This window comes from Chrysosporum bergii ANA360D (genome assembly GCF_029891735.1).
GTDB lineage: Bacteria > Cyanobacteriota > Cyanobacteriia > Cyanobacteriales > Nostocaceae > Umezakia > Umezakia bergii.
In genome coordinates this window covers 1-51383 of sequence record NZ_JANQDH010000018.1, presented here as the reverse complement: position 1 = coordinate 51383, position 51383 = coordinate 1, and the positions used below count along the sequence as shown (strand labels likewise).

Here is a 51383-nt window from a genome sequence, read left to right as displayed (position 1 = left end):
CACAATCAGCAGAGTTTACTAAGCAGGGGTTTTCGATAAAAGATGGAGTAGTGTACCTAGCCAAAATTGGGAATATCAAACCCATTTGGTCAAGAGACCTACCGTCTCAACCTAGCTCAGTTACAGTGATTAAGGATTGTGATGACCGTTATTTTCTGAGCTTCGTTGTAGAAGTTGAACCCAATATTACTGTAGCCAAAAACCAAAGCATAATTCCGTGCCTACAACAGGCGTGGCGATAGCAATCAGTGGCAACTACCCTAAATTTTGACAAAAAACCCTACTCTGGCTCTCTGAGTCCCAGTGTATAAATTTGTTAACTTTGCTAGGATGCATCTCTTGTAATTAAGATAAAATTGCAATGCTTGAGTCAACCGCAACAGAGCCGAGTGAACTATAACAGCTATGTCTTACGTCTCCCTGCTAAAAAATATACCAGAAATCCTCAGCCAACCAACGGGGATAGCAGCAATAGCCTCTCTTGGTATTCACGGTGCTATTGCGTTGATTGTGCCATTGATGCCTGTAGAGTTAGAGCCTTCTAAAATATCAGCAGCACCAAGATCAGTGGGAATTTTGGAATTAGGCCAGGCTGATCAACAGCGTCTGCCAGAAAATCCCAACAGCCTAACATCCCAAGTCGCTCTGCAACCACAACTACCTCTACAACCAGAACTGCCTCTACAACCGCAACTACCTCAGAATCTGGATGTATCGAGAACAGTATTGCCTCCCTTGCCATCATCCATTTATAGCCAATCTGCTCTGCCGCCAATTAACATAACACCTAACTATCCTACTTCTTCTTATCGCAATGTTCCCTTACCCCAAAGGCAGCCTACACCCCTGCTTGAGCCTGAGCAGATAACTCCTAGAAGAACCATTGGATTTGCCCCTTCTGGTTTTAATGCGGCTAATCAAAAATTTACCCGACCGACTCGAGTTTTTAATCACAGCGAAGTCAAACTGGCGGTGCAACCAGTACCTATAGACAGATTGCCAAGAGTAACTCCGTCTGCAATACCTGGTAACTTGCCCAATATCCCCCCTGTCACTACAGGGACGGGTAATAACGCAGCAACAATCAATCCCGACCAGACGGCTTTAATAGCTCGACTGCAAAAAACCCCAGCATCTCAAGAAAGTGAGCAGCAGAAAAATCCAACTATTGCCAATCAGTTACCTGCTAAGACAGTAAACGATCAACAGGGACTAATTGCCAAGTTAAACTCCTACGACAAGCTGAGAGAAGAAATTCAGCAACAATACCCCAATTCACAACAAAAAACAGTTATCCGCGCGACTATTACCGCCAATCAGCCCAATATTGAAGGAACCGTATCAGGTTTCTTAGTAGTAGATCCTGAAGGTAAGGTTTTAGACATTAAGTTCCAGGACAAATCAGTTGATAGGGAGTTGCAATCAAAGGCTAGAGAATATTTTAGTACCAGGTCTCCTCAAGGAGGTCAGCAAATCAGCAGTTACCCATTTACCCTGCGGTTTCACAACAGCGCCAGCACGGCTGAAACCCCTCCGGAGCAAACATCGGCAGTTGTTGTCAAACCAGTACCGGAACTGCGAATGCCAAATGAGCAGCCAACACCGGACCTTACTACTAAACCATCGACTACATCAGCAGGGGATAACAATTCACTGTCTTCCACTTTAGAATCTAGCCAAAAACTAATACAACAGTTGCGCCAACTGCGGGACGAAAGAAGCGAATGAAACTGCTGAAGGGTTGCGACAGATATTAAAAAATGATGATGATCTACAAAGAACATAGGAATTGCAAAGGAAATAGGCTGAGATTAGTTATCCATAAGCACCGTTTCCGAGAACACCTGCACTTTATTTAACCCCATCCCGGTGATCTGGGGTTAATACTAGGGTGTGGTTGGGGGCTGCGGTTGTCTCGTCGATGCTGTCCCCTGCTGGTGAAGTCAGTAAATGGCGATATGTGGTAAAAATAAGGCAAAGACAAGAACCGCGAAAATGCCCCTCCAGAACCGCCTAGAGGGGTATTGAAATTACTTTTAGGTGCAATTAGTCATGCAATTTTAGGGTAGAGACGATCCAAAACTGTCTTGAGGCTGGTGTGTTACCAGTCTTTACCGCGCTGGCTTTTGTAGCCATTCTCATTCAGATATTGTGCGATCGCTCTCAAAGACTTCCTTGATTTGTGGGGTTTTCAACCCATTTTTTAGATAAAAGCGGCTAATATTAGTAACTTCATAGATTAAAATCTATGTCACCTTGTTTAGTATACAAGTTTTAATAAACTAAACCGTTTAGTCTAAAAAGAACAATTCAACCACCCCATAAGCGATGTAATACAAAGTAACTTCTGTAGTATAATATTTTTACACAAATTTATATACTCTCTGTATACAACCATGTTATAATACTTCTACACAGACGGCTAAAATCTGTTGTTCTAATTAATACAATTCGAGTATTTAAGGTGACTAGAGTATGATAGGAGATCACGTTTACTATAATTGCGGTGCTTACAACCATCATGGTATAGACTGCGGTGATGGTACAGTTATTCATTATACGAAAATTCATAGGAAGATTTCTCGTATTTCTTTGGATTCCTTTGCATCTGGAAACACGGTTTTTGTAAGAGAGTACGGACAGTGTGATACACCAGATATTGTAGTTTTGCGTGCTGAAAGCAGATTAGGAGAAGATGCTTATGACCTATTTGCTAATAATTGTGAACACTTTGCTACGTGGTGTAAAACAGGTGTACACGCCAGCGAACAAGTAAAAAATGTAGGAGCAGTGGGAGTGGGAGCATCTGGAAGTGGAGCCGCAGTTGCGGGTAGTCTTGGTGTTGTCAGTGCTGCTGCGGCGGCTGGGTTAAGTGGTGGTGCTGGTATTATGTCAGGTTTAGCAACGGTTGGTGGAGTTGTTGGAAGTGGTGCGGTTGGGGGTATTGGCTTACTTGGTGCTGCTCCTGCTGCTATTACAAAAGTAGCTATGGATCAGGTTTTAAAGGATGATGAGAGTCTTCCTGATGATGAGCGTGAGGCTCGTGCGTTTGGTAGAAATATGACAACTGTAGGCGCGGTAGCTGGTACTGCTGGAGCAGTTGGTACAGTTGCAGCCGCCGGAAGTGTTGCCGGTTTGAGTGCTGCTGGAATTACCTCTGGTTTAGCAGCAGTTGGAGCAACAGTTGGAGGTGGAATGGTTGCCGGTGTTGCTATTACAGTGGCTGCACCAGCCGCCGCAGCCGCTGCTGTTGGCTATGGTGCTTACCAATTCTGGAAATGGATATCGGAAAAGTAGGCGGTCACTTCACTATATTTCTGAGACATATTACATTTGAGTTCTAACGTATGAACAACCTTGATGCAATACTTGATCAAGCCTTGAAGCTTGGTAGTTTAATGTCATTAGATTTTCATAGTCCAGATGGTCTTGAAAAACAATTAATTCTAATTTCTGAAACAATTTTAGATTTGCATCATATGAAAGGTGAGTTAGATGGTTAATTAAAAAGCTTTTTTTCTGCTACCTTCCAATAGCGGGAGAATCTCTTGAGGTCAATATAGCCGTCATAATCAAAAAATGGGTCTGTATCCCAAACTTCCAGGGTTAGAGATTTTTCTATTTGGTCACAGATATGATTAAATCTGGGGCTGGGGCTATTGGCTGTCACCACCAAATCAGCTTGATGTTCTTGGGCAAATGCTAAAACTTCCGAGACCACATCACCACGGCGAATGATTACAGGTAGTTCTAATAAGCATTCATAGATAAATGTGATGCGTTTGAGACTTACTTGCCATTCTGCAATTAAAGCTTCATCCCATACCCAAACTGCTGGGGCATTAGGGTATTCTTGTAGAGCGGGGTTGTGGGGACTCAGACAGTCTCCATGTATCCAAATAATCGGTTTAGTCATTTTTTAGGTTTTTGGGCGCGTTGCCAACTTTGACTGTTGGGTTTTTTGTTAAGTTCACCTTGCGGAAAAAGTTGCTGTTCTAATTTTTCATAACTACCTTCAAAGTCACAATTACCATAAAGAGGACATTGGCGACAATAAACACCTTTAGTATAGCGTTCTAAGTTTTCACGATTGAAAAAATAAGGTTTATGGCTAAAGGTGCTGGCCACCCACTGCCATGACATATTGTTACTGGCGGGGTCACCATCTAGCAGGTGTTGTAGAAACCATTTAGCTCCTGCTTGCCAACGAATGCGCCGCCAATGGACAATATAAGCCGCTAACCACATCCGCATATGATTGTGTAAATAACCAGTTGATCGCAACTGGTGGCTAAAGCTATCAATACACACCCTTCCCGTGGTTCCTTGTGTGATGTCTGGTGGTAAATTGACGGCGTAATCAGTGGAGGTGTAGCCGGTTTTATATTCTTCTTGGTCTTTCCAGATGCCATCCCCCAGTTTGACATATAATCTCTGCCAATAGTCACGCCAGCCTAATTCGTTAATTAATTTATTGGCATCATCGGTATGGTTGACCTGTTCCCAAACATGATCCCGCACTTCCCGCAGGCTTAACACCCCATAACGAATATAGGGGGAAAGTTTTGTCACAGCACGATTTAAAAAATTCCGGGTTTTTGCATAGGCTACCGGGTTGACTTGTTGTAGTGCTTGTTCAGCAGCTTTACGTCCTCCTAGGGTTTCACTAATATGATCATCACACTCTGCTGCACGGGGGAACTGTTCCCGGAGGTAGGTTATTAATTCATCACGGTTAGTAAAGTCTCGGCGCATTTTTTTTAGTTAGTAATTAATTGATCTGTAAACTAAAGTTTTTCGGCATGGGTATAGTCTAAGCTGTTGTGCTGCTAAATCCAATCATCTGTATTTCATAAACATATCTGTGGGTTATGTGAGGTTAAGATTATACAATGCGTAACAGCTTAGTTACGTCTCATGTCCAGTGAGTAGAAGCTATGATCAAGGTAGAGTGTACTGAGATTTCCGGACTAGAAAAGCAATACTTAGATAGAGTTGAAACTAACTACCTCAGTTTATTTACAATCGCTCCTCCGCTCCCAGAAGCAGTCAAAATGGTTGTATTGTCTCCCTTGCTAAATTTAGCTGGTTTTTATCGTTTTTTGAGTTAATTTATGTCTATTCGTCCCATATATCTAGATTGTCACGCCACTACACCTGTAGATGAACGGGTGTTAGCGGCAATGATTCCTTATTTTACACAACACTTTGGCAACCCCTCAAGTATTGGTCATGTTTACGGTTGGGAAGCAGAAGCAGCGGTGAAACAAGGGCGGGAAATTTTAGCCGCAGCTATTAACGCCACACCTGAAGAAATTATATTTACCAGTGGAGCAACAGAGGCTAATAATTTAGCTATTAAAGGTGTGGCTGAGGCTTATTTCTCTAAGGGACAGCATATTATTACTGTGGCTACAGAACATAGTGCGGTTCTTGACCCTTGTAATTATTTACAATCCTTGGGGTTTGATGTTACTGTTCTCCCAGTGCAGCAAGATGGGATAATTAATTTAAATAAGTTAGAAAAAGCCCTACGTCCTGATACAATTTTGGTGTCGGTAATGGCTGCCAATAATGAAATCGGTGTCTTACAGCCATTGGCAGAAATTGGGGAAATGTGTCGGGGAAGTAATGTTATTTTCCATAGTGATGCAGCCCAAGCCATCGGTAAAATTCCTTTGGATGTACAGGAAATGAAGGTTGACTTGATGTCCTTGACCGCACATAAAGTATATGGACCAAAGGGTATTGGGGCTTTGTATGTGCGTAGGCGTAACCCTAGAGTGAAACTTGCACCCCAACAGCATGGGGGGGGACATGAACGGGGGATGCGTTCAGGAACTTTATATACACCGCAAATTGTGGGTTTTAGTAAAGCTGTAGAAATAGCTTTAGCAGAACAAGAAACAGAAAATCAACGTCTGAAGGAACTGAGACAAAGATTATGGGAACAGGTTTCCCGGTTGTCGGGGGTGTATTTAAATGGACATCCCAGTCAACGGTTAGCAGGAAATTTAAATATTAGTTTTGATGGGGTGGATGGTGCTGCATTATTGTTAGGAGTGCAGCCGGTAATGGCGGTTTCTTCTGGTTCGGCTTGTTCTTCTGCAAGTACAAGTCCTTCCCATGTGCTGAGGGCTTTGGGACATTCTGAAAAATTAGCTTATGCTTCCCTGCGGTTTGGTTTGGGGCGGTTTAATACTGCTGAAGAAATAGACAAGGTAGCAGAAGAGGTAATTACTACTGTTCAAAGTTTACAGGGTGTTACTGTGAGAGCTAGAACATAAAGCTAAAAAGTTTGCTGGTCATATCATAGTTGGAAACATCACACAGGCTGCCTAAAGCAGGGAACCCGGCGCTAAGTACCTGTTCCTCAAGGGTTTTCAGCCTGCCTTCTGGATAAAGGTATATTTTGTTTGCTAGAAAAAGCGGGCATATATTCATCTAAACTAGGTCTACTATGCCCGCTACAGGGCATCTACCAATAGTAAACATATCATATAGAAGCCCGGATTACAAAAAGGAGGGAGGAAAATTAATTAGATCAATAAGGGTCGGAACTAAAGCGCCCCCCTTTAACACTCCTGAAATAATAACCCCTGGTGGGTAAATTTTTTAAGTTGAAGGTGTCACCACGGGGAACTCGCCAAATTTTGTAGTCGTAATACGTCAGGGGAGTCCGGGGTTTACATACTTCTGGTGGGTGATCTCCTAAAACAAAGTATGCTGCACCTCTACCCATGATTTTTGCCATACCAAATTTATCCACAATAATAGATGTTTCTTCACTAATGGCTATGCCTAAAACGCTTTTTGATACCCCATCCTGAATTTGACGGGCGATAAAAGCCATAATGCGGCCCATTCTTTTACGTCTGTCAAAATGGGTATCAATAATGGTTCCCCGTAAATGACCCCAAGGAAAAAAGTTATAAGTGAAAGTAATATCTTGGTAAGGATCTTCTAGGGCTTCTCTGGTTTCAATTCCTTCTTCAGACGCAGCACAAGCATCATAGATATAATCACTTTGAATCATTGCACCGGCGCTAGTACCGCCAATGCCACCGCCGTTGGCATAAACTGATTCAATAGCAGTTTGTAACTTGGTGTTTTTCCAATTGCGGATGTATTGACATTGGTCGCCACCTGCAAAGAAAATCACCCCAGCATTTCTGACTTTTTCCACAATCTCAGGTTTGTTTGCATCCTGGCGATTACTAATGATCAAGGTCTCTACATAATTCACCCCCTGCATATCATAAATTAAGCGATTGTAATCGTCACTACCATAAGTGCGGAGGATAACTACATTAATTTTGGTGGAATAGCTGGTAGATCCCCTCACTTGATTAATCATCCACTGAATCGCGTCTTCTACATCAGGACCGCCCCCTCCTAAAATGTGTACAGGCCCCGCAAAGGGTCTAGGTAAGGAGAGAGGTAATTCTAAGGTTTTCTCTGGGGGGTCGGTTTTCAGCAATGCTGTGAGACGGGATATGATTTCGGCTCCCATCTTGATTAATATGGCTCTTACAGTCCTTAACCACTTGGTTATGGCTGGGAATACCTTTGTCATACTAAGCTGCTACTGCAAACCACAATTATTGCTTACTCTCTCACCAAAAAGGGGTAATTTTCCAGCGTATAGGGGTTGTAACGTTTGTTTACCAAGGCTAACCAGGTGTAATCTTTAATTCTCTTGGCTATGCTGGGGTAATCACCCTATTAGCATGGTGTTTTACAACCACATAACTTGCGATCGCTCTTGCACAACTCGCTGATATACTGTTTCTGTTTGCTTGGCTAATTTTGTCCAGTTAAAGCGTTGGGTTAAATCTTTGTAAGCATTATCAATCAACCATTGGCGATAACCGGGATTTTGCAAAACCTCTAAAATTCCCCAAGCCAGGGAATCAGGATTATTTGCTTGGGTGACAATCCCTGTTTTAGTATGTTGTACTACTTCCGGAAAACCACCCGTATCTGATACCACAACTGGAACGCGAGAAGCAAAACTTTCTAAAGCCACAATACCAAAGGGTTCGTAGAGACTGGGGAACACAGCACAGTCGGCGATGGTTTGAAATTTATCTAAATATTTATCAGAGAGAAAACCCGTAAAATAACACTTTTGCCAAATTCCCAAACTTCTGGCTTGATGCTGGAGTTGGTCGGTATTTCCACCGCCAATAATGACAAATTTTACATTATCTGCCATTGACTTTAGCACTTGGGGGGTGGCATTAAGTAATACAGATACTCCCTTTTCATAAGTCATGCGACCAACATAATAAACAATTTTTTCATGGTCTGCGGCAAATTGGCGGCGAAAAACTTGAGGATTAAACCCTTGGTGGTGCTGTTTCTTTTCCGGTCGAATACCGTTATAAATAACATCTATTTTGTCATTGGGACTGTGTAGCGCTTGTTCTACTTCTCGCTGCATATAATTAGTACAAACAATAATTCGCCAAGCGTTGTAAGCAAGTAAATATTCTTTGTGATGAATATAACCTTGAATTGCTGTGTGAATACCATTATGCCGTCCGTATTCAGTGGCGTGGATGGTAGCAATGAGGGGAATTTTAAAGTTATGTTTTAAGGCAATGGCAGCATCCCCTACTAACCAATCATGAGCGTGAATTAAATCAAAGGTTCCTTCCTCTAAAATTAACTTACCTCCCTGTTCTCCCATGCTTTGGTTAAGATTGACTATCCACTGGAAAAAGTCGTGACTATGTGACACCGGTACTCGATGCACCTTGATTCCTTCCACTATCTCATACATTGATGCTTGACCAAACTCGGCAGTAATCAAGTGAATTTCATGTCCTAGCTTCACCATTTCTGGGTATAACTCCGCCACATGACGAGAGATTCCCCCAACTATCCTGGGGGGAAACTCCCAACTCAGTACCAGTATCTTCATTTACTGAACTCTCCCATAAGGTGTAGATATCTCAACAATTAACCAAAAAGTACTTTTATTTAAAAATACAAAGATGCAACAAACTTTTAGATAGAGCTGATAAATCAAAATAACACAACCATAGAAAGAGGGGAAAATATTTTGATGCTTTTTAGCATGGTTTTAATTTCAGATGATGAAAGACTTGCCATATGTGAATCTCAAGGTTCAAGACCTAGATGTAACAGTTGAGGATAGTAGAGTTACCATTAGTGCTACTGTTCCCAATTGGTCAGCATGGCAAGCAGCCTATAATACAACCATGTATACAGGTGGTGTGATTGATGTTGATTGATAGATTCACCAGCCGTAACCCTTAATTAGGGCTAGTTGAACAAAGGAGAATAGGTTAACCCCTGTTCCCTGTTTTCTATCCTTACAAATAAATTTTTATGAAACTACTCAGTGATAGCTTTTCTGCTGATAGCAAGATCCCCATGAAATTTTCTTGTGAAGGGGAAGGTATTTCACCTTCATTAAAATGGGAAGATGTTCCCATTGAAACCCGTAGCTTTGCTTTGATTGTAGATGACCCAGACGCTCCAAATCGTACTTTTGTGCATTGGGTTCTCTATGATTTACCTATGCAAACTAGGAATTTACCAGAAGGAGTTCCCAGGGAACCAATGTTAGAAGGAAGTGGTATTCAGGGCAAAAATGATATTGGTCAGTTGGGTTATACTCCTCCTTGTCCACCCAGTGGTATCCATCGTTATTTTTTTAAACTTTATGCTTTAGATGCGCCTTTAGGTTTGGATTTTGGTGCAACTAAACAAGATGTGGAAGCAGCGATGGAAAATCACATTTTAGCGTCGGCGCAACTTGTGGGACGTTACCAAAAACAGCGCTAATTGCTGAATTGAATTTGTATAAACTTAGCGGGCAAGATGCCCGCACTACTTGGTCGGTGAGTTAACTTTGCTCTAAGCGCAGCACAGCCATAAAGGCTTCCTGGGGTACATCGACTGTACCTACAGATTTCATGCGTTTTTTACCTTTCGCCTGTTTCTGTAAGAGTTTTTTCTTACGGCTAATGTCGCCACCGTAGCACTTAGCCAGTACGTCTTTCCGCAAGGCGGGGATGTGTTCACTGGCTATAACTTTAGTACCGATGGCTGCTTGAATTGGTACTTTAAATTGATGTCGAGGGATGAGTTCTTTGAGTTTTTCTGCCATTGACCGCCCCACGTTATAGGCTTTATCTCGGTGAACAATCATGGCTAAGGAATCAACGGGATCACCGTTAATCATGATATCTAGCTTCACTAGGGGATTTTCACGGTAGCCAATGAGATGATATTCCATACTGGCATAACCGCGCGATCGCGATTTCATCTGGTCAAAAAAGTCTGTAACCACTTCCGCCAAGGGTAACTCATATGTGAGTGTGGTGCGTCCTTGGGCAAGATATTTCATATCTTTAAAAATGCCGCGCCGATTCTGGGATAATTCCATCAAACTGCCAACGTAGGTTTCCGGCGTAATCATTTCTACTTGGACGTATGGTTCCTCAATTCTTTCTCGCTCATTGGGAGACGGTAAGTGACTGGGATTATCTATATACAGTTCTTCACCCTTGTTAGTAATTACCCTGTAAACTACGGAAGGCGCTGTGATAATTAAATCTAAATCATACTCTCGCTCTAAACGTTCTTGAACAATTTCCATGTGCAGTAAACCCAAAAACCCACAACGGAAACCAAAACCCATAGCACTAGAAGTTTCTGGTTCATATTGTAGAGCCGCATCATTGAGTCCCAGCTTTTCCAAGGCATCCCTTAAGGCTTCAAATTGATCAGCATCAATGGGGAACATCCCACAAAACACCATGGGTTTAGCTTCCGTGTAACCGGGTAAAGGCGCTGAGGCTTTAGCTTTAGATAAGGTAATAGTGTCTCCTACCCGCGCATCGGCTACAGCTTTAATTGCTGCGGCAAAGTAGCCTACTTCCCCAGCGTGGAGTTCTTCTACTTGCTTTTGAGTAGGACAGAGTACGCCTAATTCGTCAATAACATATTCTTTGCCTGATGCCATCAAATAAACGCGATCGCCTTTTTTTATTGTGCCATCCATCACCCGGAAATAAACAACTACTCCCCGGTAGCTGTCATAATAGCTATCAAAAATCAATGCCCTCAACGGTTGATCTATAGTGTTTTTTGGGGGTGGTATGCGCTCCACCACTGCCTCTAAAATTTGATCAATGCCAATGCCTTCTTTAGCAGAGGCTAGAATAGCACCACTACAATCTAAACCGATAATTTCTTCTATTTCGCTAATTACCCGCTCTGGTTCTGCTCCTGGCAAATCAATTTTATTCAGAACCGGAATAATTTCTAAGTCATGTTCTAAAGCTAAATACAGATTAGCAAGGGTCTGTGCTTCCACACCCTGAGAAGCATCCACCACCAACAGCGCCCCTTCACAAGCCACCAGACTACGGGACACTTCATAAGAAAAGTCCACATGACCAGGAGTATCAATTAAATTAAGTATATACTCCTGGTCGGCTTTGGTCTTGTAATTCATCCGGGCAGCTTGCAGCTTAATGGTGATGCCGCGCTCCCGTTCAAGATCCATGTTGTCCAGGAACTGTTCCTTCATTTGCCGCTCATCCACAGTTCCAGTGGCTTGTAGTAAGCGATCAGCCAAGGTGGACTTGCCGTGGTCAATGTGAGCAATAATACAGAAATTACGAATGCGATCTACAGGAACGTCAGTCATAAAGTATCGAGTGCTGAAGGAGCAACTAAGGTTAAAGAATATATTTACTTCATATATTTTAATGCTTTATTAGCCAAGATAGTATTGTGGCAAAATCAATAGATATAAAGTCCATTTTACATGATGGGATTGACAAACCAGGAGCATACAATAAATATATATAGGTCAATAATGTAGAGTTGGTGGGCTGTTACACTCCGTAACAGCCTATAACTACTCATTTCCTGACACAAATCTCAATCTGTTGTCCAGCGAGTTTGATCAAATTTACCATTTCATACCAAATGCTGTTAGTTTGGTTAGATTTTGGGGAAGTATATAACTGTGCCGTAAATCTGCACTTTAACCGTAGTCAGTAAACTCACCCCCATGGTAAACAATCACCGCCGGACATAGCTTGATACCTAACAATCTCTGAGTACATAAACCTATGAATATGAAAGAGAAGGCTACTGAAGCGGAAGCAAACCGAACCGACAAAGTAGAAATCGCAGTCCGCCTAGATTCGGATTTAGTAGAGCAAATTCAACACTTAACCAATGACCCCAGTAAGGTCATTGAAGTGGCGGTTCGTCAATGGTTACGGGGTGAAGTTCCTAGGGATGACGAACTGACACGCACCCCCCGTCGCACACCCATTCCACCTCGTGGGGAATGGAATGATTGAAGTAAAACTGCTACAGGTAGTCATTAGTCATGAGTGATTATTTTTTACACTCATAATTAGCTAACCTGGGGTAGGGCTAGCGACTGATTAACTACTAAAAAGGTGTAAATATAACATCAAAAAAAGGTAAAATTTATCCACCTAAATTCAAAAAAAGCCAAAATATCCAATGTAAGGATGCCAAAGCTGTAATAAATTATGCCAATGCCAATTTATTAGGTCAGCTTTAGCGAAACTGCTTGGAGTTGCCGTTTGTCTACCCAACTCGACTAATGACTATTACTGCTAACTCCCAATTGCCAAATTTATTTCCCCAGGATCTGGAATATTCCACTAGTACAACAGATGGCTCACTGCCATCTGTGGGTTCCGAGTTAATCTATACGCAAGATGGGACAGGACGTTACCTGACATTTTATTGGCAGCATAGCCAATTGTTAGGATTAAACCCCAAGGAAATAGTTGATCAGCGTAGTGAGGACAAAATTTTTGTCCCCATAGACAATGGTGCTTATTTGGAACGGTTGCACCGGATTTTAAATAATTTGATACCGGATAAATTTAAGTGCTGGTTTAGCTACCGCGAACAATTGCTAGAGCTAGAGTTGGTAATTTCCCCAATGATGCCATCATTAGGAACTGGCGCTACTACAGTTTTGGTGATGGGGCGTTTATTGCAAGCTAAACTCAAGCAACCAGAAGTTAAAACCACGTCACAAGAACTTACACAGGTAGAATTGGCTCTACGTCTACTGCGTCATCCAGCACGAAGGCAACAATACCAAAGACTGCTAAATAAAATTACCAGAAACATTAGGCGCACTTTGGATTTAGATGTGATTTGGCAACAAACTGTTGATAGTTTGGGAAAGGCCCTACGACTAGATCATTGCATTATCTGCCCTTATCAACCCACTAGCTCTAGAGTCCGGGTGATAGCAGAGTATCACCACCCCCAAAATAGCTCTATGCTTGGCTTAGAAATAGATATAAGTTCTGAGCCAGCCTTTGCTCAGGCATTGGCAACTCTGGAACCAGTGGTTATGGAGGGAGCAAAGTATAATCTCTGTGACCAAAAAATATTAGTAGTGACTACTTGTTATCAAGACCAAGCTAATGGACTGATTGCCATTAGTATTAAAGATGAATTTGACCCATTGACAGCACCGGAACTGGAACTAGCAAAAGAATTTGCCGATCAGTTGGGTACAGCGATCGCTCATGCGACTCTCTACAAGGAACTAGAAATAGCCCGTCAAAAAGCTGAAGAAGCCTCTCGCCACAAAAGTGAATTTCTGGCTAATGTATCCCATGAAATTCGCACTCCCCTCAATGGGATGATCGGATTTTTAAAGCTGATTTTGGAAGGTATGGCAGATGATCCGGAAGAACAGCATGAGTTTCTTTCAGAAGCCCATCGTCTATCAATACATCTGCTGCATATTATTAACGACATCCTAGATATAGCCAAAATCGAAGCTGGCAAAATGGATCTAGTTTTCTCTCCAGTCAAACTCAATGAACTATTTGATGATGTAGAAAATTTTATGCGTCCTCAAGCAGAGTCAAAAAACCTCAGCTTTCGGATGCAAATGGTTCCGACTTCCGATGAAGTTATTGTTCATGGTAATTACCAACGACTGTTACAAGTCATGATCAACTTAGCCAACAATGCCATCAAATTTACTGAAGAAGGCGGTATCACTGTCAGTGCTGATTTAGTTTTGAAAAAGATAAAATTTCAAGGTCAGCATTTCCCAGGGATGGTGAGGGTCAGAGTAGCTGACACAGGTATTGGTGTTTCTTTGGACAAACAAGACAAACTATTTCAACTCTTCTCTCAGGTGGATGGTTCCCGCACTCGCCAGTATGGAGGTACAGGGCTGGGTCTGGCAATATCCCAGAAGCTGATAGAAGCTATGGGCGGGGAAGTACATTTTTACAGTCTGGGCGAGGGACTCGGTTCAACCGTGACCTTCACAGTTCCTTTGTATCAACAACCAGTCTTAATTTCCAATGATGATAGCAACTGACTATAAATTTGCAGGGATCAAGTGCCGAAAGTTTGTTGTTCTGGTAATATACCAGCAGATGTTAACTGCCAAGTGATGAATGTTAGACCACACAATCTACAGGCGAATATATCTAAAATTAAGTTAACAAACTTTGAATATCACAATTTTCTATGGAACTCACAGTTGAAAACGTGGAAACAGTCTTGGATGAAATGCGCCCTTACCTCATGTCTGATGGGGGTAACGTGGAACTGGTGGAACTGGAGGGGCCAATTGTCAAGCTGCGGTTACAAGGTGCTTGTGGTTCTTGCCCCAGTTCTGCCATGACCTTGAGAATGGGTATTGAACGTCGCTTGAAGGAAATGATTCCAGAAATCGCAGAAATAGAGCAAGTAATTTAGTGCCTGGGGGGATGAGGCCACCCCATCCCCCATGGCCAATAGCCCATTTTCTATCCTCATCATTCACTATGTCTCATCCGTTACACATCGCTTTTGTCTGGCATCAACACCAGCCGCTGTACAAATCCCCTGACAGCGGCGTTTCGGTTTCTACTAGTCAGCATTACCGCCTTCCTTGGGTACGACTGCATGGAACCAAAGATTATTTAGATTTAATATTGATTCTGGAAAAATATCCAAAATTACACCAAACAGTAAATTTAGTACCATCCCTGATATTACAACTAGAAGATTATATTGCAGGCACTGCTTTTGATCCCTATCTCACAGCTAGTTTGACACCAAATGAAAAAATAAGTCAGGAACAGCGAGAATTTATTATCCAACACTTTTTTGATGCCAATCATCATACATTGATTGACCCCCATCCCCGCTATGCAGAGTTATATCAGCAAAGACAGGAAAAAGGGCAAGCTTGGTGTTTGGCTAATTGGCAATTGCCAGATTATACAGATTTGTTAGCTTGGCACAATCTGGCCTGGATTGATCCCCTGTTTTGGGATGACCCGGAAATTGCAGCTTGGTTAAAGCAAGGACGCAATTTTACTTTAAGCGATCGCCAACGCATATATTCTAAACAGAGGGAAATTCTCAGTCGCATTATTCCCCAACACCGCAAAATGCAAGCAGCAGGGCAGCTAGAAGTCACCACCACCCCCTACACTCACCCTATTTTGCCCTTACTAGCCGATACCAACTCTGGACAAGTGGCAGTTCCTGGTATGAAACTACCTCAGCATCGCTTTCAGTGGGTAGAAGATATTCCCCGCCATTTGCGAAAAGCCTGGGAAATTTATATAGACCGTTTTGGGCAGGAACCAAAAGGTTTATGGCCTTCAGAACAATCAGTCAGCCCGGAAATTCTGCCATATATTATTAAACAAGGCTTTGAGTGGATTTGTTCAGATGAAGCAGTTTTAGGGTGGTCGCTGCAACACTTTTTCCACCGCGATGGAGCGGGTAATGTCCAAGAACCGGAATTATTATACAGACCTTATCGCTTAGAAACTCCAGCCGGTGATTTAGCCATTGTCTTTCGTGACCATAGATTATCAGATTTAATTGGTTTTACCTACGGGTCAATGCCACCAAAACAAGCAGCTGCGGAATTAGTAGGACACCTACAAGCCATCGCCAAGATGCAAAGAGAAAGCCACAGCCCACAACCTTGGTTAGTCACCATAGCTTTAGATGGAGAAAACTGCTGGGAGTTTTATCCCCAAGACGGTAAACCGTTTTTAGAAGCCTTGTATGAAAGCTTGAGTAAGGAAACCCGGCTCAAACTGGTTACTGTTTCCGAATTTATCCAACAATTCCCGCCCACTGCAACTATTCCCGGAGAACAGCTACATAGTGGATCTTGGGTAGATGGTAGCTTTACTACTTGGATTGGTGACCCGGTGAAAAATCGCGCCTGGGACTACTTAGCCCACGCGAGAGAAACCCTAGCCAAACATCCCGAAGCCACCGAAGAAAACAACCCAGAAGCATGGGAAGCCCTATACGCTGCTGAGGGTTCTGATTGGTTCTGGTGGTTTGGTGAAGGACATTCTTCCAATCAGGATGCCATTTTTGACCAATTATTTCGGGAACACCTATCAGGAATTTACAAAGCTTTAAATGAACCAGCACCATCTTATCTTCAGCAACCATTAGAAATTCACGAAGCCCGATGTGACCATAGACCAGAGGGGTTTATTCATCCCGTCATTGATGGTCAGGGTGATGAACAAGACTGGGACAGAGCAGGAAGGATAGAAATTGGTGGGTCCAGGGGAACTATGCACAACAACAGCCTGATTCAAAGACTCTGGTATGGGGTAGATCACTTGAATTTTTATCTGCGGCTAGACTTCAAAAATGGTGTCATCCCAAGACAAGATTTACCTGAAGAGTTGAATTTGTTGTGGTTCTATCCCCATAGAACAATGCACAATAGCCCCATTCCCATCAAAGATGTGCCAGATATTGCACCACTTAATTATCTCTACCACCACCATTTAGAAATTAATTTACTCACCCAGTCAATTCAGTTTCGCGAAGCAGGAGAAAATTATCAATGGTATTCCCGTTGTAGTCGCGCCCAAGTGGCTTTAAACAATTGTTTAGAAATTGCAGTACCCTGGGCTGATTTGCAAATTTCGCCTGATTATTCCCTACGTCTGATATTAGTCTTAGGGAATGAGGGATGTTTCCAGGACTATTTGCCAAAAGACACTTTGATTGCCTTTGAAGTGCCTTAAATCTTAGTATGGTTCAGTTGCCATAATACCAAATCTTGAATCTTCCATCTTTGTGTGAGGCTCCTACGGCTAGGATTAGATTGGTTGGACTTTGAGGGCTTAAGCCCTCAAAACCAGCTTTTGTTAACGTACCTCTTTCAAACTTTCCACTTGTTTAGTAAACATTTCCGTAAATAAACTCATAACAGTACGTTCTTCGCGTACCTTGATATTAGCGGCAATTGACATTCCTGACTGTAAGGGGATTTTTTTGCCATGAGAGTCTAAATATTGTTGCTCTAAACTAATGGTGGCAGGAAATCTATAAAATTGATGTGTTTCATCTGGTGGTAATACATCTGAACCTATACGAGTTAGTTGACCCTTAATATCACCAAACTCGCTGAAGGGAAAAGAGTCGATTCTCACATCTGTCTTCATTCCCTCCCGCACAAAACCAATATCTCGGTTTGTAATAAAAACCTCAGCAGTAAACTTATCATCAGGAACAATTTGCAACACTATTTGACTAGCATTTGCTACAAAACCGGGGTATTTTGCTTGTAAGTCAAAAATTGTTCCCCCCACAGGGGCACGCAGTTCTTGATATTTAAAATTCAACTGAGCTTGAGAAATTCTGCTATTTATATCTGCCAGGGTTTGTTCATTGTTGAGGACAACTTTCATAAACTGGCTATCAATTTCCGCAATACGTTTTTTGTTCTCAGCTATTCTTTCTAAAACATTTTTACTAGAAGCCGCCACAGTATTTTTAAGTTCCTGTTCCCCTTGCTCAATTGCAAACTGTAGGCGTTTTTGTTCTTCTTCTATTTGCTCTATTTCAGCTGTGAGATTTTGCACTCTTTGTTGCTGACTGAGATACTGTATCTGAGATATACCACCTTCTTCTGCTAGGATTGTAATCTTATCTAAGATACCTTGCTGGATAGCTAAACTAGATTGAGTATCATTGTTTTTGATTTTCATTTGAGCAAGTTGTTTCTTGGTTTGCTCAATTTCTAACTGTGCTGCAAGAGAGCGAGAATCTAATTCTCTTTGAGCGAATTGTAAACGTTTGGCTTCATCAGATCCTAAATCTGCCAATGTATTAGAGTTGTTCAATTCAGCCCGCAACAAATCATTTTCTTGAACTAACGCTGTCCTACTTTTTAAAAGAAACTGAGCATTTAGTGGCAATTTACCCCGCAAAAATTCCAATTCCGAGGCGGTTGTATAACTATTAGCCATTAACCGACGATAAATTTGGTTTTCTTCAACTAATGCGCTGCGAATCTTCTTTAAAGAATCTAATTCGGCGACGGTAGCCGCAGTTTCAAAAGTTAGCAACAAGTCTCCCGGCTGCACTTTTTGTCCATCTTTAATATGAACTGATTTCACTACTCCACTAATGGGAGCTTGAACTTCTTTGACTGTCCCTTCAGGCTTGAGTTGACCTGTAGCAGGTACTACTTGCTCAATTTTGGCAAAATAAGCCCAAGTAATTCCAAAACAAGCTAACCCAATTAAGGTCAGCATAATTGTGCGTGACCAAATGGGAGATTGGCGTAATACAACTGACTGCTCAAAGTTGGTGTACTCGGCATTGGCTAAAGCTTGATTAGTAGCCTTGGCTGGAGATGAGAGTAACCGGTAATCAGCATTGACAACCTTTTGGTGCTTACCGTTCCCGTCTTGACCGTTGTTGTTTCCATTGATGTTAATCATAGTGATTGGATTTGTTGGTGAACAGGTTATTAAGGGGGTGTATTCGGGTATAAGAGAAAAGAAGAAACTTACAAATTCACTTCCTGTTGCTGATAGAGATAGAAATAATGACCTTTAGCAGCCATTAATTCTGGATGGCTACCTTGTTCTATCACCCTACCGTTATCCATGACGATAATCATATCTGCATTACTAACAGTAGTGAGGCGGTGGGTAATAAAGAAAACTGTTTGACCTGCAAAGGCTTTGGCTAAATTGAGACAAACTTGTCGCTCTGTAGGATAGTCTAGAGCGCTAGTTGCTTCATCTAAAACTAATAATTTTGGTCTTTGTAGAATAGAACGAGCAATGGCAATTCTTTGTCTCTGTCCACCGGACAGCCCTGCACCCCGTTCTCCTACCCTTGTGTTGTAACCGTTGGGTAAGGACATGATAAACTCGTGGGCTGCTGCAACGCGGGCGGCAGCAATAATTTCGTCACTTGTGGCCTCGGGATTAGTCAGAGCGATATTTTCCTGTACAGTACCATCAAACAATAGTGTTTCTTGCGGAACCACACCCACCTGTCGCCGCAGGGAGTAAAGTTCTATTTTGGAAATATCGTAACCATCAATCAAGATTCTGCCAGACTCCACTTCGTACAGTCTCAGCAGTAACTTCATCATCGTACTTTTACCTGAACCACTTTGTCCGACAATCCCCACAAACTTTCCTGGGGGAATATCCAAATTAACGTTAGAAAGTTGTAATGGTCCACTGGTGGCAAACCGGAAGGAAACATTGTCAAATTGCACGCCTCCGGAAATGGCAGGTAAGGGAATATTTTGACGGTCTACTTCCGCTTCTTCTGGTGTGTCAACAATATCACTTAATCGCTCTAAGGATAAAGCAGTTTCTTGGAAATTTTGCCAGAGTTGAGCTAAACGCAATATGGGGCTGGTTACGTAACCTGAGATAATTCTAAAGGCGATTAATTCACCAAGGGTTAATTCTCCTTGCAGGACTAAATAAGAACCTAACCACAAGACCAATAATGCACTAAGTTTATTAAGAAAACTGCTGGTGGAATTAGCCAGTGTAGAAGTGATAACGGTTTTAAAACCCGCGGCTACGTACCGAGCATAACGTTCTTGCCAGGAAAAACGCGACTGCAATTCAATATTTTGCGCTTTCACCGTTTGAATACCTGACATCACTTCCACTAAATATGATTGAGTGTGGGAATTGCGTTCAGCCTTGGTGCGTAACTGTTTGCTAATAGTGGGAGAAGCAATTAAGGTGAGGATAATAAAGATGGGAATTGTGCTTAAACCTACTAAGGTTAGTTGCCAACTATAAAACAGCATGACGATAATATAAATTATCGAAAATATGGCATCTAACACCACTGTTAAGGCAGTACCAGTGAGAAACTGACGGATATTTTCTAATTCGTTAATGCGAGTGGCTAGTTCACCTACGGGTCGGCGTTCAAAATAGCGCAGTGGCAGACGTAGTAAATGATCAATAATTTGCGAACCCAAACCCATGTCAATGCGGTTGGTAGTATCAACAAATAAGTAAGTCCTTAATGTGGTTAGTAGTGCTTCAAATATGCCTACTACTAATAGCAAAATACCTAAAACATTCAAGGTATTAATGCTATTTTGAACTATAACTTTGTCAATAATTAACTGAATGACTAGGGGATTAGCTAACTGGGCTAGCTGAACAAAAAACGAAGCGATGAAAACTTCTATAAGAACTCGGCGATACTTTGACAGGTAAGGGATAAACCATTGTATCCCAAAGCGTTCTTGAGGAGTTTCCTTGGTAGTCGTCAGCAATAAAACTGTTACCTGGGGAGGTAAGTCGTCTGGATTAACAGTTAATTGGTCTATAAATTGAGCCGGTTTGCAGCTGATAATTCCTTGGGATGGCACACCTGCCACAACAGTATGAGCATCTATCTCATATAGAACAGCATAACTATCACCATAATGAACTATTGCTGGTGTAGGAATGCGCGTAATTGCAGCAATAGGTAATTCTACTAATTGGGATTTAAGTCCGATTAACTCGGCTACATAAGCACAAGCTGGAAAGGATATACTACCTTGACGTTTGATTTGCTCAGTTAAGATGCGACGAATCACCTCCTTGCGAAAAGGGATGTGCAGGTGTTTAGAGAGCATTTGAAAACAGGCGAAGATGGTATTTACTTCCCCTTTACCGCTCACAAATGGGTAGTTTTGGCGTTTTCGTCTAGTTTTTTGTGGGGTAGGTTGGGACTGGGGAATTTCTTGGTCTTCAGCGTAGTAGGGGATCTCTAGGTCGTTGGTGATGGCTAATTGGCTATTTTGGCTATCTTCCCCAATAACTGGTGGCTGATGATCTAATAAAGATAAGTCTCCAGGGGATAACCCAAGTAAACGCGCCTGACCTTTACCCTTAACTTCTAGTCTGTCGGTTGGTTTTAAGCGAGAACCAGGGGGGAAATTGGTAATGGAGGCTCCTCCACTCACAAACCAGATATGTTCCTGATCTAATTGGTCTGCTGGGGTGACTCCTGGGTTGAGGTAATATACTTTTGCCCTGGATAAGGCTTGTTCAACGATTTCTGTGAAGTTGGTTACAGCGTTGGCTTGCTTTTCAATTTGTGAACCTAAAACATCAAACACCTCTATTAAGTGACTGTAGTTTAAGCGTGTATTGGCAAAGTCAGGGTAAGAAATAACCAGGCGTATATATTCTGTTTTACTCAAGCTCAGACAGACAACTTCAGTAGAGGCGGTAGCAGTTTCACAGGCAATTTGTCGTAATATACTCATCTCTCCCAGAATTGCCCCTGGTTGTAATAATTTTAATGTGGTAGGTGCTTCCGTTTGGGGATGATATCCTAACAAACGTACTTTTCCCTCGTAAATAATGGTGATTTGTTCTGGGAGTTTATCTTTGCCAATTATTTTCTGTCCTATCCTGTAACGCCAAGCTTGTACTTTTTTGGAGAGATTGGTTATCTCCTCTGCGGGTAGTTTTTCAAACCCTTCTAGCTGGGAAATAAATGCTTGAAAGGAACTTGTAATATAAGTCATTTCCAGATCAATGTAAGTAAATGATTGTAGTTTATGATACAAAACAAAGTAAGTTTATTTTGTCATCATTATCTCTCAAATGTGAGATGAGTTAGTTGATGAATTTAGGAATTTTGAGCGGCAATCTGGGCTTGTAGCCAACTATTAAAACGTTCATTGAGTAAGCGTTGACGCAATGAATTATCTAACTGTACTGGTAACAACTTCTCCAGTCGCAGTATGACTATCCAATTTTCTAATTTAGTGGGTGGTAACAGCTGCTGTGGCTGGCTGCTAGTCAATAGTTTGGCTAAACCAGGATGGATAGTTTGCAATTCTATCGGTCCGACTAGTCCATTTGTTTGTGCTTCTGGCCCTTGAGAATATTCCCGTGCTAGTTCAGCAAAACTTTGTTCTCCTGCTTCTATGCGGAAATAGATTTCTTGGGCAATACCAACTTCATTTGTTCTGATCAGAGAGTAAACTACTCGGTCTAGTTGGGGTTTACGCTGGGCAAAGTAAGATTCTAAATCGCCGCCCCAAGTCTGAGACTTGAATTTCTCGATTTTAAATTGGCGGATGGCGAGGGAGGCAAATTTATGCTCACTCATATTATTTTGCTTTAGCCAATGCTGACGTACATCATCTGAGGTCAGTTGATATTGTTGGGCTAGTTGTTCATAGGCAAGTTTCTCTTCTTCTGGTGTACAGTCTATTGGCGCGATCGCTTGGTCGATGACCATTTCTTTGATTAAGGCTGGCAGCATTTGGTATTCTTCCAGCACATGCAAAATTTCTGCTGACGACAAATTGTTCAGATTAGTAGCAACTTGTTGCCAAATGTTGTCGGATTGTAGAACTGCTGTCATATTACTTTCTTAGCTAGAATTTGCACAATCACATTGTAAAAGTATTCTGTTACTCATAGGTTATGGTTTGGTTAACTATATTCACATGGCAGATTTATCATGATTTTCAACTTTATAGCAATTACATTAGTATATATCAATACAGGATTTTTTTAGCAAATATATACTATTTTGTAGATGGTGGTGGGGGGATGTCTACTTAAGTAATTACAGTAATAGATATTACTTATCATCGCAAACAGTTTAGTACTTGATCTACAACCAATCTAGCAGTACCTGGGAAGTCTGAAAAGAAACCATCAACCCCCAGATGAATAAACTGTTGATATTCTAGTTTTGGGTCGCCGTTGTAGTCTGGTGCGAGGAAAATATTTTCATTGCGGAAGGTGTAAGGGTGTAACAGCAAACCGACAGCATGGGCATCTTCTACCAGTGTGGTGGGTGTTTGCAGGTGACCATTTGCACTGGTAGGCAAAATTAGCCGCTTATGGGGGCCGATACCTGCTGCGTAGGTGGCAATATTAGCTAATTCTTGGGGCTGGGTAAGTTGGCTATAGGTGCGGGAGTCATTACTAACTACAAAGTCATAGGGTTTGCTATCATCACTATCCAGTAGTTGAATCAAGGGAATGTCAATACCTGCGGACGGCATGATTACTTGTTTGAGTTCCTGGAGATTACCCACTTCAAAGGACTGAATAAATACTCTTTCAGGGTCAATGAAATCTTGAGCAACTAAGGTGTCAACTAGTACTTTACCCAAGTCAATGTGGATGGAGGAAGCATCTAAAAGTGTGCCTTGACTGGCAAAGAAGGTAGGATGCTTGGTTTCAGGATAAATGCCGATTTTGCCACCTGTTACTGCTTCTACCTGTTTCACCAAATCAATGATTTCTTCTAAAGTGGGAATTTTGAGTCCATGATGATCAAAATTAGTTCCCCGTAGATATGGCAGACGTTCTATGCAATTGAGAGTTTTAATTTCTACTAAAGTGAAGTCTTCTGTAAACCAACCTGTGATAGTACGACCATCAATAACTTTGGTGGTAAGGCGATGGCTAAACTCTGGATGAGAAGCAACATCAGTACTGGTATCTGTTCTGTTCACTGAACCATCAGCATTGAGAATTGCTAAGGCATTTTCATGACGGGCCACTAAATAACCGTCTTTGGTGGCTACTAAATCAGGCTCAATAAAGTCAGCGCCAAGTTCAATGGCTAGTTGATATGCTTCTAGGGTGTGTTCTGGACGGGAACCACTAGCTCCCCGATGACCAATCACAATAGGTGGTTGACCATTCAGGGTATTTATATTGAAGCAGTTACTTGTATTATTGGCGAGATCACCTTGTGCAAAAGCCATAAAGTTTTTGTAAGTTGTATTTTAGACAGCATCACCCATTGGTAGTGAGTAGTTTAAGTCTTAATTTGTCCACACATTACCAACTTATGCCACTTGGGTAAAAAAAAGGTTAAGAGAAGGTTAAATTTACAAATATTAGCTAAATCTCTAAAACTAACCCTAGGTTGTAAGTAATTATGCTAAAACTTTACTTCTTTTGGTTGATGCAGAATATCCCTAAATTTTGGAGAATTTATACATAGGTTCGCTTAGGGATGGAAAACAATGCGTACAATTAATATTGGTTTGACAGAAGAGCAGCGTCAGGGTGTTATCAGTCTGTTAAATCAAGATTTAGCAGATTCTTATGTTTTGATAGTAAAAACTAAAAAGTACCATTGGGATGTTGTCGGACCTCAGTTCCGTAGTTTGCACGAACTGTGGGAGGAGCAGTACGAAGAACTGACCGAGAATATTGATGATCTAGCGGAACGGATTCGCGCTTTGGGCGGTTTCCCTGTGGGGACGATGGGGGAATTTCTCCAGATTGCTACTCTCAAAGAGCATAAAGGTGAGATCCCATCAGCCACAGGGATGGTAGCTGTATTGGGAGAAGATCACGAGCAGCTAATTCGTAATTTGCGGGATCATGTGGATCAGTGTAGTGAGCAGTTTCATGATGAGGGAACAGCTGACTTTTTGACCGAACTGATGGAAGAACATGAACAGATGGCTTGGATGTTGCGCTCATTCATTGAAGGCCAAGCCTTAGAACCCGATGGTATGCAACCGGAAGCAGCAACTAAAACCCCCGTGGGTGTGTAGTGGTGCTGGAAGGTTGATTCTTTGGGCAGATCAGAATCAATCTTCCTAATCAATTTTCCTAAATTTACGCCAAAAATCCGGCAAAAATTCTTAATTTTCAGGAGTATTCAAGTGCCAGAACTTTATCAAGCACAACGGACTATATCAGCTGTATTTAAAGAACAAAAGCAAATTGACCAGGTGATTCGACGTTTACTAGATAGGGGTGTGCCTAGGGATCATATTTCAGTCATGGGGAAAGACTTCCGGTCAGAAACGCGAATTTCTGGTTTTATTACTAAAAAAGATGTGATTTTAGGGGGTTTGAGAACAGGAGCAATTTTTGGTTCTTTGTTTGGTTCTTTTCTCAGCTTGCTAACTGGTGTGGGGGTACTGTTTGTTCCCTTTGTTGGCCCTATTGTGGCAGCAGGTCCGATTGGTGCGTTGTTGCTGGGTGCTGCTAGTGGAGCGATCGCGGGTAGTGCTGGCGCGGGACTGGTATCGGCTTTAACCGCCTGGGGGATGCCTGAAGATAAAGCGGCAGTTTATCAAACACGCTTACAGGCTGGCCAATTTATATTAATGGCAGAAGTGCCCAGCGATCGCCAGGGAGAATTTCAACTACTCCTAGAAAGTGCTGGTGGTGAAGAAATTCACACCACCGATCAAACGTTGACTCGTCCTTGTTCTGGCCCATGTAAGAGTCCAGAAGATTTATCTCCTGAAGTACGTTCTCACCTCTGTGATCAAGCTCAACGTACATTCATGGATCGCTATAATGCTGTATTAGATCAGACTGGTAATGAAGTGACGGCTGAACAAGCGGCTTGGGAGGCAGTTCATCAACAGTTTGATGAAGATGAACAGGGCGTTTGGTCAAAGGCTAAAGTGAATGTTTAGCTAATTAGTTTATTTATGTTTATTTATGTTTATTTATCTCCCGCTACGCTAACGTTAGCGGGAGTTTTCTTGTCCCATCAGATATATTTGCTTGTAATTACTTAACCTTGACTATACACGTTATTGATTTTGGACTGTTCCCTGTTCCTTGTCTCTAGGAGTAATTTCACCAATCAAAGCGGATTCTTAGATTAATAACTAGTACGACCAGTGAGCAAACCCCATAAAAAGATGGCAATTACTGCACCAATGATAGCCACCATTAAACCAGGAATACTGAGAGTAGCCGCAGTTAGTTGTAATCTTCCTGTTTCCAAGAGAGTAACAATAGTTCCCCCAATTAAAGCACCGAGAATCCCCAAGACCATGGTTGCAATTATGCCCCCTCCCTGACGACCAGGGTAAATGGCTTTAGCAATAGCTCCCGCAATTAAACCTAAAATTATCCAGGCAATTAGGTTCATAATCTAAATTCTCTATCATGTTTACCCATAATTTATTAATTTATATCTGGTTTTCCTTCTACCAGAAGAGATAGCTATTAATTAACAACCAGCCAAATATCTCTGTTGACTTGTTTGTGTCTTCTGCATCCTTGAGCGCATCTTCACAGAAAACTGGTATTAGTCCTAGGCTGTCCTCCAAATCAATCAATTATATTTTTAGGATATTTATTCAGATTATAGTCGGATTTAGAGATATAATACGGAGGGTTTGATAAATTGTTTTTGCCTGTTTACGGTTCGCAAATCAGTGGGATAATATTAATTGCTTTAAATGAAATCCTGGATACTTTTTGATAAATCAACAAGGCTTTATGATGTACCACTATTCCAGTAATCGCTTGTGTTTGACATGGCTAACTTTTCCAGATCATGCCTATTGGTATATAATACTAACACAATCATTACATTTTTTTAACACAATCTGGGCACAAGTATGATGAAACAAGCAGTCAAAGTAGTTAAACTGAGTGGGATTATCAATAGTACAAACTCACAAGAACTACAACAAAATATTACTCAACTTCAAGCAAGTGGTGCTCAAATAATTTTAGTTGATTGTCAAGATGTATCCTTTATGGATAGCTCTGCCTTGGGGTCTTTGGTATTAGCTTTCAAAACCTTACGGGAAAATAATACCAGACTAGCTCTCTGTTCTATTAATGAACAAGTGAGAATATTATTTGAACTAACGGGGATGGATAAGGTGTTTGAGATATTTTTAAATGAAGATGAGTTTCATCAAGTTATTCTCTCTAAGAACTGATTAGTCGAAATTAACTTGGAGGATTGATAAATCATCATCAAACGCATCTTTGGAGTTTAAAGCGATTAAATAATTTAATACTTGGTCTAGTTGACAATCAACCGTGTGTTGTACACTTACAAGTATTTGAATAAAGCTATCTAAACTCCAAAGTTTGCCATCTGATTTTGTGATTTCATAAGCACCATCACTAAAAATATACAGGCTACTAAATTTATCAATATGGCAACAGGCATCTACATATTTAGCTTCTGGAAACATACCCACTGGCATTCCAGGAGTTCTGAGTAGTTGAATATCAGTTTTTTTAGCAGATGCACCTGATATTAATACTGCGGGTGGATGACCGGCACTGGCATAAATTAACCGCCGGGTAAGTCGGTTATAAACTCCATACCAAATAGTAAAATATTTGTCATTTTGGTAATTGATTTGAAAGGTTTGATTTAAAGCCTTGAGTACATCACTGGGCTGATAGTAATTTAAACCTTTTAAGGCACGGGAACGTAATAAGTTTAGTACGGAAATTGAAGGTAGGGCGGCTTTTAATCCATGTCCGGCGGTATCTAGCAAATATATGGCTAAACAGTCGGCATCTAGCCAGTAGTAATCAAAACAATCGCCGCCGAGTTGTCGGGAAGGAATAAATCGAGAGTTGATGGTTAAGGGTTCTGTGGTTGGTAAGGGTAGAAGCGATCGCATATATTCTGCTGCTTCTGCTAGTTCAGTTTCTAGAAGTAGCTTTTGGGTGTGTAAATCCTGGCTTAATTGATGCAGGCGCAGTCCGGCTCTAACCCTTGCTTTTAATTCATTTTGTTCAATAGGTTTAGAGATAAAATCATCAGCACCAGCATCTAGTCCTTTAACACGATCAGCAATGGAATCTAAAGATGTTAAAAAAATAAAAAAAGTAGTAGATAAATTGGGGTCTGTTTTCATGCGTTTACAGACTTGTAAACCATTTAATCCTGGCATAATCCAATCACAAATAACCAGTGCAGGACGATGAGCGATCGCCAGGGCAACTCCTTCCTCTCCATTATTAGCAGCAACTACTTTATAACCTTGTTTTTCTAACATCCTTTTCAGGAGTATTTGTATAGAAATATCATCATCAATGATCAGAATCTGAAACATAAAAAAACACATTTAAAATTTCATAGAAAATCAAAATAATCTTCACTTGGGGCTATTTATTAAATATTATGGAGGTGACAAAGGATTAATCCATAAAAGAATAGCCCGTCTTAGCTGGTTCAAATCGCGGTACACTTCCTGTTTAAACCATTGCCCCAAAGCATCCCAGGGAGTAAATGACGCTCCTGGTTGCCATTTGATATCTTGACCTAAAGGTGTAGTGTGAGTACCTGGTAACGTTTGTATTGTCACCATTTCAGCAAACCGTGATTGTAAGATTTTGGTTAAAGATACTGTTTGATCAATGGTATCGTTGTTAAATTTTATTAATAAATTGCGGCGGATATTGTAGCTTTGCTGTATAATGCCGTTGGTTTCTAGTGGGGATGGTGTAAACTCCACGGGAAAGGTAGAGTTTAACTGTTCCACTAAGGGGATAGCCTCCTTAGCAGCGTAATTGTTGAAAGAAATTAAAATATTACCGGCACGTTCTACAGGTAAAAGGCTACCTATCAGCAAATGCAGCTTACAACCCATACTATGCCCTAGTCCATAAGTGGGGAGATAAAACTGGCGTAATGCGCCAGAATCGTGTAACCTCTCTATGGTGCGTTCAAAGTTCAGCAGCACAGTTTTGGCGATGGCCACATGATCTAAAGTATTAACAAATGGTGTGGCAACAATAACATATCCCTTGCTGCCCAATTGTTCTAGTAACCAGCGATAAGTGAGATGAGGTGCAGTGGCCACAAATGCACCACCCAGAAAATGGATAATTCCCAGGGGCTTTGGGGGAACCAGCACCCAGTTACCTCTAATTTCTTTCCAGTCCATAGCTATAGGGGGGTTAATTCACACCTTTTTATGTTAACCTTTCATGGGATTGGTGGAAGTATGAAGGGAAAAAGCTCTGATAATTAAATGCGTAACGGCTTAATATTAAATTAACCTTTGGGTTTGGAGCCTGTTCATTTCGATTTGCACATCTAAGGCAATTTGTAATGCTTCATTGAGTAACCTGCCATGTTCTGTAGCTTCTTCTGTAACTTGCATGGCGGCTAGAGTGGCTAAGTTATCGGCAAACAACTCTGTGTTTCTGATAATAAAATTTTTATTCTCTCTTAAAATTCGTTCTGTTTGCAAAGCCCGGATTAAATCATTTCTAGTCAGGTTGAGGGCGGTAATGACTTTTTCCCTTTCTTTAATCATTACCCCAGGGTTCCCAGCAGCTTCTATTTGATCATTGATATCTATAGCTTTGATAACGGCATTATATCTATCAACATCATTTAAAAGTATTTCTAGCGCATTGGTCATATTATCATTAATTATCTTCCGTTTTCTCCACCATAATAAATATAAGCCAATCTGTGCGACACCAGCACCCCACACACATAATATTATTAACAACACCCAAGATGGAATTGTCACCCAATTAGCAAACAATTTAATAATGATATCAAAAATTAAATAACTAAAAACCAATATGGAAGAACTAATAAAAACTACCGTAGCCCCTTCAGAACCCTTGATTTTATCAATTATCCTGTTAGCAACTTTTCTTAAAGGCCTGGTGATAATAGTTAACTTAGCCTTAACAGGTAAATTAGTCAATCTTCGCAATTCTTTATCACTAATCTCTAAACCATGTAAGTCATTACGCACAATACCTACGCCCCATCCTCAAGCCTAATTAGGAACATAATACCCTCTGGGCAAATCTAGTTATTTACATCCTCTCCCCTCTCCTCAATCTTCATCAGGGTGAGGGTGATGGTTATGTACTTGATTAAATTTGCACTCTTTATTTAGTACAATATAGCAATCAGATTTATTAATGGCTCGTTCAATGGAAATTTTCATAATTTTTTAGTATATTATTATTTTATAACTGGTTTTTTGTACAGTTGGATACTTAGTTACAGTAGAGGCTGTTGAAACATCAACAACGAAAGCAAAAAATCCACCATAAAAATTAATACCCAAGTAGTCACCACTGCGGTTGTCGCCGATTCCCCCACTTCCTTTACTCCTCCTTTAGTAGTTAGTCCCCAACTACAACCATTAATAGCAACTATAGCTCCAAAAATCAGCCCTTTTACTAAAACCATAAATAAATCAGATAGTTTTAATAAACTTCTCACAGATTCTAAGAACACTTCAGGATCAATGTGGTAAAATTGTGCCGCTGCCAAAACTCCGCCAGTGATGCCTATAACTAAAGCAAAGACCATCATAAACGGCATCATGAAAACACAAGCAATTACCCTAGGCAGTACCAAGTAATCAATGGGATTTGTTTTCAGCATATAAAGTGCGTCAATTTGCTCTGTAACACGCATAGCACCTATTTCTGCTGCAAAGGCAGAACCCACTTGTCCAGCAATAATACTAGCTGTTAAAAGTGGGGCTAATTCTCGACAAAAAGCCAAAGCAAAAGCACCGCCTATAGCATCGACAGCACCAAATCTAATTAATTCTCTAGCAGTTTGAATGGTAAAAATCATACCCGCAAACCCACTAACCAGTAGAACTGGAGACACTGAAGCGGGTCCTGCTGTCACCATATGTTGCAAAATTTTCCGGTAGTAAGTTTTGCCTTGGATTAAATGCAGCAAAACTTGACCAAAAAGTAATAGTGCCGCGAAACAGCGTATAACCCAGGATTGCTCTAATTTTTTTCTAGCTGTGTAATTCATGACAAAATTAATAGAGAATAAAGTATAAAAATTCATATCTTGTATTTATATTCAACTATCTAAAGACAGAGAAAAGACGCAGAAAAAATAAACTATATATATCTAAAATTATTCACTGTATCTTTATGGAAAATATTTTTTTTTAATATTATTTAAATGCCATACTGTATAAGTTTTTTTGAGGATATTTTCATGATTAGTTTTTGGCGTTGGTCATTGGCAAGTACAACTTTACTGGCGTTGGGAGTCACAGTTGGCACTATTAATCCCATGATAGTTTCTGCTCAAACCAGGGTTTCTACTATTTCCTCCTCCACTTTAGCTGCTAACTTATCTGACATTAGCTCAGATTATTGGGCAAGTCCATTTATTCAAGCCTTAGCTGACAGAAACATCATATCTGGTTTTCCTGATGGCACATTTAGACCCAATCAACCAGTGAGTCGGGCGGAATTTGCAGCCATGATTGAAAGGGCTTTTAATCAAAATCCTGTGCGGCAGATCAGTCCGGGGGGTTTTGCGGATGTTCCTGCTGATTTCTGGGCTAGTTCTGCCATTCAGGAAGCCTACGAAACTGGGTTTATGTCGGGTTATCCGGGTAATTTATTTCTGCCAAATCAGCAAATTCGCAAAGTTGAAGCTATAGTTGCTTTAACAAATGGTTTCGGTTTACAACCAAGCAGTAATTCACTGGGCATAGTCAATACTTATTACAGAGATGCGTCAGCTATTCCAAATTATGCCCTGGATGCTGTAGCAGCAGCAACGGAAGCCAATATGGTGGTTAATTATCCCAATGTCAACCAAGTCAACCCCCTAGATCCTTTAACTCGTGCTGAAGCATCGGCTATTTTGTATCAAGCTTTGGTGCGACAAGGACAAATGCAAGCCCTGGGGGGCAATATCCCAGCAAATAACTATATAGTTGGGGCTGGGGAAAAAATCCAAACTGGTCAAGATATTGTTTCTATTGCTGCATCAAGTGAATTTTTCACTAATTTAACTTCTCTATTGCAAACCGCAGGTTTAGCAGATATTCTGCAACAACCAGGCCCCTATACTGTTTTTGCTCCGACTGATCAGGCATTTGCAGCTTTACCAGCAGGAACTCTAGAGGAATTACAGCAACCGGAAAATAGAGAATTATTGATTCAGATTTTGAGATATCATGTGGTTCCTGGGAAAGTAACCGCTAATCAACTTTCTTCAGGAAAATTGACAACTTTTCAGGATGTACCCGTAGATATTCAGGTGGACGCAGCCACTAATCAAATTGCTGTCAATGATGCCAATGTGATTCAGCCCAACATACAAGCCAGCAATGGTGTGATTCATGTGATTAACGAAGTCCTCATACCACCTAACCTGGGTTTAACTCAGCAACCCCCAGCTGCTACTACTCCTAGCATAGAAGTGGGTACTATGACTCGTGGTGGAGCTAGTTATATTGGGGTGGCTGGTAATATTGGCATAGGTGGTGATTCTGCCCTGAGTGAAAGTAACTATGCAGTGATTAGTAAAGTTGGGCTGACAAACACAATATCCCTGCGACCATCCGTGATATTTGGCGGTGATACACTGTTTTTAGTTCCTGTTAGTTTAGACTTTTCTCCGCGTTTTGCCGATGATCCTATCAGTGGAGGACAAATATCAATATCCCCTTATTTGGGGGCTGGTGTAGCTATTGAAACTGGAGGCGATGCTGATGTTGGTTTGTTGTTAACTGGTGGTGTGGATGTGCCTGTAAGCGATCGCCTGACCGCTACTGGTAGTATTAATGCTGCATTTTTGGATAGTACTGATTTTGGTCTGTTATTGGGTATTGGCTATAGGTTTTAATCATAGCCTTTGTTTGATAAGTAATTTTAATTACCTATTAACCAGGATAAATAAGGAATAGCCACATACAGCAAATACAAAGGCGATGGCCACAGAAAAAATAACAACATCCCGCACAATAAATAATATCCAATCTTTTCTCAGTTCTTGTCTAAATTTCAGTTCCCGTAGCTTGTGTTCTAGTTCCTCATCTGCTTGTGACAGCAAGTTGATTGGTGATATTATTGGTCTTTTATCTACTTCCATATTTTGCACCTTATTACACTATACTCTATCTCAATGGTAGGTCACTGGCAATGTTGATTAACTTTGGAGAATTGCCAGATGGCTGGGTTCTAAGCAGTCTAGGTGATTTATATATTCAATTTAAACATCACTCAAATACTACTGTACGATTAGCATACACTAGCACCCGATTTTGTAAATGTAACCTCACTGCCCTGGCTAATACAACTCTTTCTAAATCTTTACCTTTTCTGATTAAATCTTCGACTTCATCTCGGTGACTGACGCGCACTACATCTTGTTCAATAATTGGACCAGCATCTAAATCAGCGGTGGCATAATGGGCTGTAGCCCCAATAATTTTAACACCACGTTCAAAGGCTCTGTGATAGGGATTAGCACCTACAAAAGCTGGTAAAAATGAATGATGAATATTGATTATTTTGGGAAACTGATTAATAAAGTCTGCACTGACAATTTGCATATATTTGGCTAAAACTACTAAGTCAATTTGATATTTTTGCAGTAGTTCTAGTTGTTGTGCTTCCTGTTCGGCTTTGTTTTCTTTGGTGATGGGGATGTGGTGAAAATCAATGCCAAATTGCTCGGCTATTATTTTAAAATGAGGATGGTTGCTAATAATTAGGGGAATTTCTGCCACAAATTCTTTAGCACGTTGTCGCCAAATTAAGTCAAATAAACAATGGTCTTGCCGACTCACCCAAATGGCAATACGTGGTATAGTGTCAGAAAAGTGTAGTTGCCAAGTGGCATCTAAAGGTTGAGCGATCGCATTAAATGCAGGAGCAATAAATTCCCGTGGTAAGTTAAAACCCTCTAACTGCCATTCAATACGGGTGAGAAATAACCCAGCTGCAAAGTCTGTATGCTGGTCTGCATGAATAATATTACCCCCGTTAGCATAGATAAAATTGGCAAATTTAGCCACTAGTCCCCGTTGGTCGGTACAGGAAATGAGTAAAGTGGCGGTAGGATTGGTCATGTGATGTCTTAATTTTTAATTAGGGCTGGCTTCTGGTTTAGCGTCGCCTGTATCTGGCGATTGTTTCCATTCTGAAAGCTCGCGATTAACGGCATTTTCAAAATTGGTCGATACCAGTATGATATTGATATTACCATTTTCTTGGGTTTGCAAATCAGTTTGGGCATACAAAAAACCACGGTTAAAATCAGGTTTACCCAAAATTAACTGATGAGTCTTTTTATTTTTAAGGTTAATATTAATAGTGGCTAGTGGTGGCACTAAACCAAATTCTTCTCGTTGGCTGGATGGAACTGATAAAGTGCGATCGCTTTCACTTTGGACTAACAAATCTGTTAAATAAGTCACAATAGCATCATTTGCTGGTTCTGTGGTCGGGGATACGAGCAACCATTGGGGCTTTTCTGTTGCCTGGTTACGTTTTAAACTCAGGGTGGTATCTTTAATTTTAATGGTGAGAGATTCTATATCATCTTCTTGAAAAGAGAAAATTTGCTGCTGTTGCTTCTTCACTTCTTGGCGCTGGGTTTGACCGCGAATTTCATAGAAATAAACAAAACCACCCAAACCCAGAGCTAAGAATATTAAAACTAAAGTCGTGCGTGATAACTTCATGATTAATTATCTCCGTTTCCACCAGATAATGACCCCAGTCATCAACCCCATGAGAGGTAATACCAACAAAGACGACCATGTTAAAAAATTACCTTGGGCTACACTTAAATTAATACGGCGATTTTTTGCTTCTTTGGGGCGAATGGAAAGGGGCTGCTGGTCTTGTTGACTCAACCAAGTCACCGAGTTAAGAAACACGTCGCCATTGAGTTGCTGTTCAAATAACTCATCAGTAGCAAAGTCGGAGTCTCCTATCACTACTAATCGTGATTCAATTTTAGTTTGTTCTTGAGGTTGTTCTGACTTTTCTGGTGTAGGGGGGTTAGTTTCATTCTCAATAGTAGGTGATGGTGTGGGCGATACTGGAGGACTTGGTTTAGTTTCACCTGGTATTGTTTTGCTCAAAGCCACAGCCAAAGTGAGGGGACCCGGGGTATCTGTTTGAGAGTCAAACTCTAATTTTTCGCTGTTTAGGTCACTTTCTGCCCAACTGTCAGGATAAGCCTTGGTTGAGAATAAATTAGTGGACTCAATACCAGCCACAGAAGTAATTTCTAAGGGTCTAGCTAACCGATAAAAAGAAATGCCGTTACCAAACTCTTTTGTAATGGGATGTTGCCCATATTCTGTGATGATGGGAACAGCGGGACCAAGTCCCACACCCCTCCCAGACACATCCACTACTAAACGATTATCTAACTTAATACCCCACTCCTGTAGTAAGCTATTGAGATTATTATCAGTATTAGGGTCAATCATGAACAGTACATTACCACCATTATTGAGGTAATTTTGTAAAGCTTTGACTTCTTTATCAAATAATTCTTGTTTTGGTCCGGCTACAATCACAACACCTGCATCTTCTGGAACTTGGGATTTTTCTACTAAATTCAGTGGTGATGCAGTGTAGTTTCTCTCAGCTAACTTTTGAATAGCTTGTGAAATTCCCCCTTGACTGGGTGTAATTGCTGCTTCCCCATGACCTTGAAGAAAGTAAACTGGCGTAGTAGTGCTACTGGTGATTTGTTGCAAACGGTTAGTTAACCTCACTTCCGAAAGCCGTTCATTAACATTTAAAGTTTGCACTAATTGGCGATTATCTCCAAATTCTAGGTACACTTCGCCATAATCTTGAACACCAAACTTATTGGCTAATCCCGGTCTACTTTGGGGATCAACATACTCAAACTGAAAATTACTATTTTCTCGGCGATAGTTTTCTAATAATTCCCTGTCTTGGGCATTGGTGCTAAGATCAAATATCCACACCTTGACAGACTGGGGTAAGCCACGCACTAATTCTTGAGTTTGGGGGGCTAGGGTAAATAACTGGGCTTCGGTTAAATCTTTCCGCAGGTTGTAGCGAGTAGCCAAAAAGTTAACTAACCCTAAAATTACCAATACAGCTACAATGCTAACTAGGGCATTAGTACCAACTTGAGTAGAACGACGATTCCACCATTTAGTTTGTCTTCCTTGCCATACTACCCACAAACCACTAATTATAGTTCCGGTAATTATAAACAGTAAACCCACAATTCCCCATTGGCCGGAAACTAAGCCAGTAGTTAAGCCCACAGTCACTAAAAACGGGCCTAGCCAAAATAGATATTTTCCTAGTTGGTTTTGTTTGATAATTTTCATGTTATCTATTGACGTTGAAAGCGCAACGCATCAATTGATTGGGCGGTGAGAAAAATCCCTAAAAAAATGTAACTGCTAAACAAAATTAAAGCGCTGGTATCAAAAATACCCTGAATCAAGGTGCTGTAATGTTTTAACAATGAGAAGTGACCCAAAATTTCTCCCACTGACCCACCAATACTTTTAGCAATTACATCAACAAACAATAATAATAAAACCACGGCAAAGGTAAGGACAGCAGATAAAATTGTACTGTCAGTCAGGGAGGAAATAAACATTCCCAAAGATAAAATGGCAGCTGCCAGCAAGACTAAGCCAAAATGCCCCAACAAAGGTATAATAGGGGGTATGGGAGGATTGGAAGCACTAAGGGCGATCGCTTCAAATACAAACAGCGGTACAATCAAAGTAGTAAAAAATGTCAGTACCCCTAACAATTTACCGACAGCCACAGCCCAGTTAGTTACAGGTGATGTGGCTAAAAGTTCCAAAGTGCCGCGCTTGCGTTCTTCGGCATACAGTCCCATAGAAAGAATAGGCAGAATAAATAACAATAGCCAGCCCATACGGTCTAAAAATGCCCGGACAAATTCATAAGGCACATCTATGGGTGGTATTGGTACACCTAGTTGTTGTCCTTGTAAATCTAATTGTGCCACTGCTGGCAAAATCCCATCAGGTCCCAGCAAAATAGTCACAAAGAATAACCCAGCTATAAACCAAAATACACCCGCAATGGCATAAGCCAGGGGAGAGACAAAATAACTTTGTAACTCCCGGCGATAAATGGCAATAATATTACTGAGGACTATACCCATTTATGCTGCTTCTCCTGCGGTAGTTTGGGAATCTGCCAAAGAATCTAAATTCTTTTCGGCTGTGGTCAATTGTAAAAATACATCTTCTAGGGTAGCGCTAACACGGCGCATTTCATGTAATCCAAAACCTGCATTAACTAAAGTTGTGGCAATATCCTTTCCCGGTTCAATTTCTGGTTGTGATATTACCCGGATGTGGGCGCGGTTGTGGACCCATGGCTGATGACTAGAAACAGATTCTACCAAACTAACACCAGGCACATTTTGCAAAATTTGTTTTGCTAAGTTAGCATCTCCCTCAATTTCTAATTCATATCCCGACCCACTTGCCAACTGAGTCATTAAGTTTTCTGGTGTATTAGTTGCTACAATTTTTCCGCGATTGATAATAGCCACCCGGCTACAAGTCATACTCACCTCCGGTAAAATGTGGGTAGAAAGAATAATTGTATGAGTACCAGCGAGGCTTTTAATTAAATTGCGTACCTCAATAATTTGCCGGGGGTCAAGTCCTACGGTGGGTTCATCTAAAATAATTGCTGGGGGATCATGTACAATTGCTTGAGCAATGCCCACTCTTTGGCGATATCCTTTAGACAGTTTGCGGATAATTACTTTACGTTTATCTTCTAAGTTACAGCGTTTAATGGCTGCTGTCACCTGATCAGCGCGATCGCCAGGGGGTATGCCTTTAATTCTGGTGACAAAATGCAAAAACCCCTCTACGGTCATTTCTGGATACAACGGAGGAGTTTCCGGTAAATAGCCAATGCGTTGACGCACTGCCAAAGAATTTTCCTGAACATCAAACCCCGCAATTTTAGCCTTACCATCAGTGGCGGGTAAATAACCCGCTAAAATTCGCATAGTTGTGGTTTTACCAGCACCATTAGGCCCCAAAAAGCCCAAAATTTCCCCAGGCTCAACTCTAAAGCTAACATCATGAATAGCAGGGGTGGAACCGTAGGTTTTACTCAAATGTTCTACTTCAATCATCAGTCTAGGGGCAGTTAAATACAGAATACTAAACAATATTAGATCAAAGAGAACAGGGAATAGTCATTAGTCATGAGATGCTGAGTATTACCATGTAGCAATTGAATATCAATATTTAAATAAATCCTCAAGTATTGCATTAGCTGATAAAACGCTGCTAAAAATCCAGTAACTAGAGTTAACACTATAAACACGCTGATTCTGAACTACCTTGAGACTTTCAATATTATAGAGATATTTTCTCAAATAGCTATGGACATAGATGTATCAAAATATGACAATTATGTCTAGAGTTACCAGTGGTAAAATTGAGTGAATTTGGCTGTGGGAATTGATTTCTATGCTGTTAACCTATATATTGCTTCCCATCTTTCGTTCACTATGTCCAACCAACGTAAAATTGAAAGTATATACACTGACGGTGCTTGTACTGGTAATCCTGGCCCTGGGGGTTGGGGTGTTGTAGCTTATTTCAGTGATGGCCAAGTCCATGAAATGGGGGCTGCTGCCAGCTATACCACTAATAATAAAATGGAAATGCAAGGGGCGATCGCTGCTTTAAAATTTCTCCATGCCTCTGGACAAACTGAACCCATTACCCTCTATACCGATAGCGAATATCTGATTAACTGCGTTACCAAGTGGTTACCAGGATGGAAAAAAAGAGGTTGGAAAAAAGCAGATGGTAAACCTGTCCAGAACCAAGACCTTTTAGAATTGCTCGATCAACTCAATACTGCACAAATAAATTGGCAGCACGTTAAGGGACATTCTGGTAACATAGGTAACGAGCGCTGTGATGTGATTGCTCGCTCTTTTGCTGGCGGTCAAATCCCATCTCTACAAGAATTATCTTTGAGTGAATCTGACAAATCTTTACATTCTCTAGGTGTAGCAAATGTAGAAAAAATGGCGGATTATGAATTTCACTCTACAATACTTCACAAAAGTACACAAGATAACAGTACTTTGATATCAGATATAAACGTTATGGAACCATCCACCGCACCACATGCGGCCACAAATGAAGAAACACCCTCTACCACAAGAGTCAAACAACTCAGCAACTTGCTGGGAACTCTGCGTATAGCTGACGAAATTGCCGAAAAAGGCTACTTAATCACCAGTTCGGAATTAGCAGACCTGATGGATGTCCACGCCAGTGCTGTTACCAGTCGGGGAGACGAGTGGCGCTGGCGTAACTGGATTGTCTCACGGGTAAGACGGGAAGGAAATCAAATTCTCTGGGAATTGGAACGAGGCGATCGCTTAGAAACTGAAGAGGAGTCTTGATCCTAGCGGGCTACTTGCCCGAACTAGCAAATTTTCATCAGTTCAAAGCTTAACACTCAGTTATATTTCCTGCCTCGCCACTCCCGTGGTGTGTGAAGTGCTGATAAAAAGATTCGCAGTACAGCTATGGGATCAGCCACAGGAGAAAGCCAAAATAACCAGCCACCTTGAGCATTGTGGCGATCATAAGCAGGTGCGATCGCTAGTAGCATAGCAAACCGAACTACCAGCAAAAACACATTAAGCCACAATAAAGGGGAAAAGGAAGACAATAACCAGCAAGTGGGGACTACCAAAACCGGTAAACCTTGAACTGCTGAAAGTAGCCATAAATCCCCCCACACTTGGGCAGATGATGAAGCATCTTTCAAGTCAAGACTGCGCCCCCACTCCTTCCAAGTTTCCCTTGCTCCCTCATACATCCGCACCTTCAGAACCTTTGCGCCATCCAAAAAGCCGACCTTGAAGCCTTGAGCCGCAATATATCGAGCTAATGTGACATCATCGCAAAAGGAACTACTAGCACTGGTATAACCGCCCACAGAGGCTAAAACAGAACGGCGACACAAAAAACATTGCCCATTGGCCATAACCCTTTCTGGCTGTTCGGTTGTGATTCCTGCCGGATCGAACCGATAAAGCAGAGTCATTAATAGTGCTGGTTGCAGCCAGCATTCACCGGGATACTTGAGAATGAACTGAGGTGAAAGAGAAACCAAATCATATTCTTTTGCTTCTGCGGTTTTCACCAAACTAGCAACTAAACCTGGATCTGGTTGGGTATCAGCATCCATACCCAGAAACCACGTACTGGCTTGAGAACTATGCAAAAAGCCGTTGTGCAAAGCCCAGGGACGACCTACCCAATGTTCTGGTAAAGGGTCATCTGTGATTAAACGAAACCGGGGGTCTTGTTGCTGTGCAGTTTTTACTAAGTCTGGAGTACCATCTTGGGAATTACTGTCTACTACAATAATTTCCCGTACTTCGTAACTTTGGCGACTCAAGCCAGATAACAAGGGACTAATGCGACTTGCTTCGTTCAATGTAGGAACAACAACGCTGACAGTACCCAAAAGCTCTGGTGTTGGCTGTTGGGGTTGAATGGGGGGATATCTTCTTGGCCCCTTGAGCAATCGCGAAAGGAGAATCGCGGTTGCTGGTGCTTGGATAAGTAGCAATAGAAAAGTTATCACGCTTTCTACTGTTAAAGCGTTTTCCACAGTCAAAATGTTTGTCAATGAGAATGGTGATTACATTAAGAATTGGGCAGGGGACACGGGGAGTTATTTATTTTCCTGGTCTTCCTGTCCCCTAATGTTGTTTCAAGGCTACTTTAGATATTAGCTACTGAAACATCTTTACTGCTTGATTCTGTCTCAACTTGAGCAGATACGGCTGAGGCTTTTAACCACAGTGCTAGAGAGGGAGCTACACCCCAAATAAATCCTAATACTACCGGAATGGAGAATCCCGCAGCGAGACTCATGACTGTAGCAAAGCCAAAGTTGGCCAAATACACTACTAAGGGTACATTGAGTTGCGATCGCTCAAATTTGATTGGGTTATTTTTCCATAGCAACGCGGCCACAGTCATAAACACTGCACCAGTACCGAACCAGCCCGCAAAGTTTTGATAAGGCATTCCAAAGAAAGGCCCTGGTTGTTGCCAATACCAGAAGGGTAGGGAAGTTTGACTCATGGCCGGGTCTAGGACAAAATCCCAAGAAGTCAACAGCAAAGAACCCAAAGCGATAGCACAGAGATGTCGCCACCAGCTAGGTTTTGTATCCACCTGTAAACCAGCACGGCCTAGCAGGTAAGAACTACATCCCACATAAAACCATGACAGAGGAATTGTGAACGGCACTAAACCAGCAATTTTATACCCCAACCCACTTAGATAACTATAGTGACCAAAGGGAAACCCTGTACTAGTTCCTAATAATTCACTGGTTAAGGAAATCAATATCGCCGGTAGCATAAATGCCAAAATTCTCCCCAAACCCAAAGTCCGCAAACCATATAAAAAGACAGATGCAGTTCCCAAGATCATATAAACTACACCACCACCTGACATACTCCATTGCATGGCAGTTTGTCCAAATTCCGATAAATGGAAAATCACCTCGGCATTAGGTACAACTATTAGTATCCCTACTAATCCAAACAGCATTGACACGATATGACCAATTAGGCATATGCGCTCGGCGATTACAAGTTGTTTCATAATAAGTCCTTAACAAGATGTGATGTGTGGCTACTCGGCTGTTAATAGTTTACAAATGTTTACGCAAATATTTAACTAGTTTATGCCATTATTTTGGTGCAAGTGGTTCGATTCCCTGGGATAGAGAATTCATCTTAAAAAAATAGCATGATAGACCTATAGTTTAAGCCATGACCGCCAAAATTTATCAATAATCGAAAGATAGGAATTAAAGTCAAACTAGGGTTGTGGTTACATATAATACCTTTTTAATACAGCGACTCATGTTAATTGTCAAAAGACTTCCTTGGACTTCCCTAGTGCTGGTATTGTTCAGCTACAGTACATTGGGTTGGGCATTATCCGAGACACAAGCCCCTTGGTATGTGTGGTTAACTTGTATAGTTGCTGTATTATTGTTGGTGGGTAGCTTGACTGTTCCTTGGTCGGCAATCTCAAAATATTCTAGTTTACTAGTACAGTCCAATTTACGCAGTTTTGCGGTCACCACTTTGGCGGCATTCTTATTTTTTTTAATGCTGGCTTGGTTCCGAATATTTCTTGATACTTTGCTGATTATTTCTGCTGGGATATTAGCCAGAATTGACTTTCAAACGGCTGGGTTTAAACAAGTACAAGTTTTTTTAATTACTTCTATATCTTGTTTAGCGGGTTTAGGTTTAGGGAAAGCTCTGCACATGGGGTTGTCTTACCGATTTTGAGTTTTGCCATGGCGTGGCCGGGTGGGCAGTACCCACCCAACTAACAGGAGGCTAGATTTAAACAGGTGCGGATTCAGTTGTTACAGCCACTGGATAAACACTAACTTTTTTGCGATTTTTGCCTTTTCTCTCAAAGGTGACTAAGCCGTCAATTAAGGCAAATAAAGTGTCATCACGACCAATACCGACATTGTTACCGGGATGAAACTTAGTACCACGCTGACGCACGAGAATGTTACCCGCTATTACAGCTTGACCACCATAGCGCTTTACACCCAGGCGTTGAGCATTAGAGTCGCGACCGTTACGAGTACTACCTGTTCCTTTCTTATGAGCCATAATTACCTCTGGTGTTTTTTGTGTTTTTTGTATTTATTACTCAGTAGCAGCTTCTGCGGGTGAATTATCAATCACAGCGGGTTCGGCAGTAAACACCGTACCATTTAGGGTGATGGAATCAATCATCAGTCTAGTGATTTCCTGGCGATGCCCCCGTTTTTTACGGGTTTTCTTTTTCGGCTTCATTTTATATACCAGGACTTTGCGACCTCGGAGATTTCTTACCACTGTACCTTCTACAGTCGCACCGGCTACTAACGGCTGTCCAATGGTGACTTCGCCGTTGTGCTGCACTAGTAATACTGAATCTATTGTAACTTTTTCTTCGGCTTCGATATGGAGTAGTTCAATATCGTAAAAGCGACCTGGCTCAACTTTAAGTTGCTTACCGCCAGTTTCAATAATTGCGTAGGTCATGGAATTGTCCTTGAGGTTGCCGTACAGGTAGCTGGCTGAAAGGCGATTTATCTGGTTTGTATTAATCGCTGTTGCTAGCTTTTGTGATATGTCTACCTGATCCGAGCGGGAATTAGACAGACAATCTAAAATTTTATTTCATGCACTGGGTTTAAGTCAACCCCAAAATTATACAAAATTTTAGTTGAAATTATTTTTTCAGATTTAGCGGAATCCTGATCAATGGCGATGTAGTTACTGGATACACAGATAAACAGACACAAATAACAGCACGAATAAATCTGAGTAGCGTATATCGTTGCTCAGATTTTTTTTTGATAGGGCGAGAATGTTAATTAACACCTGATCATACATCAAATAACTAACAGCAGATCAATAAAACCGTAAATAGTAATTAAAAGCAATAATAATGCTGTAAACTGGGTAATTCGTCTTTGGGGCGAAGGCGCGATCGCTTCCCGCACTAATATAGAAATTGAAGCTCCTAATACCAAACTCAAACCCAATACTAAATAAGGTTTATCTGGTAAAACAGTAGCTATTACTAACATTGCCACCGCCAAGGTAAGCATTAATAGCTCTACAAATCTGGGTGGGTTGTATTGGCTTGCTAAAATAAAGCTGTTTAACCAAAAATTCCATAATCTCATATTTAGTCCTGACTGCCGTCTTCATGTAAATTAAGTGTTGAGTCATGAATTGGTCACAACTCAACACCAAAGGGTTTAATTTCTCGCTGCTAACTTTTGACCTAGTCCATTTTTTTGTGCCGCTATATCTTCCGGTGGTTCCATACCAAAAACCCGTGCAAAAGCTTTTTCCACTTTGTAGCCAGAATCAATGGATTCTAGGGGATCTTTCCGCAGTCTGTGACGTAGACATAGAGTGATCACGCGTTTGATATCATCCACCGTAACTTCGGTACGACCTTCAAATGCAGTTAATGCTTTGGCGGCACGGTTAATTACAATATCACCACGCAAACCATCTACATCTAATTCTGAACAAATTTCGGAAATTTTTACCCGGTTTTCGTAGTCTATTGTCAATTGTGGCAACAAGTTTTGAGCGTTAACAATTTTTTGTTGCAGTCCTTGTTGTTCAGCTTGATATTTTTCCAGAAAGGCCGCTGGATTTTTGTCAAATTCCCCCCTTTGTTCCACAATTTGCACACGCAAAGCTGGTTCCTTGACAGTGTGGATTTCTGCGTGCATTCCAAAGCGGTCTAATAATTGGGGACGCAGTTCCCCCTCTTCTGGGTTACCAGAACCCACCAGTACAAAACGGGCTGGGTGACGAATAGAAATACCTTCCCGTTCTACAGTGTTCCACCCACTGGCTGCGGAGTCCAGCAGCACGTCTACTAGGTGGTCATCTAACAAATTAACCTCATCTACATAGAGAATGCCTCGGTTAGCCTTAGCCAACAGTCCCGGTTCAAAGGCTTTAACACCCTCAGATAAGGCTTTTTCAATGTCGATAGTACCGCAGACCCGGTCTTCTGTAGCACCTAATGGCAGGTCTACCATTTGCACTTTTTTGTGATCTACGGGAATTTCCGCCCCCTGTTCTAGCATTTGGCGGACTTCATCGCTCATCACATCGGGGTCGTTGGGATCACTGTTGAAGGGGTCATTGGCAACTACAGGGATTTCTGGCAGTAAATCGGCCAAAGCCCGGATGGTGGTGGACTTGCCGGTGCCGCGATCGCCCATAATCATCACACCACCGATTTTGGGATCAATGACGTTCAACAGCAGCGCCAGTTTCATTTCTTCCTGTCCGACAATGGCTGTAAATGGAAACACCGCGCGTCGCGCACTTGCCGTGGATTGAGCAGTTGGAGTCACTAAATTACCTTAACTATATTTTTCTGATTACGACTTTTTATTGTGCCACAGTTAGAGGAGGGGGGAACCATGATTCAGATGACTGGGAATTGGGTTTTGAGGATTTCTCCAGTCTTATTCCTTGCACCTTTTTAACTTTAATGGTACTTTAATCCTTGATATATCAAGGTGAAACATTGATTACACCAGCCCTACATAACTGATCCCCAAAAAACTTTTCAACTTTTTTGGTTGTGTTTGTGATTCATTTTTTTATTCTCCTGGATCAGCCACAATACACTATGTAAATTAAACTTACACATTGGAGACCCTACCCATTTAGGCTGGCTCAGTGGACTTACCATGTTTCTCTCACCTGCTGTGCTGATCTCGGGGTATTTGCCAAGCAAAAAAATATGAAACAAAATCTTAGTACTACTTCCATCCCACAACCAACTACCGATGAAAAAGCAAACGACACTAAAAAAATTTTATCTATCAAGCAAGTTATCATCCTCTGCCTAGAAATGCTGCTGGCAATACCTTTGGGTTTTGCCCTGGTTAAGCTACACCTGGGCGGAATTGCTTGGATATTTGGGGGGGTTGCTTCTGGTGCCATAGTTTTACAAGGATGTCGGATTTTATATCAGTATTGCCCAAAACCGAACCGAAAAGCGAGAAAAGTGGGCATGGCACTGGTGGGCTTGACTGTGGGTGCATCGAGTAGCAGCGCCAATTTAACCGGTCTAGCTTCTGGAATTCCCATATTTATTTTTCTAACTTTATTTTTGCTGTTGTGTGGTAGCTGCATCGGCTATATTTACTCACGCTTGAGTAAAACTAATTTATTAACTTCCATGCTGGCAACAGTTCCCGGCGGTGTGGGGGTGATGTCATCTATTGCAGCAGATTATGATAGAAATGTCACCCTTGTTGCTTTAGTTCAGTCACTTCGCGTTACTTCTGTAGTATTGCTGATTCCCTTAATTGCTCGGACATCCAGTGATTATGTTGGTGATTTTATCAATGTGCAAACATTATCTGTCACAGATCAATTATGGAGTTTTGATTTATCTCAGCTATGGTTATTGTTATTGGCACTGGTAATTACCAGCTTAGTAGTTTATCTGGCTGGATTATTTAAACTGCCAGCTGCGGAGTTTTTTGGTGCTTTATTAGTTGGTCTTGCTTTTAATTCTTTGCTGCAGTGGCTACCTGTTTTAGGTGATGTCAATTTTAGTCCGCCAGTGTTCATTAAGTTATTAGGTCAAATGCTGCTAGGGATTACCATTGGTGAGTATTGGGGAGATAAACCCAATATTGGCAAAAAAGCTGTGGGTTATGGGTTTGTGTCTGTAGCCATGACCATCGTTACCGGGGCGATCGCTGCTATGCTGGCTATGCAATTAACTTCTTGGGACTGGTTAACTTGTCTGTTAGTAACAGCACCAGGAGGAGCGCCAGAAATGATCCTGGTATCCCTAGCATTAAATCATGATGTAGAAATTGTCACTACTGGTCATTTAGTCAGACTAATTGCCATTAATAGTTCCCTACCACTGTGGATATTTTTATTTCGTCGTCTTGATGCCAAGTTGTCTGAACCTGTTTAGTAATTAACAATGCAGTTAAAATTTCTGCATATTTTGACTCTGGGGGTCAAAACCTCTGGAAAATCTGGTACTTTCATCATAGTAAGCTCTACTCAAGTCAGCTCCATACAACTTGGCTAAATTAAGTTTTGCTCCCCGGAGATTTGCTTCGGTGAGTTTAACCCCAGATAAGTTAGCTCTGGTCAAGTTCGCTTTGGCGAGGTTGGCTCGACTTAAGTCCGCTCCCCACAGTTTAGCTTTGGCGAGGTTAGCTCGACTTAAGTCCGCTCCCCATAAGTTGATTCCAGGTAGGTAAGCTGCAATTAGCTTAACACCACTTAAGTTAATGGCGGGAAAATACCTCTGCCCTGCGTTATAACGTCGAATTAATTCCTGAGCATCCATGAGTTTGTTGCGGAAATCTCTACTTCTAAAATACTCCGCCCTGCTTTTCAACTCAAAAGAAGACAGGGGTTAATTTTTTCGCAAAGAAATAACATCGAAATCGAAAGCACCAATCAGACGGTTGTCAATGTAAACCTGTATTTGATACTTACCACCAGGATCACCAGGAACCATTGTCCAGAAATTCTCAATTACACCATCAGATGTAAATTGTGTACGAGTTGTTATGGCTTCAATGCCATCAGCGGATAAAGTCAAACTTTGACTATCATCTGTAGCCCAGGTTTCTGGAGGTTTTGGCAATCGCATAATTTCTCGCCATGTCACCTTACCTTTGTAATTCTTCAGTTTAATGCGCCACCCGTATTTACCACTTTGATACAATAACACTCTGGTAGTGGGGGTAAATTTGCTTTGACCTTGGGAATCAACTCTCAACACTCCAAACTCAGCTTGGCTGGCGGTAATTGGTTTGATCTGAGAAATTGAATGAGAAGAGGCTGCGCCATGATCTGCTAAAGAAGTCCAAGCTTCAGAAGCTATAAATCCAGATAGCAGCCAAGCAGAAGTTAGTACAATTGTCGCCGTCCAATTTCTGATTACCACAGCAATTTTAATTTTGGTTGGTTATTGGTAACTATTTCATTTATCCTACTTGCTTTCCGGGTTGAGAGATTTAACCTGCAATTTTTTTTCTAAATTGTGTCGGATATAAAATCAGTGAGTTGATTTAAATCTTGTATAACATCTGCTGCACTTTGATAGCGATCGCCAAAATGATAACAAACCATTTTATCTAAAATTGCTGCTAATTTGTCGTTAACTTCCACTGCTTTTCTCCACATAATATTACCTGTATTTGGATCTGGTTCCAGTTCCTGGGGCGGTATTCCAGTAATGGCTTGAATACCTATGATTCCCAAGGCATAAATATCACTACACAAGCGGGGATGACCTGCAAATTGCTCTGGTGGTGTATAACCCCTTGTCCCAATGGCAACAGTTGCTAATTCTGTTTCCTGACTATTTGGGGGCTGCATGAACTTGACTGCGCCAAAGTCAATTAAAACCAAACGGTTATCTTCAGCACGTCTAATAATATTAGTTGGTTTAATGTCCCGATGAATTACCCGATGCTGATGGAGAAATACCAATACTTCTAGAACACCTTTGAGTATATCAATTACAACAGCTTGATTATGGACAATTTGCATAGGTGGTAATTCTTCATCTAAAGTATGACCAGCAATGTATTCTTGCACTAAATAAAATTCTTTATTATCTTCAAAATAAGCAAAAAGTTCGGGAATTTGTTGATGTTTGCCCAACATTTGTAAAATTTCTGCTTCTGTGTGAAATAACCTTCTGGCAACTGCCAAGAACTTATGATCCTGTCTCGCGGGCATTAGTTGTTTAACTACACAACTAGGATGACCTGGTAGTTGAGTATCTTTTGCTAAATAAGTCCGACCAAATCCCCCACTACCTAACAGTTTGGATATTTGGTAACGTCCACCTAAAAGTAAATCACCGCTTCTTTTTTCTGTTATTACAGGTGTAGATATTGTGTGACTATGTACGTCTTTAATTGCTGTAGTTCTTGCATCTTGCAGGAGAATATTTAACTCTTCAATTGCTGCTTGTTGTTCTTGAATTTGTGACAGTATCAGCTGTGCTTGTTGCTGACTCTGGTAGCTGGTGTAAGTCATGGTACTGACACCACTAAGAACTAAAGCCACAGCTGGGGGAATAAGCGGTATCCAACCAGCTTGAAAAAATATTATGGTGCAGATTATCACTAAACCAGCTAAAGTTGTACCTCCCACCACTAACAACCATAAAGGATGTCCCAGTCGCCGCCCTAAAATGCTCCCAATAGTTGACCAACCATACAGCCAGACAATTTCCCACCCTCCGGACCAGTACCAAATTAGGGGTCGTCCATCCAGCACCGTACTGAGAATTTGACTGACGATATGTGCATGAATTAAAACACTATGTGTTCTAGAAGGTTGGTTAGGTGCAGCATTTAATGGCGTATTTAACCCAGGATGAACACTAGGTGCAGTTGTGCCGATAATTACTAACTTGTCTTTAACTAAATGGGGGTCAAGTTGATGATTCAGAACTTGTGTGAGAGTGACTTGTTGGGCTAGATGTTTACTATGGCGATAATTCAACAGTATTTGGTAACCGGCAGCATCTAATTTTGTATAGTTACCAGAATTACTCTTGAGGGTATAAAAGCGAGTGTTACCTATGGAGAAATTATATTGATCAAAAAAGTCAATGGCAAAACCTAGCTTTTCTAGATAGTTAACCGCCAATCGAGCCGCAAATGAGAAGGGAGTAGTACATTGATTATCTGTGGGTTGTGCAAATAATAAACTGCGCCGGATGATTTGGTCTTCTTCATAGTCGGAAATTAAATCATTAAAGCCTAAATTGTCTTCAGGAAAATTAGGTGGTGGGGCAATTTCTGACCTGTCTACACTGCTAAATAAACAAGTGCTGATAATATTTTTTTGATTCTGAACATTGTCTGCCAAGTTTTCCTGATTTGCTCGGTTAATATGAAGACCAATAATACTTGGCTGATAAGATTCTAGTTTCAGCAATAGCTGATTAACTACGCTATCGGCCAAAGGCCATTGATATTTTTCTATATCTTCTTGAGTAATTGTGACTAATAGTATGCGGGGATCTGGTGGTTCCACCGGACGCGATCGCAGCATTTGGTCATAAGCTTTTAATTCCCAAAACTGTAACCATTTCATTTCCCTAACTCCCCATACCAAAGCTGTCACTCCCAGGCTAGTCACCAAAACCACTTGTAACCACTGTTGGTGGGGAGAAGTATTGAGATAAGTTTTGCTTTTAACCAACCCGGCTCGGAGTTTTTTTAATATTCCATTAATCACGGCGCTGCGGTAGTAGCCCACTTGGGGTAGATGTACCAGAAAAAATTAGATTATTTGATCTAATTTAGCAACTCCCCGGCTCACCCTAGGTCAGATATGCTGGTTCAGAATTACCATCCAACCCTGACAACCAAGCATCTAAATCAGCTATGCTGTTAAAATCAAGCAAAGCCTCTCCCAGATTTTCTAATTGTTCCAGGGAAAGGGATTCAACTTGTTGACACACTTCCTGCGGTAATTCTCCTACACGTCGATTTAGTAAACGGAAAACGAGCGATCGCGCTTCTACCTCACGTCCTTGTTCAAGTCCCTGTTCAAGTCCCTGTTCAAGTCCTCGCTGTTCTCCTTCCTGTATTCCCTCTTCCTTTATTTCTCGGTAAACTCGCGTTTCTTGCAGTGTGATTCCCAACATTTCCTCTACCTCCCGTTGGCTCTTATCTTCAAACTTGTACACCATAATTGTTGTTATTAACTCTATTATGGCGCGATTTTCTGGTTGAGGAATTTCCTGCTGATTCCTGGTTAATAAATACCTGGCTTCTTCGGTTGCTTCTTCTTCATCAATTGTAGTTAACATCATCAAGGCAACCCATACAGGTAATTGGCGAATATCTCCCAGTTCATTCAAATATATCCTATGTACCTGTGGGCTATTCAGTTGACTTAGGTAAGGATTAATATCACTTTGTTCTAAACTGCGGTATGGGTAAATGATCACGATTTGCAAATTACTAAATCTATCCCGGTTGCGATAAAAATATAACCAAGATTCTGCAAATACTCGTTCATATAGTCTTTCATCTTTCTGAAATTGCACTTCACAAAAATAGACTACACCGGGATTTTCGTTTTCCGGCGGTATAAATACGCCGTCAATTTCAAATTTTGGTTCTTTAACAGCTACCGAATCAAATCTATATTCATCTGCATTTTCTGGTGGATTTGTCAGTAGCTCAAATAACAAACTGGGAGATTGTTGAAATAATTTATAAAAAATCGAATCTCGACGCATGGAAGATTGGCTTAAACCCTGGGAATAATTTTAGCAGCGAATAGGTGTTACTGTAGCGATTTCCGCGGGGCGCTCGCAATTCAACTTCTAACCACTGTCAACAGGTTAAGGATTGATGAGGATTGATGGGTGTTTGACTAAGGACTTTTTCCAGGGAAAGGGATTCAACGCGCGATCGCACATCTTGGGGTAATTCTCCTACCAAAACTAATAAAATAATCCCAAAGCTAGGTCAGATATGCTGGTTCAGAATTACCATCCAACCCTGACAACCAAGCATCTAAATCAGCTATGCTGCTAAAATCAAGCAAAGCCTCTCCCAGGTTTTCTAATTGTTCTAGGGAAAGGGATTCAAGTTGTTGACACACTTCCTGCGGTAATTCTCCTACACGTCGATTTAGTAAACGGAAAACGAGCGATCGCGCTTCTACCTCACGTCCCTGTTCACGTCCTTGTTCACGTCCTTGTTCAAGTCCCTGTTCAAGTCCCTGTTCGAGTCCCTGTTCAAGTCCCTGTTCGAGTCCCTGTTCACGTCCTCGCTGTTCTCCTTCCTGTATTCCCTCTTCCTTTATTTCTCGGTAAACTCGCGTTTCTTGCAGTGTGATTCCCAACATTTCCTCTACCTCCCGTTGGCTCTTATCTTCAAACT

At 41.3% G+C, this 51383-nt stretch carries 49 protein-coding genes and 3 pseudogenes; 19 read left to right on the top strand and 33 right to left on the bottom strand.

What is annotated here, in order from left to right; translation table 11 throughout:
• Together NWP17_RS02860 and NWP17_RS02855 are read left to right on the top strand one after the other, a co-directional pair.
• Positions 1-242: pseudogene (locus NWP17_RS02860) on the top strand (hypothetical protein); the annotation flags it as partial.
• 163 nt (positions 243-405) lie between these two features.
• Positions 406-1728: a hypothetical protein gene (locus tag NWP17_RS02855; protein WP_280653401.1), complete on the top strand. Its 1323-nt coding sequence runs from the start codon at positions 406-408 to the stop codon at positions 1726-1728.
• A gap of 373 nt (positions 1729-2101) precedes the next feature.
• On the opposite strand, the gene NWP17_RS17560 is transcribed toward NWP17_RS02855, so the two are convergent.
• Complete coding sequence (locus NWP17_RS17560) at positions 2102-2167, bottom strand: hypothetical protein (protein ID WP_425332636.1); 66 nt, start codon at positions 2165-2167, stop codon at positions 2102-2104.
• Between the two features lie 308 nt (positions 2168-2475).
• Between NWP17_RS17560 and NWP17_RS02850 the strand changes: the two genes are divergently transcribed.
• On the top strand, positions 2476-3297 hold the full coding sequence (locus NWP17_RS02850) for a lecithin retinol acyltransferase family protein (protein ID WP_280653400.1): 822 nt from the start codon (positions 2476-2478) through the stop codon (positions 3295-3297).
• A 50-nt stretch (positions 3298-3347) separates the two neighbouring features.
• Positions 3348-3503 carry a hypothetical protein gene (locus NWP17_RS02845; protein ID WP_280653399.1) on the top strand — a complete coding sequence of 52 codons (156 nt, stop codon included), beginning with the start codon at positions 3348-3350 and terminating at the stop codon, positions 3501-3503.
• Here NWP17_RS02845 and NWP17_RS02840 read toward each other — a convergent pair.
• The gene (locus tag NWP17_RS02840; RefSeq protein ID WP_280653398.1) at positions 3500-3916 is read right to left on the bottom strand and encodes a hypothetical protein; all 417 of its coding nucleotides are present in this window, start codon (positions 3914-3916) and stop codon (positions 3500-3502) included. The two genes, NWP17_RS02845 and NWP17_RS02840, sit on opposite strands and share 4 nt — an antisense overlap.
• Complete coding sequence (locus NWP17_RS02835; protein WP_280653397.1) at positions 3913-4755, bottom strand: FAD-binding domain-containing protein; 843 nt, start codon at positions 4753-4755, stop codon at positions 3913-3915. Before NWP17_RS02835 ends, NWP17_RS02840 begins: the two co-directional genes overlap by 4 nt.
• A gap of 182 nt (positions 4756-4937) precedes the next feature.
• On the opposite strand from NWP17_RS02835, the gene NWP17_RS02830 reads away from it, so the two are divergent.
• Both NWP17_RS02830 and NWP17_RS02825 read left to right on the top strand, forming a co-directional pair.
• Entirely contained in the window at positions 4938-5111 is a 174-nt protein-coding gene (locus NWP17_RS02830; RefSeq protein ID WP_342393995.1) for a hypothetical protein, read from the top strand.
• Positions 5112-5114: 3 nt separating this feature from the next.
• Positions 5115-6287: an IscS subfamily cysteine desulfurase gene (locus tag NWP17_RS02825; RefSeq protein WP_280653396.1), complete on the top strand. Its 1173-nt coding sequence runs from the start codon at positions 5115-5117 to the stop codon at positions 6285-6287.
• Between the two features lie 257 nt (positions 6288-6544).
• Here the strand turns inward: NWP17_RS02825 and NWP17_RS02820 are convergent, their stop codons facing one another.
• Both NWP17_RS02820 and NWP17_RS02815 read right to left on the bottom strand, forming a co-directional pair.
• Complete coding sequence (locus NWP17_RS02820; protein WP_280653395.1) at positions 6545-7576, bottom strand: cyanophycinase; 1032 nt, start codon at positions 7574-7576, stop codon at positions 6545-6547.
• Positions 7577-7738: 162 nt separating this feature from the next.
• Positions 7739-8929, bottom strand: a complete 1191-nt coding sequence (locus NWP17_RS02815; protein WP_280653394.1) for a glycosyltransferase family 4 protein — start codon at positions 8927-8929, stop codon at positions 7739-7741.
• 175 nt (positions 8930-9104) lie between these two features.
• On the opposite strand from NWP17_RS02815, the gene NWP17_RS02810 reads away from it, so the two are divergent.
• A complete protein-coding gene (locus NWP17_RS02810; protein WP_280653393.1) occupies positions 9105-9263 on the top strand; it encodes a BON domain-containing protein in 159 nt (52 codons plus the stop codon).
• Positions 9264-9360: 97 nt separating this feature from the next.
• Positions 9361-9819: a YbhB/YbcL family Raf kinase inhibitor-like protein gene (locus NWP17_RS02805; RefSeq protein WP_280653392.1), complete on the top strand. Its 459-nt coding sequence runs from the start codon at positions 9361-9363 to the stop codon at positions 9817-9819.
• 61 nt (positions 9820-9880) lie between these two features.
• On the opposite strand, the gene lepA is transcribed toward NWP17_RS02805, so the two are convergent.
• Positions 9881-11692, bottom strand: a complete 1812-nt coding sequence (lepA, locus tag NWP17_RS02800) for a translation elongation factor 4 (RefSeq protein ID WP_280653391.1) — start codon at positions 11690-11692, stop codon at positions 9881-9883.
• A 430-nt stretch (positions 11693-12122) separates the two neighbouring features.
• Here lepA and NWP17_RS02795 point away from each other — a divergent pair, with 430 nt between their 5' ends.
• The 4 genes from NWP17_RS02795 to NWP17_RS02780 all read left to right on the top strand — a co-directional run bounded on the left by NWP17_RS02795 (position 12123) and on the right by NWP17_RS02780 (position 17078).
• Entirely contained in the window at positions 12123-12359 is a 237-nt protein-coding gene (locus NWP17_RS02795; RefSeq protein ID WP_280653390.1) for a hypothetical protein, read from the top strand.
• 272 nt (positions 12360-12631) lie between these two features.
• Positions 12632-14392: an ATP-binding protein gene (locus NWP17_RS02790; RefSeq protein ID WP_280653389.1), complete on the top strand. Its 1761-nt coding sequence runs from the start codon at positions 12632-12634 to the stop codon at positions 14390-14392.
• Positions 14393-14544: 152 nt separating this feature from the next.
• Positions 14545-14775: a NifU family protein gene (locus NWP17_RS02785; RefSeq protein WP_280653388.1), complete on the top strand. Its 231-nt coding sequence runs from the start codon at positions 14545-14547 to the stop codon at positions 14773-14775.
• A 68-nt stretch (positions 14776-14843) separates the two neighbouring features.
• Positions 14844-17078: a glycoside hydrolase family 57 protein gene (locus NWP17_RS02780; protein WP_280653387.1), complete on the top strand. Its 2235-nt coding sequence runs from the start codon at positions 14844-14846 to the stop codon at positions 17076-17078.
• 123 nt (positions 17079-17201) lie between these two features.
• Here NWP17_RS02780 and NWP17_RS02775 read toward each other — a convergent pair whose 3' ends face one another.
• The 4 genes and pseudogenes from NWP17_RS02775 to NWP17_RS02760 form a co-directional block, all read right to left on the bottom strand.
• Positions 17202-18782, bottom strand: coding sequence for a beta-barrel domain-containing protein (locus tag NWP17_RS02775; protein ID WP_280653386.1), 1581 nt, complete (start codon positions 18780-18782; stop codon positions 17202-17204).
• Between the two features lie 68 nt (positions 18783-18850).
• Positions 18851-21856: a peptidase domain-containing ABC transporter gene (locus NWP17_RS02770; RefSeq protein ID WP_280653385.1), complete on the bottom strand. Its 3006-nt coding sequence runs from the start codon at positions 21854-21856 to the stop codon at positions 18851-18853.
• Positions 21857-21960: 104 nt separating this feature from the next.
• The gene (locus tag NWP17_RS02765) at positions 21961-22704 is read right to left on the bottom strand and encodes a peptidylprolyl isomerase (RefSeq protein WP_280653384.1); all 744 of its coding nucleotides are present in this window, start codon (positions 22702-22704) and stop codon (positions 21961-21963) included.
• Between the two features lie 250 nt (positions 22705-22954).
• Positions 22955-24010 (bottom strand): annotated as a pseudogene (locus tag NWP17_RS02760) (glycerophosphodiester phosphodiesterase); the annotation flags it as partial.
• 321 nt (positions 24011-24331) lie between these two features.
• On the opposite strand from NWP17_RS02760, the gene NWP17_RS02755 reads away from it, so the two are divergent.
• Entirely contained in the window at positions 24332-24871 is a 540-nt protein-coding gene (locus NWP17_RS02755) for a Dps family protein (RefSeq protein ID WP_280653383.1), read from the top strand.
• A 111-nt stretch (positions 24872-24982) separates the two neighbouring features.
• Positions 24983-25750, top strand: coding sequence for a ChaB family protein (locus tag NWP17_RS02750; protein WP_280653382.1), 768 nt, complete (start codon positions 24983-24985; stop codon positions 25748-25750).
• 191 nt (positions 25751-25941) lie between these two features.
• Here NWP17_RS02750 and NWP17_RS02745 read toward each other — a convergent pair whose 3' ends face one another.
• Positions 25942-26214 (bottom strand): GlsB/YeaQ/YmgE family stress response membrane protein, encoded by a 273-nt coding sequence (locus tag NWP17_RS02745; protein ID WP_280653381.1) that lies wholly within the window; start codon positions 26212-26214, stop codon positions 25942-25944.
• A 478-nt stretch (positions 26215-26692) separates the two neighbouring features.
• Between NWP17_RS02745 and NWP17_RS02740 the strand changes: the two genes are divergently transcribed.
• The gene (locus NWP17_RS02740) at positions 26693-27019 is read left to right on the top strand and encodes an STAS domain-containing protein (RefSeq protein WP_280653403.1); all 327 of its coding nucleotides are present in this window, start codon (positions 26693-26695) and stop codon (positions 27017-27019) included.
• On the opposite strand, the gene NWP17_RS02735 is transcribed toward NWP17_RS02740, so the two are convergent.
• The 4 genes from NWP17_RS02735 to NWP17_RS02720 form a co-directional block, all read right to left on the bottom strand.
• On the bottom strand, positions 27020-28156 hold the full coding sequence (locus NWP17_RS02735) for a PP2C family protein-serine/threonine phosphatase (protein ID WP_280653380.1): 1137 nt from the start codon (positions 28154-28156) through the stop codon (positions 27020-27022).
• 66 nt (positions 28157-28222) lie between these two features.
• Positions 28223-28990: a DUF1350 family protein gene (locus tag NWP17_RS02730; protein ID WP_280653379.1), complete on the bottom strand. Its 768-nt coding sequence runs from the start codon at positions 28988-28990 to the stop codon at positions 28223-28225.
• Positions 28991-29095: 105 nt separating this feature from the next.
• Positions 29096-29821 carry a hypothetical protein gene (locus NWP17_RS02725; RefSeq protein WP_280653378.1) on the bottom strand — a complete coding sequence of 242 codons (726 nt, stop codon included), beginning with the start codon at positions 29819-29821 and terminating at the stop codon, positions 29096-29098.
• Between the two features lie 254 nt (positions 29822-30075).
• Positions 30076-30855, bottom strand: a complete 780-nt coding sequence (locus NWP17_RS02720) for an MlaE family ABC transporter permease (protein WP_280653377.1) — start codon at positions 30853-30855, stop codon at positions 30076-30078.
• 192 nt (positions 30856-31047) lie between these two features.
• Here NWP17_RS02720 and NWP17_RS02715 point away from each other — a divergent pair, with 192 nt between their 5' ends.
• A complete protein-coding gene (locus tag NWP17_RS02715; RefSeq protein WP_280653376.1) occupies positions 31048-32694 on the top strand; it encodes a fasciclin domain-containing protein in 1647 nt (548 codons plus the stop codon).
• Positions 32695-32724: 30 nt separating this feature from the next.
• Here NWP17_RS02715 and NWP17_RS02710 read toward each other — a convergent pair whose 3' ends face one another.
• The 7 genes and pseudogenes from NWP17_RS02710 to NWP17_RS02680 form a co-directional block, all read right to left on the bottom strand.
• Entirely contained in the window at positions 32725-32940 is a 216-nt protein-coding gene (locus NWP17_RS02710) for a hypothetical protein (RefSeq protein ID WP_280653375.1), read from the bottom strand.
• A 127-nt stretch (positions 32941-33067) separates the two neighbouring features.
• The gene (purU, locus tag NWP17_RS02705; RefSeq protein ID WP_280653374.1) at positions 33068-33922 is read right to left on the bottom strand and encodes a formyltetrahydrofolate deformylase; all 855 of its coding nucleotides are present in this window, start codon (positions 33920-33922) and stop codon (positions 33068-33070) included.
• 15 nt (positions 33923-33937) lie between these two features.
• The gene (locus NWP17_RS02700; protein ID WP_280653373.1) at positions 33938-34537 is read right to left on the bottom strand and encodes a DUF4340 domain-containing protein; all 600 of its coding nucleotides are present in this window, start codon (positions 34535-34537) and stop codon (positions 33938-33940) included.
• A 6-nt stretch (positions 34538-34543) separates the two neighbouring features.
• Positions 34544-36181, bottom strand: a complete 1638-nt coding sequence (locus tag NWP17_RS02695) for a GldG family protein (RefSeq protein WP_280653372.1) — start codon at positions 36179-36181, stop codon at positions 34544-34546.
• 5 nt (positions 36182-36186) lie between these two features.
• Entirely contained in the window at positions 36187-36999 is an 813-nt protein-coding gene (locus NWP17_RS02690) for an ABC transporter permease (protein WP_280653371.1), read from the bottom strand.
• Positions 37000-37995, bottom strand: a complete 996-nt coding sequence (locus NWP17_RS02685) for an ABC transporter ATP-binding protein (protein WP_280653370.1) — start codon at positions 37993-37995, stop codon at positions 37000-37002.
• Between the two features lie 108 nt (positions 37996-38103).
• Positions 38104-38217 (bottom strand): annotated as a pseudogene (locus NWP17_RS02680) (iron-siderophore ABC transporter substrate-binding protein); the annotation flags it as partial.
• Between the two features lie 159 nt (positions 38218-38376).
• Between NWP17_RS02680 and rnhA the strand changes: the two are divergent.
• A complete protein-coding gene (gene rnhA, locus NWP17_RS02675; RefSeq protein ID WP_280653369.1) occupies positions 38377-39288 on the top strand; it encodes a ribonuclease HI in 912 nt (303 codons plus the stop codon).
• A gap of 56 nt (positions 39289-39344) precedes the next feature.
• On the opposite strand, the gene cruG is transcribed toward rnhA, so the two are convergent.
• Together cruG and cruF are read right to left on the bottom strand one after the other, a co-directional pair.
• Complete coding sequence (cruG, locus tag NWP17_RS02670) at positions 39345-40511, bottom strand: 2'-O-glycosyltransferase CruG (protein WP_280653368.1); 1167 nt, start codon at positions 40509-40511, stop codon at positions 39345-39347.
• Between the two features lie 113 nt (positions 40512-40624).
• Positions 40625-41518, bottom strand: a complete 894-nt coding sequence (gene cruF, locus NWP17_RS02665) for a gamma-carotene 1'-hydroxylase CruF (protein ID WP_280653367.1) — start codon at positions 41516-41518, stop codon at positions 40625-40627.
• 263 nt (positions 41519-41781) lie between these two features.
• Between cruF and NWP17_RS02660 the strand changes: the two genes are divergently transcribed.
• Complete coding sequence (locus NWP17_RS02660; protein WP_280653366.1) at positions 41782-42219, top strand: hypothetical protein; 438 nt, start codon at positions 41782-41784, stop codon at positions 42217-42219.
• A 57-nt stretch (positions 42220-42276) separates the two neighbouring features.
• Here NWP17_RS02660 and rpmA read toward each other — a convergent pair whose 3' ends face one another.
• The 4 genes from rpmA to bchI all read right to left on the bottom strand — a co-directional run bounded on the left by rpmA (position 42277) and on the right by bchI (position 44825).
• Positions 42277-42558, bottom strand: a complete 282-nt coding sequence (gene rpmA / locus NWP17_RS02655) for a 50S ribosomal protein L27 (protein WP_280653365.1) — start codon at positions 42556-42558, stop codon at positions 42277-42279.
• A gap of 36 nt (positions 42559-42594) precedes the next feature.
• On the bottom strand, positions 42595-42975 hold the full coding sequence (rplU, locus tag NWP17_RS02650; protein WP_280653364.1) for a 50S ribosomal protein L21: 381 nt from the start codon (positions 42973-42975) through the stop codon (positions 42595-42597).
• A 353-nt stretch (positions 42976-43328) separates the two neighbouring features.
• Positions 43329-43625 carry a hypothetical protein gene (locus tag NWP17_RS02645; RefSeq protein WP_280653363.1) on the bottom strand — a complete coding sequence of 99 codons (297 nt, stop codon included), beginning with the start codon at positions 43623-43625 and terminating at the stop codon, positions 43329-43331.
• Positions 43626-43700: 75 nt separating this feature from the next.
• The gene (gene bchI, locus NWP17_RS02640) at positions 43701-44825 is read right to left on the bottom strand and encodes a magnesium chelatase ATPase subunit I (RefSeq protein WP_280653362.1); all 1125 of its coding nucleotides are present in this window, start codon (positions 44823-44825) and stop codon (positions 43701-43703) included.
• Positions 44826-45220: 395 nt separating this feature from the next.
• Between bchI and NWP17_RS02635 the strand changes: the two genes are divergently transcribed.
• Entirely contained in the window at positions 45221-46417 is a 1197-nt protein-coding gene (locus tag NWP17_RS02635; RefSeq protein ID WP_280653361.1) for an AbrB family transcriptional regulator, read from the top strand.
• 15 nt (positions 46418-46432) lie between these two features.
• Here NWP17_RS02635 and NWP17_RS02630 read toward each other — a convergent pair whose 3' ends face one another.
• The 5 genes from NWP17_RS02630 to NWP17_RS02610 all read right to left on the bottom strand — a co-directional run.
• Positions 46433-46801 (bottom strand): pentapeptide repeat-containing protein, encoded by a 369-nt coding sequence (locus tag NWP17_RS02630; protein WP_280653360.1) that lies wholly within the window; start codon positions 46799-46801, stop codon positions 46433-46435.
• A 69-nt stretch (positions 46802-46870) separates the two neighbouring features.
• Positions 46871-47401, bottom strand: coding sequence for a hypothetical protein (locus NWP17_RS02625; protein WP_280653402.1), 531 nt, complete (start codon positions 47399-47401; stop codon positions 46871-46873).
• Between the two features lie 95 nt (positions 47402-47496).
• Entirely contained in the window at positions 47497-49722 is a 2226-nt protein-coding gene (locus tag NWP17_RS02620; RefSeq protein ID WP_280653359.1) for a CHASE2 domain-containing protein, read from the bottom strand.
• A gap of 85 nt (positions 49723-49807) precedes the next feature.
• Positions 49808-50734, bottom strand: a complete 927-nt coding sequence (locus tag NWP17_RS02615) for an Rpn family recombination-promoting nuclease/putative transposase (protein ID WP_280653358.1) — start codon at positions 50732-50734, stop codon at positions 49808-49810.
• Between the two features lie 227 nt (positions 50735-50961).
• On the bottom strand, positions 50962-51383 hold a 422-nt coding region (locus tag NWP17_RS02610; RefSeq protein WP_280653357.1), incomplete at its 5' end, for a DUF4351 domain-containing protein.

What these genes read in the sequence shown, in the direction of transcription:
- NWP17_RS02720 (WP_280653377.1), bottom strand. Translation starts at nt 30,855, where the DNA reads ATGAATTACACAGCTAGAAAAAAATTAGAGCAATCCTGGGTTATACGC.
- NWP17_RS02755 (WP_280653383.1), top strand. Translation starts at nt 24,332, where the DNA reads ATGCGTACAATTAATATTGGTTTGACAGAAGAGCAGCGTCAGGGTGTT.
- rnhA (WP_280653369.1), top strand. Translation starts at nt 38,377, where the DNA reads ATGTCCAACCAACGTAAAATTGAAAGTATATACACTGACGGTGCTTGT.
- NWP17_RS02835 (WP_280653397.1), bottom strand. Translation starts at nt 4,755, where the DNA reads ATGCGCCGAGACTTTACTAACCGTGATGAATTAATAACCTACCTCCGG.
- NWP17_RS02690 (WP_280653371.1), bottom strand. Translation starts at nt 36,999, where the DNA reads ATGGGTATAGTCCTCAGTAATATTATTGCCATTTATCGCCGGGAGTTA.
- NWP17_RS02660 (WP_280653366.1), top strand. Translation starts at nt 41,782, where the DNA reads ATGTTAATTGTCAAAAGACTTCCTTGGACTTCCCTAGTGCTGGTATTG.
- NWP17_RS02615 (WP_280653358.1), bottom strand. Translation starts at nt 50,734, where the DNA reads ATGCGTCGAGATTCGATTTTTTATAAATTATTTCAACAATCTCCCAGT.
- NWP17_RS02770 (WP_280653385.1), bottom strand. Translation starts at nt 21,856, where the DNA reads ATGACTTATATTACAAGTTCCTTTCAAGCATTTATTTCCCAGCTAGAA.
- NWP17_RS02780 (WP_280653387.1), top strand. Translation starts at nt 14,844, where the DNA reads ATGTCTCATCCGTTACACATCGCTTTTGTCTGGCATCAACACCAGCCG.
- NWP17_RS02645 (WP_280653363.1), bottom strand. Translation starts at nt 43,625, where the DNA reads ATGAGATTATGGAATTTTTGGTTAAACAGCTTTATTTTAGCAAGCCAA.
- NWP17_RS02830 (WP_342393995.1), top strand. Translation starts at nt 4,938, where the DNA reads ATGATCAAGGTAGAGTGTACTGAGATTTCCGGACTAGAAAAGCAATAC.
- NWP17_RS02795 (WP_280653390.1), top strand. Translation starts at nt 12,123, where the DNA reads ATGAATATGAAAGAGAAGGCTACTGAAGCGGAAGCAAACCGAACCGAC.
- NWP17_RS02825 (WP_280653396.1), top strand. Translation starts at nt 5,115, where the DNA reads ATGTCTATTCGTCCCATATATCTAGATTGTCACGCCACTACACCTGTA.
- NWP17_RS02715 (WP_280653376.1), top strand. Translation starts at nt 31,048, where the DNA reads ATGATTAGTTTTTGGCGTTGGTCATTGGCAAGTACAACTTTACTGGCG.
- rplU (WP_280653364.1), bottom strand. Translation starts at nt 42,975, where the DNA reads ATGACCTACGCAATTATTGAAACTGGCGGTAAGCAACTTAAAGTTGAG.
- NWP17_RS02710 (WP_280653375.1), bottom strand. Translation starts at nt 32,940, where the DNA reads ATGGAAGTAGATAAAAGACCAATAATATCACCAATCAACTTGCTGTCA.
- NWP17_RS02810 (WP_280653393.1), top strand. Translation starts at nt 9,105, where the DNA reads ATGAAAGACTTGCCATATGTGAATCTCAAGGTTCAAGACCTAGATGTA.
- cruF (WP_280653367.1), bottom strand. Translation starts at nt 41,518, where the DNA reads ATGAAACAACTTGTAATCGCCGAGCGCATATGCCTAATTGGTCATATC.
- NWP17_RS02845 (WP_280653399.1), top strand. Translation starts at nt 3,348, where the DNA reads ATGAACAACCTTGATGCAATACTTGATCAAGCCTTGAAGCTTGGTAGT.
- NWP17_RS02820 (WP_280653395.1), bottom strand. Translation starts at nt 7,576, where the DNA reads ATGACAAAGGTATTCCCAGCCATAACCAAGTGGTTAAGGACTGTAAGA.
- rpmA (WP_280653365.1), bottom strand. Translation starts at nt 42,558, where the DNA reads ATGGCTCATAAGAAAGGAACAGGTAGTACTCGTAACGGTCGCGACTCT.
- NWP17_RS02685 (WP_280653370.1), bottom strand. Translation starts at nt 37,995, where the DNA reads ATGATTGAAGTAGAACATTTGAGTAAAACCTACGGTTCCACCCCTGCT.
- NWP17_RS02735 (WP_280653380.1), bottom strand. Translation starts at nt 28,156, where the DNA reads ATGTTTCAGATTCTGATCATTGATGATGATATTTCTATACAAATACTC.
- NWP17_RS02765 (WP_280653384.1), bottom strand. Translation starts at nt 22,704, where the DNA reads ATGACAGCAGTTCTACAATCCGACAACATTTGGCAACAAGTTGCTACT.
- lepA (WP_280653391.1), bottom strand. Translation starts at nt 11,692, where the DNA reads ATGACTGACGTTCCTGTAGATCGCATTCGTAATTTCTGTATTATTGCT.
- NWP17_RS02840 (WP_280653398.1), bottom strand. Translation starts at nt 3,916, where the DNA reads ATGACTAAACCGATTATTTGGATACATGGAGACTGTCTGAGTCCCCAC.
- NWP17_RS02850 (WP_280653400.1), top strand. Translation starts at nt 2,476, where the DNA reads ATGATAGGAGATCACGTTTACTATAATTGCGGTGCTTACAACCATCAT.
- NWP17_RS02700 (WP_280653373.1), bottom strand. Translation starts at nt 34,537, where the DNA reads ATGAAGTTATCACGCACGACTTTAGTTTTAATATTCTTAGCTCTGGGT.
- NWP17_RS02790 (WP_280653389.1), top strand. Translation starts at nt 12,632, where the DNA reads ATGACTATTACTGCTAACTCCCAATTGCCAAATTTATTTCCCCAGGAT.
- NWP17_RS02630 (WP_280653360.1), bottom strand. Translation starts at nt 46,801, where the DNA reads ATGGATGCTCAGGAATTAATTCGACGTTATAACGCAGGGCAGAGGTAT.
- NWP17_RS02730 (WP_280653379.1), bottom strand. Translation starts at nt 28,990, where the DNA reads ATGGACTGGAAAGAAATTAGAGGTAACTGGGTGCTGGTTCCCCCAAAG.
- NWP17_RS02745 (WP_280653381.1), bottom strand. Translation starts at nt 26,214, where the DNA reads ATGAACCTAATTGCCTGGATAATTTTAGGTTTAATTGCGGGAGCTATT.
- purU (WP_280653374.1), bottom strand. Translation starts at nt 33,922, where the DNA reads ATGACCAATCCTACCGCCACTTTACTCATTTCCTGTACCGACCAACGG.
- NWP17_RS02855 (WP_280653401.1), top strand. Translation starts at nt 406, where the DNA reads ATGTCTTACGTCTCCCTGCTAAAAAATATACCAGAAATCCTCAGCCAA.
- NWP17_RS02635 (WP_280653361.1), top strand. Translation starts at nt 45,221, where the DNA reads ATGAAACAAAATCTTAGTACTACTTCCATCCCACAACCAACTACCGAT.
- NWP17_RS02785 (WP_280653388.1), top strand. Translation starts at nt 14,545, where the DNA reads ATGGAACTCACAGTTGAAAACGTGGAAACAGTCTTGGATGAAATGCGC.
- NWP17_RS02740 (WP_280653403.1), top strand. Translation starts at nt 26,693, where the DNA reads ATGAAACAAGCAGTCAAAGTAGTTAAACTGAGTGGGATTATCAATAGT.
- NWP17_RS02695 (WP_280653372.1), bottom strand. Translation starts at nt 36,181, where the DNA reads ATGAAAATTATCAAACAAAACCAACTAGGAAAATATCTATTTTGGCTA.
- NWP17_RS02775 (WP_280653386.1), bottom strand. Translation starts at nt 18,782, where the DNA reads ATGATTAACATCAATGGAAACAACAACGGTCAAGACGGGAACGGTAAG.
- NWP17_RS02815 (WP_280653394.1), bottom strand. Translation starts at nt 8,929, where the DNA reads ATGAAGATACTGGTACTGAGTTGGGAGTTTCCCCCCAGGATAGTTGGG.
- NWP17_RS02805 (WP_280653392.1), top strand. Translation starts at nt 9,361, where the DNA reads ATGAAACTACTCAGTGATAGCTTTTCTGCTGATAGCAAGATCCCCATG.